Raw genomic sequence first — 52,500 nt, forward strand, 5'->3', positions numbered from 1 at the left:
GAAACTCTTTGGAAGAGAGGCTTCTAAAAAAAGAAAGCTTTACAATGGCATGTTAAAAACTTACTATTATCAGTATTATGGACCAAAACCAGAAAACTAATTTTTATTGAGTTTTTTCTATGTGAGGGTTATAATAAAATATAAAATTATCGATAAAAATTGGTGGTGGAGTTATGGATAATGCAGTGAGGGTCGTCCCGTCAAATATATTGAAGGAGTAGGGCTAATTATTGAAGGAGGAAGACCTGATGATGAAAAATGATATAAAACCGGGAGACGTCCTCCTTCTTTCTTTTCCTACTCATATTCCAAAAGGGCATGAACAGGAAGGCAAAAGGCCGGTTGTTGTAGTAGCAGTACCAAAAGGACCTATGAGGTATCCGCTTATAATAGTAGTTCCATTAACGACACAAGATGGAGAATAGGCAAACCAAAATCTTAAAGGGAATTGACTTAAATGATAAGTAGATGTAAAATATAGGTGTACAAGTGAATACAAAAAATCTTATGGTCTTGAGAAGTTAAAAGGGAAGACGGGTGAAAGTCCCGCGCAGCCCCCGCTACTGTGAGCGAGGATGAAGCCCTAATAACGCCACTGCTTGGCACTCAAGAGATGTGCCGGGTGGGAAGGCAGGGTGGAAGATGAATCGCGAGCCAGGAGACCTGCCATAAGATTTCGGAAGTTCGCCTTCGGAGGGAGGGTGGAATGGAATTTTTATGCTTAATTTTGGCAAAAAAGGTCTACCTCCGTGGGGTAGGTCTTTTTTTGATACTTGAAAAATTTAAATTAGGAGGGTACTTATGAGAAGATTTAAAGGTTTACTTGCTTTATTGGTAGTCTTTGCTTTAATGTTTTCACTGGCTGCTTGTTCAACAAACAATGCTACAAAGCCACAAGATACATCTCAAACAGCAACTGAAACCGTAAAAACTCAGTTTCCTTTAAAGGTTACTGATTTTTTAGGAAGAGAAGTAACTATAGACAAAAAACCTCAAAGAATAGTTTCTCTTGCACCTTCTACAACAGAGCTTATATATGCTTTAGGAGTAGGAAATAAAGTAGTGGGTGTTACAGACTTTGATAATTATCCACCTGAGGTCAAGGAGGTACCCAAAGTGGGGGGATTTAAAGGGCCAAATATAGAAGCGATTACTGCTCAAAAACCTGATATAATTTTTGCTTCCACTCTTTCAGGCAAAGAGCAAATGGAATCTTTAGAAAAGATGGGTGTCCCTGTTGTAATGTTGGAGGCAAAAAATATTGACCAGATATACCAGTCTATAAGAATAATAGGTCAAATAACAGGAACTGAGAAAAAAGGCGAAGAGTTAATTAAACAAATGCAAGATAAAATAAAAGAAATAAATGACAAAGTCAAGGACCTTCCGAAAGTCAGCGTATTTTATCTGGTCTCTCTTGACGGAAACTGGACAGCAGGTAAAGGCACATTTATTGATGAGCTTATAAACCTTGCAGGTGGCAAAAACGTTGCAGAGGATGTAAATGGGTGGGCGCAGTACAGCGTAGAAGAATTAGTCAAGAAAAATCCTGATGTGATAATAACATCTCCTCATGCAGGAAATGTAAAAGACATCAAAAACATGGCAGGATACAAAGACACAAATGCTGTTAAAAATGACAAGATATTTGTGATAAGCAATGATGACATAATAGCAAGAGCTTCTAATAGAATTGTTTTAGGACTTGAAGAAATTGCAAAATTCTTACATCCGGAGGCATTTAAGTAAAGTGAAATTCAAAAGAGCCATATATTTTGGTACAGCCTTTTTACTGCTTATCTTTACCATGATTTTATCAATTTCTGCAGGGGCGGTAAAAATACCCCTGCAGGAAATTTTAAATGTTTTTTTAGGCGGGGGAAGTGAAACCTCTAGGACGATAATCCTTAATTTAAGACTTCCAAGAGTAGTTGAATCTGCAGTTGTAGGAATGGGGCTTTCAGTTGTAGGAGCGTTTTTTCAAGGGCTTTTGAGAAATCCAATGGCAGACCCTTATGTTATGGGTATATCATCAGGAGCGGCTTTTGGTGCTACTATTGCGATAATATTAGGACTTGGAATATTTGGACTTAGTTTTATGGCATTTATTACTTCTTTAATGACTGTATTTTTTGTATACACTATTTCTAAAACTGGGACAAGAGTATCTATGACTACAATGTTATTGGCGGGTATAGCCATAAGCGCTTTTATGTCTGCAATTATCTCTCTCATGATGCTTTTAAAACATGATGAGTTTTCTCGAATTGTTTTTTGGACTATGGGAGGATTTAGCCTCATAAACTGGAATGGTGTGGTCTTTTCTACTCCTGTTATATTGATTGGTTCTTTTGTTATGTATGTATTTTCAAGGGATGTAAATGCGATATTGACAGGAGAAGAGGTTGCCGAACATTTAGGTGTCAACACAGAATTGGTCAAAAAAGTAATTCTTGTGACAGGGTCACTGGTTACTGCAACAGCTGTATCAGTCGGAGGAATTATAGGTTTTGTGGGACTTGTTGTGCCTCATATATCAAGGCTTATTGTAGGACCTGACAATAGAATTCTTGTACCTTTTAGTGCTATATCGGGAGCGATATTTTTAACTTTTGCAGACCTATCAGCACGAGTTATTTTAAAACCAATGGAAATTCCAATTGGGATAATTACTGCGGCATTTGGAGGACCATTCTTTTTGTATCTGTTAATAAAGAGCAAACAAAAAGGTGAAGGAATGTGATGATATGGCAATTTTACAGGTAGATAAATTACATTTTTCTTATGGGGAAAGGGAAGTTTTAAGAGGGATAGATTTTACCATAAATAAAAGCATAGTGATAGGGATAATTGGTGCAAATGGAAGTGGCAAGACTACCCTTTTAAAGAATATATCAGGGTATTTGACGCCAACTTATGGTAATGTTTTTGTGTTGGGGAAAAATATCAAAGGCTTTACTATAAAAGAAAAGGCAAAATATATAGGTTATGTGCCTCAAGATATAGTTTACGACTTTGAATTTAGCTGTTATGACGTAGTAATGATGGGAAGAATTCCTTATCTTAAAAGGTTTCAGTCGGAGAGAAAAGAAGACAGAGATATTGTAAGAGAGTGCATGGAAATTACAAATACATGGCAGTTTAAAGACAAAAGCATAAAAGAGTTAAGCGGCGGTGAGAGGCAAAGGGTGTATATAGCAAGGGCATTAGCACAAAAAGCTCGAATTTTACTCATGGATGAGCCAGTTTCTCACCTTGATATAAAGTACCAAGTTGAAATACTGTCCCTTGTAAAAGATTTATCCTTAAAAGGGATACTTGTAATTGTTGTGCTCCACGATATTAATCTTGCTTCCCAGTTTTGTGATGAGATTTTCATAATGAAAGAAGGAAAAATAATAGCATCTGGGTCTCCCAGAAATGTTTTAACATTGAACAATATAAATTCAGCTTTTTCAATAGATGTGGAAGTATTTGAAAATCCAGTTACCCATACTCCTTACGTTATTCCATCGCTAAATGGAAAGGAGCAACTCAAAGTTGTGTAAGGCTGTAATGATTGCAGGCACCCATTCAGGGGCAGGTAAAACTACTGTAAGCCTTGGGCTTATGGGAGTGTTGTCAAAAAGGTATAAAGTTCAGCCTTTTAAAGTAGGTCCAGATTATATAGATGCTGCTTATCACAGATATGTCACAGAGAATTTTTCCTGCAATCTCGACTTGTACCTGTTGGGGGAACAAAACCTTAAGTCGCTTTTTTACAAAAATGCCTGCAATGCTGACATTTCTATAATTGAAGGTGTTATGGGAATGTACGATGGGATTGATACTACAAAAAAGGGGAGCAGTGCTGACATTGCGAAAATTTTAGATATTCCTGTGATTTTAGTTGTAGATGCTTCTTCTATGGCGACAAGTGTATCAGCTTTAATAATGGGTTATATGCACTATGACAGGGAAGTAAAAATTGTAGGGGTGATATTAAATAAAGTTGGAAGTGAAAAACACTATGCCCTTTTGAAAGAATGCATAACAAGAGATTTAGGTATTGAGGTTTTTGGCTATCTTCCAAAGGATCCAAAATTAGATTTGCCAGAAAGACACTTAGGCCTTGTACCGATATATGAGATGCCAGAAATTAAACACAAGTTTGATACCTTATATGATTATATTGAAAAATACATTTATATAGAAAAAATTCTTAATGTAGGTGTAGTTGACTGTTCAAATAGATTTAGAAACACAATTGGTGAGGGCCATGATTTAAAAAGGGTAAAAATAGGGTATGCGTTTGATGAGGCTTTTAATTTTTATTACAAAGAGAGTTTGGAACTTTTTGAAGAAATGGGAGCAGAACTTGTACCCTTTAGCCCTCTTAAAGATTATAAATTACCAGATGAAATATCGGGTTTGTACATAGGGGGAGGATTTCCAGAGGTTTTCGCGGAGAGGCTTAATAAAAACAAAAAAATATTAAAATCGGTTAAAGATGCAATAGATTCAGGTATGCCTGCATATGCAGAGTGTGGCGGCTTTATGTATCTTACCAAAAGCATAACAGATTTACAAGGAAATACTTTTGAAATGGCAGGAATTTATGATTTTGAAACTGTCATGACAAAAAGGCTTCAGAGATTTGGCTATGTTGAGGCAGAAGTTATTGAAGATAACCTCCTTTTTAGAAAAGGGGATAAAATAAAAGGGCATGAGTTTCACCACTCAATAATAAAAGGTTTTTCACAGAAAGCCTCATACGTTGTGCATAAACCGGGAAAAGAAAATGCTTGGGAATGTGGATTTGTGCATAAAAATTGCTTGGCGACGTATGTTCACATAAATTTATACACATATAAAGAGGCTGTCAAGAGGTTTGTTGACAAATGTGTTCAATACCGAAACTCAAATGCTTTTCAGGAGGATTAATATGGCACTTAAATTGATGATACAAGGGACCGCATCGTCTGTTGGCAAAAGCTTATTGGTTGCCGCTTTTTGCAGAATTTTCAAGCAAGATGGTTACAGAGTAGCACCTTTTAAGTCTCAAAATATGGCTTTGAATTCCTATATAACCGATGAAGGACTAGAAATAGGAAGAGCACAAGCTATGCAGGCGGAAGCGGCAGGAGTTAAGCCTTCTTATCACATGAATCCAATACTTCTAAAGCCTAGTTCTGATAAAAAAAGCCAAGTTGTTTTAAGAGGCAAAGTTTATAAAAACATGTCTGCAGCCGAATACCACCAATTTAAGCCACAGCTTTTAAAGTTTATTAAAGAGGACTTTGATTTTCTTGCAAGTCAAAATGACATTGTAGTAATAGAAGGCGCTGGAAGCCCTGCAGAAATAAATTTAAGAGATAGAGATGTCGTAAACATGGGTATGGCAGAGATGGTAAATGCACCAGTACTTCTTGTAGGAGATATTGATAAAGGTGGTGTATTTGCTTCAATAGCTGGTACTTTGCTCCTTTTAAAAGAAAATGAGAGAAATCGCATTGAAGGTGTACTTATAAACAAGTTTAGAGGAGACATTGAAATATTAAAGCCAGGTCTTAAGATGTTAGAAGACATTATACACAAAAAGGTTTTAGGTGTTGTCCCTTATATGGATGTGCACATTGATGAAGAGGATGGGGCGACGGAGAGATTTTATCGTAGGAATACAGAAGGAGATATAGAGATTGCAGTTATAAATCTTCCCCACATATCGAATTTTACGGATTTTGAACCTCTTGCTAAAGTTCCCGGAATAAAGCTTCGCTATGTGAATAAAGGGGAAAGGATTGGAAATTGTGATGTTGTTATAATTCCGGGAACAAAAAACACAATTGGAGATTTGCAAGCATTAAAAGGATATAGGCTTGATAAGGAAATTTTTGAAATGAGGAAAAAAGGTAAATTTATAGTCGGCATTTGCGGAGGATACCAAATGCTGGGAAAAATCATTAAAGACCCGGGAAGAATTGAAAGTACAACTTCAGAAATTGAGGGACTGGGACTTTTGGATATAGAGACTGTAATTGAAAATGAAAAGACAACAACCCAAGTTAAGGCGGTTATTCGCAATAATTTACCATCAATATTATCACCTCTTAGAAATATTGCTGTAGAGGGATATGAAATACACATGGGGCAAAGTCGAATTGTGGGAGATTGTCAGCCTTTTTCAGTAATAACTCATAGAAATGGAGAAAAAATCGAAGTCTATGACGGTTGTATAAGCGATGATGGAAAAGTGTTTGGAACTTACATACACGGAATTTTTGAAAATAGAGAGTTTGTCAGGGAATTTATAAATATTGTGAGAAAATCAAAAGGACTTTCTCCTATAGAGGAAATTATTGATTACAAAGAATTTAAAGAAAGAGAATATGATAAGCTTGCAGATATTGTGAGAAAAAGTATTGACATGAAAGAAGTCTATGAAATTATGGAGAGGTATAAAGATTAATGGAAGTGGTATTAGCCTATTTATTAGATTTGTTGATAGGAGACCCTGAAGGATATCCTCATCCTGTAAGAATTATAGGGAGAGTGGTATCACATTTAGAGAGTATACTTAGAAAATATGCTAAAAGTGACAGAGCTTTAAAAATAACAGGTTTTATACTGTGTGGACTTACAGTAACTTTGGCATTTGCAGCAACATATGTACTACTTTATATTGCAGGACTTATACATCCATATTTAAAGTATGCTTTAGATGTTTTAATTATATATACCTGCCTTGCTACAAAAGACCTTGGTAAAGCTGCTGGAAGAGTATACGAAGCGTTAACAAAGGGTGATATAGTTGAAGCAAGGAAAAGATTATCTTATATAGTCAGTAGGGATACAGATAGGCTTGATGTTGAGAATATATCCAGAGGAGCGATAGAAACAGTTGCAGAGAATATATCAGACGGTATAATAGCCCCTATGTTTTATGCGTTTATAGGAGGTGCGCCGCTGGCTATCTTTTATAAGGCAGCAAGCACTCTTGATTCTATGGTAGGCTATAGAAATGAAAAGTACCTCGACTTAGGATTTGCTTCTGCAAAACTTGACGACATATTAAATTTTATCCCTGCTCGCATAACAGGTTTTTTGATTGTTATAGCTGCTTTTCTCTTAGGCTATGATTATAAAAATAGTTGGAGGATTTTTTTAAGAGATAGGTTGAAACATCAAAGTCCAAACAGTGCCCATGGAGAAGCAGCAGTTGCCGGTGCTTTAAATATACAACTTGGAGGTCTCAATTATTATTTTGGAAAGCCGGAAATTAAACCAACTCTTGGGGATGGAAAAGAAAAAATTACTCCACAGCGCATAAAAGACAGCATAAGAATAATGTATATGGCTTCATTTTTAGGTCTTGTAGTGCTTTATGGGATGAAGATTTTGATATCATAAAGGAATAACTTATAATTGTCTCAAAATATTTACATAAAAACACTTGAAAATTGTAAATAGGAGGAGATTGATGTGAAAGAAAAAGCAAATGCATTAAAAAATGTGAAAACTCTTACTCTTGTTGCTATGCTTATAGCCTTAAGTGCTGTAGGTGCTCTTATAAAAATCTTTAACACTGTTGCCTTTGACTCAATGCCAGGGTATTTTGCTGCATTATACCTTGGAAGTTGGTATGGAGCCCTTGTAATAAGTTTAGGGCACATGCTTACAGCAATTACTTCTGGATTTCCTTTAGGGCTTACAAATCACATATACATAGCAGTGCAAATGGCATTATATGCCTATTTGTTTAGATTTTTTTATCGAAAATTTAACATCTATATTGCAGTAATTGTTGCTACCATCTTAAATGGACCTGTTGCAACCCTTTTGTTTGTACCTATATTCGGATGGGGATTTTTTGCGGCATGGGTACTTCCCCTAACAATTGCGTCGTTTGCAAATGTATTTCTTGCAGCGTTAATTTACGAAGCGATACCGAAAAGGAGTAGGGAATAAAAAGTGATTGAGAGATACAGAGATTTAGTTGTAATTTATGAAAATGATGTAGCATATGTGATATCTTGTGACAGCCTTGGAGCAATAGGGAATAAAGAGAATGATGTGTTAAAAGTTGATGAAGAGATTGTAGGGAGAACTACTTTAAAAGTGGCTCTTTCGGAAGTACTATGTGTAGGAGCAAAACCTTTAGTCATATCAGATACTTTATCTGTTGAAATGAATCCAACAGGGCAAAAAATTTTAAAAGGCATAAAAAATGAGCTTGAGGAGAACGGGCTTTCAGGCGTAGTTTTTACAGGAAGTACTGAAGAAAATTTCCTTACATCTATGACAGGTATAGGGATTACAGTAATAGCAAAAGCAAATATTGGGGACTTAAAGATAAAAAAAGTCAAAGCAGGTATGCATGTTTCTCTTTTAGGTTATCCACGTGTAGGAAGTGAAGTTTTAGGAGCAAAAGATGTTCTTAATTTAAGTGATTATATAAAGATTTCTAATTCCAATAAAATAGTGGAAGCAATACCTGTTGGTTCAAAAGGGATAAAATATGAAATTGGCATATTAGAGAAGATATCAGGATTAAAGGTGGAGGCGAATTTTCCACAACATTTTGATGTATTAAAATCAGGGGGGCCTTCTACCTGTTGCCTTGTAGTCCACAGTGAGGAAGATACAGCCTCTATTAAAGGACTGACAGATAAACCTTTAACATATGTCGGAGTGCTGGTTTAGCGTAAATGAAAGAAGGTGTTTCAATGAAACCTTATGAGCATGGCGGAAATGTTTATGACTATGAAAGAGAAATAATCGATTTTAGTTCAAATATAAATCCTCTTGGGGTTCCGGAATGGATTTTTGATATTATCAAAAAAGTTGATTTAACGAAATATCCGGATATAAAATATCGAAAACTTAAAGAGGCTATTTCACAGTATGTGGGATATTCGCAAGAAAATATAATTGTTGGGAATGGGGCGACAGAGCTCATACATCTTTTTGTAAGAGCATTTAAGGTGAAAAGACCCCTCATTCCGTCTCCTGCTTTTTTGGAATATGAAAGAGCAGTTCACATAAACGGTGGTGAACCGATATATTTCAGGTTGGAAGAAGACTATGGATTTAAAATGAATCTCGCAAAGCTTCTTTCACAAATGGAAGAGGCGGATTCTTTAATCATTGGGAATCCTAACAATCCTACAGGACAAGCCATAATTAGAGAGGAAATAGGAATTTTATTAAAAAAAGCGGAGATTTTGAACATACCTGTCATGATAGATGAAGCTTTTATTGAATTTATGAAAGACTATAAAAATTATGAAGCTTTATCTCTTGCAAAAAAGCATGATAAATTGTTTGTTGTAAGAGCTGTCACAAAATTTTTTGGCATGCCGGGGTTGAGGTTGGGGTACGGGATTGGAAGTCCTTCTTTGATACAAAAATTAGAAGAATATAAAGAACCTTGGACAGTAAATGCTTTTGCAGATGCTGTGGGGAGAGAAATATTTAAAGATGAAGCTTATATAGAAAAAACAAGGGAATATGTAAATAAAGAAATAGAGTATATGCTTTATACTTTAAGAAAAATTGATTATTTAGTTACTTTTGATACAAAAGTAAATTTTATATTGTTAAAGTTAAGAACAGGAAGGGTAAATGACCTTAAACAAATACTTCTAAAAAAAGGAATTCTCATAAGAGATGCTTCTAATTTTAGGTATCTGGACAAAAACTTTTTTAGAGTTGCTATAAAAAGACATGAAGATAATGAAAAATTGATACAGGCTTTGAAAGAAATAGATATAAAAGATTTAGTAGAAGATAAAGAAAGGATTGTAACATAATGAGCCTTGTTATGATCACAGGTGGTGCAAGGTCTGGCAAAAGTGAATTTGCTGAAAAATTGGCTTTAGAAAAAGGAGGAAACAGTGTCCTTTATATAGCTACTTCTATTCCTTTTGACGAAGAAATGAAGGAAAGAGTTAAAAGGCATAAAGAGAGAAGGCCACCTTTTTGGCAGACAAAAGAAGTCTACAAAAATTTATATGACGTAATATCAAAAAACAATGCCAAAGTCATATTGATTGACTGCCTTACAGTTATGATTACAAACCTATTAATGGAAGTTGACTTAACATGGGAAAAAGTAGAGTTGAAGGAGATTGATAACATAGAAAAGCAAATTGCTGACGAAGTAGATAAGATATTAAGTGCTAAGAAGGATTTTAAAGGAGATATAATTCTTGTGACAAATGAAGTTGGAATGGGATTAGTGCCCGAATACAAACTGGGCAGGATATTTAGAGATATAGCAGGCAGGATGAATAAAAAAGTGGCAGATGTTGCAGATGAAGTTTATTTAATGATTTCAGGAATACCTCTTAAAATAAAGGGATGATTGAAAGGGATGCAACATTTTTATGGAAGAAATTAAAAGATTGGTACTTGCGATGCAATTTATGACACGCCTTCCTATACCAATAGAAGTTGATTTTGAAAAAAGAGAGTTTTATAGAATAGCATCTTATTTTCCAATAGTCGGAATTGTTATAGGAGGTATCCTTTCACTCTTGTATATTGCTTTAAAGGATTTCTTTTCCCGGGAAATTGTAATGACTTTTATTGTAGCTTTTTCTTATGTTTTAACAGGAGCAATGCATATTGACGGGCTTGCAGATACTTTTGATGGCCTTTTTAGCAATAAGGATAAAAGTAAAATACTGGAGATAATGAGAGATTCAAGGCTTGGCACGAATGGAGTCCTAGCTTTAGTTTTTATGGTTGTTTTAAAAATATTATTCCTCACCAAAATACACGAAAATATTACTTTAACAACACTTTTAATTACTCCAATTATTGGGAGATTGTCAATTGTATTTTCTATGATGATAAGTAAATCTGCAAGAGGTAGAGAAGGCCTTGGAGGACTCATGCTGGGTAAAGTAGGGATAAGGGAATTTGCCATTGCTTTTGTTATTTCAATTGCTACAAGCTATTTTATAATGCCTTTAGCGGTTTTTGTAAAAATACTTACTATATCGCTTTTTGTTACTTATATTGTATCAAAGTATATTTCGCTGAGAATAGGTGGTATGACTGGGGATGCTCTCGGTACAGTAAATGAATTGGCAGAGCTTACTGCACTCATTTGCTTTGAAAGTATGTCATTATAAGAAAGGAGAGATTTTTATGGAAAAAGGATTATTAATAATAGCACATGGAAGTCGTGTTGAAGAAACGAAGGAAGCAGTATACCAAGTTATAAATAAAATAAAGAGCTTCAAAATATACAAAGACGTAAAAGCAGGTTTTATGGAATTTAACCAGCCTGATATATCTACTTCCATAAGAGAATTTGTCCAAGAAGGAATTTACGATATCATAGCAGTTCCTATGTTTTTATTTGAAGGAAACCATGTGTTACATGATATACCGGAGGTTTTTGGAAAAGAAAAAGAAAAATATCCGGGTTTAAAGATTAAGTTTGCAAAGTCTATAGGGTATGATGACAGGATCGTAGATATAATGCTTGAAAGAGCGAAAGAGGTAGAATAAAAGTGGGAAAGGGTTGTTTTTTATGAATTATATAACTGACCCTAAAGAGATTGAGAAGAGAAGTTTTGAAATAATAAATAAAAATATTGACGAGATGAAGTTTGAAAAAAGAGAACTTATGATTGTAAAAAGAGTAATTCATGCGACGGCAGACTTTGATTTTGCTCACATAATAAAAATCTCTGATGGGGCAATAGATGCAGGTTTAAAAGCCTTAAAAGAGGGATGTACAATTGTTACAGATACAAAAATGGCTGAAGTGGGAATAAACAAAAAGGCTTTAAAATCTATAGGAGCAAGTGTCAAATGTTACATTGATATGCCACAAGTAGAGGAGCTTTCAAAAACGTACGGCATTACAAGGTCAATGGCATCAATGGTTATAGCTTCAAAAAATAGAAGAAACAAGATATTTGCTATTGGTAACGCTCCAACAGCCCTTTTTAAACTTTGTGAACTCATAAATTCCGGTGAAATAAAGCCTTATTTGATAATTGGCGTTCCTGTCGGTTTTGTTGGAGCACAAGAAGCAAAAGAAGAAGTGAAAAAACTTGGAGTGCCCTACATAATAACGGAAGGAAGAAAAGGTGGAAGTACAATAGCGGCAGCTATAGTCAATGCTCTTTTGTACATGATGGGTGATTGATACAAAAGACAGGCGCAAAAGTGGGTGGAATTATGGAAGTGTATACAATTAAAGAAGGTAAAAAGCTGAGATACGGCTATACTACTGGCTCGTGTGCGGCTGCTGCCTCAAAAGCCGCTACCTACATGCTTTTTACAGGAGAGAAAATAGACACTGTAGAGATAGATACACCAAAGGGGTGGCACCTTATACTTGATGTTTTAGATGTGACGTCAGGAGAAGGGTGGGTAAAATGTGGCATAAGAAAAGACGGCGGTGATGACCCTGATGTAACTCACGGGCTTATAATATATTCAAAAGTGGAATTAAAAGAGAGAGAAGGAATTGACGTTTACGGAGGAGAGGGAGTAGGAGTTGTCACAAAACCGGGGCTACCCGTAAGCCCTGGGAAACCTGCTATTAATCCTGTTCCAATGTCCATGATTTTAAATGAAGTCAAAAAAGTATTACCAGAAGGGAAAGGTGTAAAAATTACTATAAGCGTGCCAGGTGGTGAAAAGGTGGCTTTAAAAACTTTTAATCCGCGGCTTGGGATAGTTGGAGGAATATCAATACTTGGTACCTCAGGAATTGTAGAGCCTATGTCGGAGGAAGCTTTAAAAGCTTCTCTTGAGTTAGAACTTTCTATTCTTTCTGCCGAGGGACATAAAAAGATAGTTTTTGCTCCAGGAAATTACGGCAAAGATTATGCTATGAAAGAAGGCCTTGAAGAGAGGCTTATCATATCTTATGGGAATTTCTTAGGATTTATGCTGGAAAAAGCAGTAGAGTATGGATTTACACATGTGGTGTTGGCAGGACATATAGGTAAACTCGTAAAAGTAGCAGCAGGAATATTTAATACCCACAGCCATGTTGCAGATGCGAGAGCAGAAATAATGGCGGCTTATGTAGCCCATTTTGGTGCAGATAAAAAGACTGTTGACGAAGTTCTGGATTCAAATACAACTGAAGAAGCCCTCGATATAATAGAAAAGGCGGGAGTCAATATAAAAGACTTTAGTCAGTTTATTGCTGACAGGGTATACATGAAATGTAAGCAGTATGTTTACGATAAATTAAATATCGAAGTTCACCTCATTTCATTGAAAAGAGGCATTATTGCAAAAGCAGGGGAGAAAGTAGAATGGTGACGATTGTGGGAATAGGGCCGGGAAACAAAAAATTCATTACCCCCTATGCACTTGAGAAAATAAAAAGAGCGGATGTGCTAGTGGGAGGCAGGCGCCATCTCAAGGAATTTGAAGATATTGATTGTGAAAAGATTGTGATAAACGCTTCAACAGATTACCAAAGTATACTAAGCAGAGAAGGCAATATTGTCATTTTGGCATCGGGAGAACCTTCTTTGTACGGCATAACCGAAGTGATTTTAAAATATGTGGACAAAAGCCAATTAGAAATAATTCCAGGCATAAGCTCAATACAATACATGTGTGCAAGACTTAAAATAACAATGAATGATTTGACAGTGGTAAGCTTGCACGGCCGCAGTGAGGATTTAGTAAAAAAAGTAAAAGAAAATAAAAAAGTCGCTATTTTTACTGATGATACACATACGCCACAATTTATTGCAGCTTTATTGAAAAAGGAACATTTGCATGACAGAAAAATACACGTTGGTGAAAATCTGTCTTATGACATCGAGAGGATTTACTCTTTTACAGTAGAGGAACTTTTAAACTGTAATAAAAAATTTGATTTAAATGTAGTGGTGATAACATGCGGCAATACATGACACCGGGAATTTCCGATGAATATTTTATAAGAGGCAATGTACCTATGACAAAAGAAGAGATACGAGCTTTGTCAATATCTAAGTTGAGGCTTAAAGAAGACAGCATAATATGGGATATTGGCGCAGGTACAGGTTCTGTTTCTATTGAGGCTGCTTTAATATCAAAAAAAGGTGTTGTTTACTCTATAGAAAAAGAAGAAGATGGGATAAGACTTATAAATGAAAACATCAAAAGATTTAATGTAGAAAATATTATTGTTGTGGCTGGTGAAGCGCCTGACGCCCTTTTAGATTTGCCATCTCCTGATAGGATATTTATTGGAGGTACAGGGGATAAAATGTATCAAATATTCCAGACTGCTATAACTAAATTAAAAAGAGAGGGAATAATCGTAGTTAATGGGATTACGCTGGATACAGCATATTCAGCTAATCATTATTTTAAACAAAAAGGATATAAAGTTGAAACGATATGTGTAAATATTTCTGTTTCAAAAGAAGCAGGAAATAAAACGATGATGATAGCAAGAAATCCTGTTTACATAATAACGGCGAAAAGAGAGGGATAGAATGGCAAAATTATACGGCATAGGAGTAGGACCGGGGGAGGAAAGCCTCATTACTTTAAAAGCTGTAAAAATACTTCAAAAGGTAGATGTGGTGATAGCACCTTCAAGTAAAGGAGAAGGAAGTATTGCTTATGAGATTGCAAAGCCTTATATAAAAGGCGATGTAGTATTTATGGAATTTCCCATGACCTACTCAAAAGAAGACCTCAAAACAAAGTGGGAAGAAAATGTTAAAAAAATCAAAGAGTTGCTTGATGAGGGGAAAGACGTAGCTTTTATAACAATAGGAGACCCCATGATTTACAGCACTTACATATACATTTTAAAAGGAATTGAGGATTACGAAGTAGAGACGATTCCTGGAATTACTTCCTATAGTGCAGCCGCCTCAAGGTTAAATATCCCAATTGCGGAGGGAAACGAGACTTTTGCAGTGATTTCATCAGGAAATGTGACGGAAATTTCAAAAGCTCTTGCTATGTTTGACAACGTGGTATTAATGAAAATTTCGAGAAGATACAAAGAAATAGTAAATCTTCTAAAAGAAAAAAGCTTCAAAGGATACCTTGTGATAAAGTGCGGTCATAAAAAGGAAAAAATATCCTACGACCTTGATAGATATATAGGGAAAAAGATAGATTATTTGTCACTCATTATTGCAAAGAAGGTGAAGTAGCCGTGATTTATTTTATTGGTGCAGGACCAGGAGACCCTGAACTTATAACATTAAAGGGGATGAAAATAATACAAGCTTGTGATGTCATCATATACGCAGGGTCACTTGTCAATAAAGAGATATTGAAATACGCAAAACCAGAGGCTGAAATTTACGATAGCGCTTTAATGAACCTTGATGAAATAATTGAGCTTATGGTAAAATCTCACAATGAGAGGAAAGATATGGCAAGAATACACACAGGAGACCCTGCTATTTATGGTGCCATACATGAACAGATTAAAAGGCTGGAAGAGAAAAATATAGATTATGAAGTAATTCCCGGTGTTAGTTCTTTTTTGGCAGCGGCGGCAGTTTTGAAAAAAGAGCTAACGATTCCTGAAATAACCCAGACGGTGATTATAACACGAATAGGAGGAAGGACAAAAGTACCTCCAAAAGAAGACTTAAAAGATTTATCCCGCCATAAAGCTACAATGGCGATATTTTTAAGCGTGCAGGACATTGACAATGTCGTTTTAGAGCTGAAAGAGGGTTATGAAGAGACTACTCCTGTTGCAGTTGTATATAAAGCTACTTGGGAAGACCAAATGATTGTTACAGGTACTCTCAATGACATTTCACAAAAGGTCAAATCAAAAGGAATAAATAAAACAGCCATGATACTTGTAGGAGATTTTTTAAAAGATGTAAAGTCTTATTCAAAGCTTTATGATAGGGAATTTTCTCATAGCTTCAGGAAGAAGGAAGATTTATGAGAATAGCGATAATCGCTCTTACAAAAAACGCATCAAAGTTGGCGAATGAGATTGGCACAAAATTAAAAGGGGATGTGTATGTAAAAGAAAAATACACAACCCCTGAAGACTACGCAATAGAAGGAGATTTTATAGAATTTGTCCATAAAATATTTAGAAAATATCAAGGGTTGGTCTTTGTAATGGCTACAGGGATTGTGGTAAGGACAATTGCAGGGGTTGTGAAGGATAAATTTACCGACCCTGCTGTTGTGGTAGTAGACGAAAAAGGGAAGTTTGCCATAAGCCTTTTGTCCGGGCATGTGGGAGGTGCAAACAGACTTGCGCTCAAAGTGGCTTCTATAATTGGAGCGCAGCCTGTCATAACAACTGCAACAGATGTAGAGGGAGTCATATCCCTTGACGTTATTGCTAAGGACTACGGGTACCAAATTGAAAATAAAGAAGATTTGAAAAAGGTTAGCGCTGCCCTTGTAAATGGAGAAAATGTACGTTTTATTCTTGATGAAGATGTAGAGAAAATACCTTTGCTAAAAGATTATGTAAAAAATGAAGATGACCGTCAAGTTGACGCTTTTGTTTACATAACTGACAAAGAAATAAAAAAACCGTTAGAAAAACCTTATGTCATATTAAGGCCTAAAAATATAGTTATTGGCTTAGGATGCAAAAAAGGAATAACTTTTGAGGATTTGTTTTTCTTTGTCAGTGAAACCTTTAAAAAGTTAAATTTAACCTTAAAAAGCGTCGAGTCAATTGCTACTATAAATATAAAAAAAGAAGAAAAAGGGATACAGCAGTTGGCAAAATTTTTGAAAATTCCTCTTGTGTTTTACACAAAAGAGAATTTAAAAAAAGTAGAAGATAAATTTCCTATCTCGGATTTTGTTTTTCATACCGTGGGAGTTGGAAGTGTTGCAAGGCCTTCTGCTTATTTAGCTAGTAGCGGTGGCAAAGAGATAGCATATCTTAAGAAGAATGGGATGACACTTGCCATATATAAGAAAGAAGGATTGAAATGGGATGGATTAAAGTCGTGGGAATAGGTCCCGGTGATATAAATGACATGACTCTTAAAGCCTGCAATGCCTTAAAAGAATGTGATGTAGTCGTAGGATATACTACTTATATAAATCTTATTAAACCTTTAATTAAGGACAAAGAGGTAATTTCATTAGGGATGAGAAAAGAAATTGACAGGGCTAAAAAAGCTGTTGAGTTAGCTTTGCAAGGTAAAAATGTGTGCATTGTGTCAAGCGGTGATGCAGGCATATATGGCATGGCAGGGCTTATGTATGAGGTTGTCCATAAAGAAAACTTAGATTTAAAAATAGAAGTAATACCAGGAGTAACTGCTCTAAGTGCTGCGGCAGCTATACTGGGAGCACCTGTAATGCAGGATTTTGCAGTTATAAGTCTTTCAGACCACTTGGTACCTTGGCAGGTGATAGAAAAAAGATTGGCTCTTTCAGCACAAGCTGATTTTGTAATTGTCCTTTACAACCCTAAGAGCAAAGAAAGGCCGGAAAATCTTATGAAAGCCCAGAAAATTATTATGAAATACAAAAAAGAGGATATCCCTGTAGGAATAGTGAAAAATGCTTCAAGAGAGGGACAACAAGTGATAATCACCACTTTAAAAGAAATGGCAAATTATGAAATTGACATGAGGACGATTGTAATAATAGGGAATGAAAGTACTTATGTAGAAAATGGTAAAATGGTAACGCCGAGGGGATATGTACTGTGATACTGGTTTTGGCAGGTACAAAAGACGGAAGGGAGATTGCAGAAAGATTAAAGTTTAAAGGTTTTGAGGTTATAGCAAGTACAGTTACAGATTATGGTGCAAGTCTTTTTAGTGAGGGAATTAAAGTTCACAAAGGGGCAATGGATGAACTAAGCCTCGTTAATTTTATTTATAAAAACAATATAGACATTGTAGTTGACGCAACTCATCCTTTTGCAAAAGATGTAAGCATAAATGCTATAAATGCCTGTAACAAAACTGGTATCAAGTATATAAGGCATGAAAGAGAAAGTCTATATTACTACAATGCCATTGTAGTTAAAAGTTTTGAAGAGGCAGCAGAAGAATGTAAAAAATACGACAGCATTTTTTTGACTGTAGGTAGTAAAAACCTCGAAAAATTTAGGGGTCTCTGGGAAATAGGAAAAAAGGTGACGGCAAGAGTGCTTCCTTTAAGTAACGTCATAAAAAAGTGTGAAGATTTAGGATTAAAACCCAAAGATATAATAGCGATGGAGGGTCCTTTTACCAAAGAACTTAATTATCAAATGTTTAAAGAAAGAAATGCGGAAGTGGTTGTGACAAAAGATAGTGGTATTGTGGGAGGAGTATTAGAAAAGTTTGAAGCTGCTAAAATGCTGGGTATTCCTGTTATCCTTATAAAAAGGCCTGATATAAATTATCCTGTTGTAGTAACAGATGTTGATAGTCTCATAAATGAGGTGACAAAAATTGGACATAAACAATATTAAAATGGTGGGAGTAGATAAGGATACTCCTTTAGAATTGAGAGAAAAAGTTTCTTTTAAAGATATTGGAAAGGCATTAATAAAATTAAAAGAGTTGGGACTGGAGGAGGTTGTAATACTTTCCACCTGTCACAGAAGTGAAATTTACTTTTGTTCACAAAAAATATCCACGGATGAAGTAAAAGATTTTTTCATAAATTACTTTGGCTTAAAAGAAGATTTCATAAAATATTTAAGGCAAATTTACGGACTTGATGCAGTGGAACACATTTTTAGAGTTGCCTGTGGACTTGAATCTATGGTAGTAGGTGAAGACCAAATATTGTCACAGGTGAAGGAGGCTATAGATACCGCACAGGCTTTCAACTCTTCCGGAAAGATACTTTTTAAACTTTTTAGAGATGCAGTAACTCTTGGGAAAAAAGCTCGTACAGATACGGGTATAAAAGATCTGGCTTTGTCTATAAGCTATATTGCAGTTAAATTTGTTCAAGAAGTATTTGAGGATATAAAAGGCAAAAAGGCTTTTGTGATAGGTCTTGGCGAGATGGGGCAAAATGCTATGAAAAATCTCATAGATAAGGGTGCTGATGTATTTGTTACAAACAGGACTTTTTCAAAAGCTATCCAATTAAAGGAGCGAATTCCGGAGATACATGTCGTGCCTTATGAACAAAAATATCTTTACATTGCCAGTAGTGATATTGTAATAAGTGCCACAAATGCTCCTCATTATACGATAAGTTATGAAAAGTTTAAAGAAGTTTACAATGGAAGAAAAATTTGCATGTTAGATATAGCTCTTCCTAGGGATATAGACCCAAGAATAGGACAAATAGAAGGGGTAAGTCTTTATACTATTGACGATTTAAAAAAGACAGCGGAGGAAAACAAAAAAGAGAGGCTTTTACTCATTCCCGTTATTGAAAAAATGGTGAAAGAGGAAGTGGATGAATTTGAAAAATGGTACAAAACACTTGAAATAGAGCCTTATATAAAAGAAGTAAGTAGATATGCCAATGAAGTTTATAACACAGAATTCCAAAGAATTGTAAATAAATTGACTGACGTATCTGAAAAAGACAAGGAAAATATAAAAATCGCTTTAAAAAGAGTTGCAAATAAAATGGCTAATAAAATGATAACGTACCTTAAAGAAAACGCCTATTAGAATCTGGAGGTAAAGATGAAAAAAGTTATAAAAGTCGGCACAAGGTCAAGTGAATTGGCTTTAAAGCAAACCGCAATGGTTATAAATGAAATAAAAAAATTTAGGCAGGATTTTGAATTTGAAATAGTAAAGATAACCACACAAGGGGATGCATTAATTGACAAACCTGTTAGTGAAATAGGGGGAAAAGGGGTTTTTGTAAAAGAAATAGAAAGTGCATTGCTCAAAGGCGAAATTGACATGGCAGTCCACAGCATGAAGGACATGCCTTATGAAATACCTAAAGGGCTCAAGCTCATGGCAGTTTTAAAAAGAGAAGACCCAAAGGATGTGTTTGTTTCAAGAGATGGTACGCAATTTATGGATTTAAAAGAAGGGGCTAAAATTGGGACCAGCAGTTTAAGAAGGCAAGTGCAGCTTAAAGCTTTAAAGCCAGACATACAGATTGTTCCAATAAGAGGTAATGTGAGGACGAGACTCAAAAAAATGGAAGAACTAAACCTTGATGGCATTGTTTTGGCAGCGGCGGGTTTGCACAGGTTAGGATTTGAGAATGTTATTACTGAGTATTTCCCACTTGATGTAGTTGTGCCGGCACCCTGTCAGGGAATTCTTGCAGTAGAAATTGCGGAAAATTTTGATAATATATTTCAAGAGTTTTATTCCTATATTGTTGATAGAAGAACATTTTTTGAGGCTTCTGTTGAAAGGGAACTTCTAAAAGCTTTTGGAGTTAATTGTAGACAGCCTTTTGGTGCCTATGCCCAATACAGAAAAGAGGAAGACGAAGAGAAAATAAACATAAAAGTTGTTTATCAAAAAGAGGATAAACTTTTAAAAAGTGAAGTGACTGGTTTAATTGACGAAACCGATAAAATGATAGAAAAGCTTATTAAAGAATTTGGAGGTTTATGATGTCAGGGATTGTGTATTTGATAGGAGCAGGACCTGGAGATATTGGGCTTTTGACTTTAAAAGCGGTCGAATTGATAAAAAATGCAGATGTGCTGGTGTATGACAGGCTCATTAATGAAGATATTTTAAAAATGGCAAAAAAGGATGCAGAGCTTATTGATGTGGGAAAGTTTCCGGATAATCACAAGGTACCTCAAAGTAAAATAAACGAAATAATTGCGAAAAAGGCTCTTTCTGGCAAAAAAGTAGCGAGAATTAAAGGAGGAGACCCATTTGTATTCGGAAGAGGTGGCGAAGAGGCTGAATACCTTTCACAAAAAAGAATACCTTATGAGGTAGTGCCAGGCATAACATCTGCAGTGGCTGTCCTATCCTATGCAGGAATTCCTGTAACTCATAGAGATTTAAGCTCTTCATTTCACGTAATAACGGGTCATGAACGGGAAGGAAAAGATAAAAGCCTCAATTGGGAAGTCATATCAAAGCTCGATGGGACACTGGTATTTCTCATGGGGATAAAAAATATAGAAAAAATTGTGCAAAAACTTCTCAATTACGGCAAAGATCCTCATACACCAGCAGCAGTAGTAATGGAAGGCACTACTCCAAAGCAAAAAGTTGTAACTGGGAAACTCATTGATATTCCAAGTCTCGTCCGAAAAGAAGGAATAAAAAATCCCGGAGTTTTTGCTGTAGGAGATGTTGTGGCATTAAGGGATAGATTAAAATGGTACGAAAACAAAAAGCTTTTTGGAAAAAGGATTTTGCTTACAAGGACCTATGAACAGTCACAACAGATGAAAAAAATTTTGAGCGAAGAGGGAGCAGATGTTGTTATTTGTCCTACTATTAAAATCACGCCGTTTTTGAATAACATAGAAATGTTTTTAGAAGAAATACACAAATTTGATTACGCTGTATTTACAAGTGTAAATAGTGTTCGTAGTTTTATTGAAGCTTCCCGAGAAAAAAGGTTTGATTTAAGAAATTTAAGTATTAAAGTAGTAGCAATAGGAAGTAAGACTGCGGAAGCTTTAGAAAATATTTTTATATATCCAGATATAATTCCTGAGGAATACACCTCATACTCTTTGGCAAATGCTCTTAAAAAACATGTTGAAGGGAAAAACATAGTGCTTTTGACTTCTCAGATAGGTGGGGATATATTGATGGAAAGCCTAGGAAATTGCGCTAACGTACAAAAAATTGTTGCATATAAAAATGAACCAAATTATGAAATAAAGGGAAAGCTTATAAGTGAACTCCGCAAAGGAATAGATATTGCTGTATTTACAAGTTCCTCTACTTTTAATTATATGCATCAATTAATAGGAGACGAAATAAATCTTCTAAAAAACTCTAAAATAGCTGCAATAGGACCTGTAACAAAGAAGGCTATAGATGATAAAGGATTTAATGTAGACATAATGCCAAGCGAATACACAACGGAAAAACTTATTGAAGAAATATTAAAAAACTATCAAAACCAATAGAAAGAGGAGATAAAATGGATTTGGTAAAAAGGCCAAGAAGGCTTAGGATAAACAGCATTTTAAGGGATATGATAAGAGAAACTTCTTTAGATGTAGGTGACCTTATATATCCTCTTTTTGTTGTGCCAGGAGATAATATAAAAGAAGAGATAGATTCAATGCCAGGTGTTTACCATTTTTCTATAGATTTGCTTATAGAAGAAGTTAAAGAAGTGCGTGACCTTGGAATTCCTGCTATTTTACTTTTTGGTGTGCCTTCATATAAAGATGAATTCGGGTCAGAGGCTTACAGCGAGGAAGGTATCGTTCAAAAAGCGGTGAGAGAAATAAAAGAAAAAGTGCCAGAAATTGTGGTAATAACAGATGTATGTATGTGTGGGTATACAACTCATGGACACTGTGGCATTGTTGAAAATGGCCAAGTTCTAAATGACAAAACAGTGGACTACATTGCTAAAATAGCCTTGTCCCATGTTGAGGCAGGGGCGGATATTGTAGCGCCTTCTGACATGATGGATGGAAGAGTAGCTGCCATAAGAAAGCTTTTAGATAGTAAAGGATTTGTAAATACACCTATTATGGCTTACAGTGCTAAATACGCTTCCTCTTTTTATGGACCTTTTAGAGAAGCAGCAGATTCTTTCCCACAATTTGGCGACAGAAAGTCTTATCAAATGGACTATGGAAATTCCAATGAAGCCTTAAGAGAAATAGCTCTTGACATTGAAGAAGGAGCAGATATTGTCATGGTAAAGCCGGCACTTTCTTATCTTGATATTATAAGGCGGGTAAAGGATAATTTCAACATTCCTATTGCTGCTTATAATGTAAGTGGAGAATATTCAATGGTAAAGGCGGCAGCTAAGATGGGTTGGATTGATGAAAAATCGGTAGTCTTAGAAATACTCACTTCAATTAAAAGGGCAGGGGCAGATATAGTTATAACCTACTTTGCAAAGGATGTTGCGAAATGGCTTATTACCCTGTAATGCTTAATGTAAAAAACAAAAAATGCCTTGTTGTAGGGGGTGGCAAAGTTGCTCTTAGAAAAATTTTATCTCTTGTTGAAGGAGAAGCTTTAGTTACTGCCATTTCTCCTTCTTTTGATGAAGGAATAATTGAGCTTGCAGCAAAAGAAAAAGTGGAACTTATAAGACGTGAGTATCAACAAGGGGATGTAAGGGGATTTTTTGTTGCGATTGCTGCTACAGATGATGAGAAGGTAAATAAACTTGTGGCGTCAGATGGAGAAAAATACAATGTGCTTGTAAATGTGGTTGATGATAAAGACCTTTCTTCTTTTATTGTACCTGCCATTGTAAAAAGGGGAGACCTAATTATTTCTATATCTACAAGTGGCAAAAGTCCACTTCTTTCGAGAATGATAAAAGAAAAATTGGAGTCAATTTTCAATGATGACTATGAAAAACTATTACAAAAACTATATCAGAAGAGGATGGAATTAAAGGAAAAAGATTTTGCTAAAGAAGAAAAAATGGCTATTTACAGAAAAATTATTAAAAAAAGCGGGCTGTTAAGAGGTGATTCTGTGAAAACTGATAAATCGCAAAAGCTTTTTGAAAAAGCTAAAAAACTTATGCCAGGTGGTGTTAATAGCCCTGTAAGAGCTTTTAAATCAGTAGGAGCTACTCCTGTTTTTATAAAAAAGGGACAAGGAAGTCATATTTGGGATGAAGATGGCAATGAATACATAGACTATGTTCTTTCATGGGGACCGCTAATACTTGGGCATTCACATCCACAGGTGGTAGAAGCTATTAAAAAACAAGCACAACTGGGTACCAGTTTTGGAGCCTGTACAGAGTTGGAAGTTAAGATGGCAGAAAAAATAATTGAGGCTGTTCCATCTATAGAAGTTGTCAGAATGGTGAATTCAGGCACAGAAGCCACTATGAGTGCTATAAGATTGGCAAGGGGATATACGGGCAGAGACATCATTGTAAAATTTGAAGGATGTTATCACGGACATTCTGACAGCCTGCTTATAAAAGCAGGGTCAGGTGCACTTACTTTTGGAATGCCTGATTCAAAGGGCGTAACAAACGAGATAGCAAAGGATACAATTATAGCTAGATATAATGATATCAAAATGGTAGAAGATATTTTTGAAATGTACGGTGAGAACATCGCCGCTGTAATTGTAGAGCCTATTGCAGGTAATATGGGTACAGTTTTACCTGAAGAGGGATTTTTAAAGGGATTGAGAGAGATTACTGCAAAGTATAAATCACTTTTAATTTTTGATGAAGTGATGACAGGTTTTAGAGTGTCTTATTCAGGGGCACAAGGGCTTTACAATATTATGCCTGATATTACTACGCTTGGTAAAATTATTGGTGGAGGTCTTCCTGTTGGTGCCTATGGAGGAAAGGAAGAGATTATGAGAATGATTTCTCCTGATGGACCGGTGTATCAAGCAGGGACTTTGTCTGGCAATCCTCTAGCAATGACAGCAGGCTTTGAGACTTTAAAAATATTATCTGAAACTTCCAATATTTATGAAGAGTTAGACAAGAAAGCAGAAAAATTGTGTAAGGGGCTAAAAGAAAGCATAGTTCAAAATGGAATTGATGTTACAATAAATAGAATAGGCAGCATGATGTGTATGTTTTTTACGAATGATGAAGTAAAAGACTATAACTCTGCTTTAAAATCAAACACTGTTGTGTATGCTGCATATTTTAGAGAAATGCTGAAAAGGGGTGTGTACCTGCCTCCTTCTCAATTTGAGACCTTCTTTTTATCAATGGCTCATACAGAGGAGGATATTGAAAAAACAATTGAGGCTAGTTTTGAAGTTGCAAAAATTATAAGTAAGCAATACAAGGACATTTCTATTCATTGACAACCTATTTATAAAATGATATCCTTTATTTAAAGGGAGAATTGAATAACATGCAAATACAGGTGCCCAATTTTGGAATCCAAATTGGGTTAAAAGGGAAGCAGGTGAAAATCCTGCACGGTCCCGCCACTGTGATGGTGAGCTCTTTACATTATGCCACTGTCTGTCACTCAGCGGAGCACGAATTTAACAAATTATATTTCGTATAAAAACATGCTCCGCTGAGTGACGGATGGGAAGGCGTAAAGAGCAATGAACCTAAGTCAGGAGACCTGCCTGTATTTGTGACACACTTACTCTACGGTCGATAGAGGGGGTGTTATAAAGGGATAAGTATGTGTTTTTTACCTCTTAACGCCGTTGGTAAGTTAAGAGGTTTTCTTTTTACTTAAATTTTACAAAAAGAGGTGTGTGTGATGAAAAGGTGGATGTTACTTGCAGCATTTGCGTTGCTTTTAATAGCTCCACAAATTGCCTATTCAATGCATATAATGGAAGGTTTTCTACCTCTTAAATGGTGTATAATATGGGATATAGCTTCTTTGCCTTTTGTGGTTATAGGACTTATAGCGATAAACAAAAAAGTAAAAGAGAATCCAAAACTTAAGATGCTTTTAGGTTTTGCAGGTGCTTTTGCATTTGTGCTTTCAGCACTTAAAATACCTTCAGTTACAGGAAGTTGTTCGCATCCAACCGGCGTAGGACTTGGAGCTATACTCTTTGGACCTTTTGCTATGAGCGTTTTAGGCCTTATAGTCCTTTTGTTTCAGGCATTACTTTTGGCCCATGGCGGCATAACGACTTTGGGCGCTAATACATTTTCCATGGCTATAGTAGGGCCAATTGCTTCCTATTATATATTTAAAGGGGTAAAAAAAGCAGGTGGTCCAAATTGGCTTGCAGTATTTTTAGCTGCCTCAATTGGGGATTTGCTTACATATGTAACTACCTCCTTCCAACTTGCTATTGCTTTCCCTGCTGAAGTAGGCGGCTTTACAGCCTCATTTTTAAAATTTATGGGGATATTTGCAGTGACACAGGTACCTTTGGCAATAAGTGAGGGGCTTTTAACTGTGCTCGTAATCAATATGCTAACTGCCTACAGTAAAGAAGAACTCATTGAACTTAAGGTTTTAGAGAAAGAAGGTAAGGCAATATGAAGGATAAAAAGTTTTTAATAAAGAATTTGATATTGGGCTTGTTGGTTATTTTACTGGTGGTGTTTCCCCTTGTTACTATTAAAAATGCTGAATTTGCTGGTGCAGATGACAGGGCGACAGAAGCTATTGCTCAGGTAGACAAAAATTACAAGCCATGGTTTAAACCAATTTGGGAGCCACCAAGTGGAGAAATTGAAAGCCTTTTGTTTGCCTTACAGGCTGCAATTGGTGCAGGCTTTTTGGGATATTATATAGGTGTTGCGAAGGGGAGAAAAAATGCTAATAGATAGTTATGCTTATACCAACAGGATGTACAATGTACATCCTGTTGAAAAACTTTTATTTGCTTTTTTGACTATGATTTTATGCTTTGAATTTGATGCCTATACAAATATTGCAGTAATTATTTTGGTATTTGTGATAACTGTATTTAAAGCGAAAATTCCAGCAAAAGTGTACATTAAGCTTATGTTAATTCCCTTTTCTTTTTTGATAATAAGCATAATAACACTTATTATAAATGTGATAGGGAATAAAAGTGCTGCATTAATAAGCTTTAATATTTTGGGGGTAACTTTAGGAATTACTGCACAAGGCATTAATACTGCTGTTATTTTATTCTTTAGAACTTTAGCAATAGTGTCTTGCTTGTATTTTCTTGTACTCACTACTCCTGTAGTTGACATTATAAATATCTTAAAGAAATTGAAAATTCCATCACTATTTTTAGAGTTACTTCAATTAATTTATAGGTTTATATTTGTTTTAACGCAAGCTGCTAATGAGATCTATATATCTCAAGATTCAAGGTTGGGATATGCCACATTAAAAAATGGCTACAGGTCTTTAGGACTTTTGATATCCTCTCTTTTTATTAAGTCCTACAAAAATTCAGAGGATTTATATGTGGCTTTAGAGGCAAGAGGTTATAATGGAGAGATAAAAGTCCTCAGTAAAGATTACAAATTTTGTTATAAAAATATAATATTTATTGTTTTGATAGAACTAATTTTAATAAGCGCATCAATGCTTTTAAGAAGGTGAACTATGAAAGAGCAGTTTATATTAGAAGCTATAAATATTACTTTTGAGTACAGCGACGGCACAAAAGCTTTGAATGAAGTAAATATGTCGATAGAGGAAGGTAAAAAGATTGCAGTTTTAGGTCCAAACGGTGCAGGCAAGACAACACTGTTTTTGCACTTCAATGGGATTTTGAAACCCAAATTAGGAAAAATATTATACAAAGGTGAAGAGATAAATTACAGTCATAGCGAACTTGTAAAACTTAGAAAAAACGTTGGTATTGTTTTTCAAAATCCTGACATACAACTTTTCTCTGCCAATGTATACCAAGAAATTTCTTTTGGCCCTATGAACTTAGGCTATTCAGAAAATATAGTAAAAGAGAAAGTTGAAAACGCCATGAAAGAAACGAGAATTATTGATTTAAAAGACAAGCCTACCCATTTTTTAAGCTATGGGCAGAAAAAAAGCGTTTCAATAGCTGATATTATAGTTATGGAGCCTGAAGTTATTATATTGGATGAGCCAACAGTTTATTTAGATCCTAAGCATGTTCAAGAGGTTATGGGTTTATTTGACAAATTGGTTGAAGAGGGAAAGACAATTATTTTATCAACTCATGATGTGGACTTTGCTTATTCATGGGCTGACTATATATATGTCATGAAAAATGGAAAAGTTGTTGCAAAAGGCGAGCCCACAGTTGTCTTTGCTAATGCAAAAGAACTTGATTGGAGTGATTTGAGAAAGCCTATGCTTTTAGAGATATATGAAATTTTAAAAGAAAAAGGAATTATAAACGGAAGTAATATACCAAAAAATATAGAGGAATTAAAGAAGTGTATAAAATAAAAAAGCTGCTGAAAACTCAGCAGCTTAAAGCTATTCATTTTTACTTTCTTTTTGTCCTTGAGGGAAAAATTGATGTAGAATATCCAAAGATAGAGGGAAAACTACGATATTTGACCTGTCATTAGCTATTTCTCTTAAAGTTTGAAGATACCTAAGTTGCAGAGAAACGGGTTGTGAGGCTATGATGCGAGCAGCTTCAGCAAGTTTTGCAGCTGCTTGATATTCTCCATCAGCGTTTATAATTTTAGCGCGGCGTTCTCTTTCTGCTTCTGCTTGTGCTGCCATGGCCCTTTGCATGCTTTGTGGTAGTTCTACATCCCTTATTTCTACAAGATTTACTTTTACTCCCCATGGCTCTGTTCCCTCATCTATAATCTCGCGGAGCCTTTTGTTTATTTCTTCTCTGTGAGATAATAATTCGTCTAAGTCAGACTGACCTAAAACGCTTCTTAGTGTAGTTTGTGCCAGCTGAGATGTTGCTCTTATGTGGTCCAAAACTTTTATAACAGCGTTGGCAGGGTCTATTACTCTGAAGTATACTACTGCATTTACTTTAACAGTAACGTTGTCTCTTGTAATTGCCTCTTGTGTTGGTACTTCCATTGTTATGACTCTCAAATCTACTTTTTGCATTCTCTCTATTATAGGAATCAAGAAAAATATTCCTGGCCCCCTTACACCTACGTAGCGTCCAAGACGAAAAATCACACCCCTTTCGTATTCCTGTACTATTCTAATGGATGCGGAAATTAAACTTATAAGGATTATTAATAAAGTGAATAGAAATGCAAAACTCTCAATCATTTTTTTTACTGCCTCCCTCTTTTATTTTTTCAACTTTAACTGTCAAACCCTCTACTGCTGTAATGACCACCTTTTCGCCTTTTGCAATATACTCTTTAGATTCTGCTTGCCACCTTTCTCCTTCTACTAAGACTATGCCATTTGGATTAATATCACTTACTGCAATACCTATTTCACCAATTAGACCTTCTACTCCTGTGACTACTTTTCTCTTTTGAGCTTTTATAACAGCAGCTAACAAGAAAGAAACAAAAACTGCCATGAAAAAGGCTGTTGCGAAAACTACTCCTTTGTTAATAGTGAGTCCCATTTGGTTTCCACTAAATAACATTAAAGAGCCAAGTACGAAGGAAGTTATACCGCCCACTGCTAAAATGCCATGGCTTACAACAAACGCTTCAGATGCCAAAAGCACAAGCCCTAATATGACAAGAAGCATTCCACTTAATTGAGCATTTAATGTTCCAAGTGTGTAAAGGCCTAAAAGTAAGCTTATTCCTCCTGCCACACCGGGAAAGATAGCACCAGGATGATAAAGCTCCAATACAATACCCAAGATACCAGCGCTCATGAGAAGATAAGCAATATTTGGATCGCTTATTGCAAAGAGAAATTTTTGAGCTGAAGACATTGGGAAGTATTTGATTGGACCATCAGTTTGCAAAGTTGTAGTTGTGCCGTCAAAATTTTTGACTGTAAGGCCGTTTATTTTTTTTAGAAGGTCGTTTAAATTAGTAGCTTTAAAATCGATTAAATGGGCATTTAATGCTTCTGTGTCAGTAAAAGATTTGCTTTCAATAACTGCCATTTCAGCATTTTTGGGGTCTCTCCCCCTGTTTTCTGCGATACTTCTTATCCAAGCAGCAGCGTCATGAGTGATTTTTTGCTTTTGTACATCTGATAAAGCAGTGTCGTCTTCCATTGACACAGGATGGGCAGCGCCTATTCTACTTCCAGGAGCCATTGCAGCGACATTTGCTGAAAGTGTTATGAAAGTACCAGCCGAACCCGCCCAAGCTCCTGCGGGGGAGACATATACTACAACAGGAATAGGAGAATTTAGTATTTTTGTGACGATTTTTTGAGTAGTAGAATACAAACCGCCAGGGGTAGAAAGTTCTATGACTATACAACTTGCACCATTTTTTTCTGCCGTTTCAAAGCCGCTTTCAACATAATCTGCAACAACAGGTACAATTGGACCATCAATGGATAGTACATAAACGGGGCTTTGGGGCGGAACTGCTTTTAAAGAAGAAAATGGCATGATAACAAAAATTAACAAGATTGTAAATAGTAAAATTTTCCTTAAATTAAACACTTTTTGTTCCCCCTTTAATAACATTTTAACATAACTGAAAAATTTTATATAGTATTTTATGTGATTGGCAGAATTTTTCTTGAAGGATTTTTTATAAAAATGTAGAATTTAATTTATATGTTTATTGATTTATATATTCGACAAAAAAGTCGAAAACCTTTTTTATTTTTAACCTAAGAGGAGGATATTTAATGGCGTTTTTTAAAGTTGAAACAGAAGAAGACATAAAAAATTTAAATTTTCTCGAAAGAATTTACGGAATTCTATTTAAACCTTCAATAACAATAAAAAATTTAATGTATCAGCCAAAACTAGTTTATCCTGCCATAGTGAAAATTGTTGGGATAGTATTTCTTTATATCTTACGTTATCCTGTATATGAAAGACATATACGTGAACTTTTAAAAATGAGGTTATCGCAACCAGATGCAGGATTTACGCCACAGGAAATAGATTTAGCTATTAAGTTAGCGCCAAAATCTGTAATAACTTCTACGCTTATAAATAATACACTTTCGTGGATTTTTATCGTGTTAGCTCTTTATGCTGTAATCAAATGGGTATTTAGAGGAAAAGCGGATGTAGCACAATTATTTTCAATTACTGGTTATGCCTATACTCCTGTTTTAATATATTTTCTAATATGCTTTATTGCATCCTTTTTTACAGGACAGCTTTTAGTGGATATGTCACCTGCATTGTTGTTTCCTTTGTTAAAAGGAACTACAATATATGGCTTTTTGAGAAGTATTGATCCCTTCATGGTGTGGCAGTTTGTTATAATAGCTATAGGAATAAAAATGTCAAGTGGAATAAAGAAGAGCGATGTTTATTGGGTTACAGCTTTTGCGTTTCTTGTGACAGTGTTTGTGAATATTGATTATTATAAACTGCTGGACTAAAAATCAAACAAAGGGGACGGTTCCTTTTGTCTGAGGACCGTCCCTTTTTACGTATTTACAGCATCTCTTCTAAAGTTTTTTTAATTTCAATGAGGAAAATTTCTGTGTTTACAACAGTTTTATTTGGCAAGTCAGATAAAGCGGCTAAGTCTTTTGTCATTATCCCTTTTTCAATTGTCTTTAAGGATGCTTTTTCAAGCTTATCTGCAAAATCAACAAGGTCTTTTATTCCGTCAAGTTCTCCTCTTTTTTTCAAAGCGCCTGTCCATGCAAAAATTGTAGCAATAGAGTTAGTAGAAGTTTCTTCACCTTTAAGGTATTTATAATAATGCCTTGTAACTGTTCCATGAGCCGCTTCAAATTCGTATTTCCCATCAGGAGAGACTAATACCGATGTCATCATGGCGAGGCTTCCAAATGCTGTTGCTACCATATCTGACATTACATCGCCGTCATAATTTTTGCATGCCCAAATCATTCCGCCTTCAGACCTTACAATTCGAGCTACGGCATCGTCAATAAGGGTATAGAAATATTCAATTTCTGCTTCCTCAAATTTTTCTTTATATTCATTTTCATATATTTCCTGGAATATGTCTTTAAATCTGTGGTCATATACTTTTGAAATAGTGTCTTTGGTCGCAAACCACAAATCCTGTTTCGTATCTAAAGCATAATTAAAACATGCTCTTGCAAAACTTTTTATTGACTCATCAGTATTGTGCATACCGAGTATAACTCCAGGGCCTTCAAATTCATGTATTGTCTGCCTTGCCACTTCTCCTTTTTCAGAAGTAAACACAAGTTCTGCTTTGCCTTTTTCAGAGACTCTATATTCTACGTCTTTGTAAATATCCCCATAGGCATGTCTTGCAATTGTAATGGGTTTTTTCCATGTTTTTACGAGAGGTTTGATACTTTCTACAATAATAGGTGTGCGAAAAACTGTGCCATCAAGTATTGCTCTGATTGTACCATTAGGGCTTTTCCACATTTTTTTGAGATTGTATTCTTTGACCCTTTCTGCATTTGGAGTGATTGTGGCGCATTTTACCCCGACTCCGTACTTTTTTATTGCGTATGCTGCATCAACTGTGACCTGGTCATTAGTTTCGTCCCTGTTTTTGATTCCAAGGTCATAATATTCTGTTTTAAGGTCTATATAGGGCTCTAAAAGTATTTCTTTTATCAATTTCCATATGATTCTTGTCATTTCGTCCCCGTCCATTTCAACAATAGGAACCTTCATCTCAATTTTTTGTGCCATTTTCTTCTCCCCTTTGTTTGAAATGTAACAATAAAATTTTTAAAATATTTTATTGCGATTTTTTATCACAACTTGATTCTATTATATAGAATATAAGGGATTTTTGCAATATCTATTAATTGAGCTTTCACAACTTGACCTAAATACAGGACAGACAAAGGGGACGGTTCCTCTTGTCTGAATTTTTCAGACAAGAGGAACCGTCCCCTTTGTCTTTTTAGCTAAAAAGAACCATCCCAGAAAGTGGAGGGACTGTAAGAATACTGCCTGAAAGTGTCCAATCGCCTTTTTCTATGGGGAGAATTCCAGCTTTTCTATTGTCAACAACCACCTTCCAATTCCCTTGGGGGATTTTTACCTCAACTTTAGATTTTGTTGGATTGTAGATTACAGTAATTTTTTTCCATGGATCGCTATTGGCATTATCTGAAATTAAGAAAGCAATTGTATTTTTTGGGGATTTTATAAAATGAAGCTTTGACTTTATTTCTTCTGCTGTTCGCATCCTAAAGGAAGGATGTTCTTTCCGTAGCTTTATTAAGCCCTGATAATATTCAAATACTTCTTTGTATATAAGTTTTCTCGGCCATTCCAGCTGATTTATTTCATCCCCTGCGTTGAAACTGTTGTTATTTCCCTTTTTTGTCCTTAAAAATTCTTCTCCAGCATGTATAAAAGGGATACCTTGGCTGGTGAGTATTATCATAGTAGCAAGCTTATCCATAAGTATTTTTTCTTCTTCTGTGGCATCTGGATTACTTTTTGAAATTTTGTCCCATAAAGTCAGATTGTCATGGCATGAGACATAGTTTACAGTCTCCTGCGGATTTATTGTAAAATCTTTAATTTCAGCAGAATATTCTATTGAACCTACTACTCCTTTCATAATATCCTTCTCAACATTTTTCTTGCCAGTGGCAAATCCCTTGGATTCATCATCAGGGAATCCCTTTATTGCATTTCTGAAATTGTCATTAAATACAGCTATTCGCGTGCCTTTTTGTGCTCCTTTTAAAAATTGCTTTTCTACAGGCAAGACTGAAGGGCCCGCTGTCCACGGTTCCCCATATAAGAGCAAAGAAGGATCTATAGAATGTAGAGTTTTTTCTATTTCTTTCATTGTATCTATATCGTGAAGTCCCATTAAGTCAAATCTAAAACCATCTACATGGTATTCTTTTACCCAGTATTTCAAAGAATCTATTATTAATTTTTTTACCATTGGCCTTTCAGATGCAGTTTCATTACCGCAGCCAGAACCATTGGAATAACTGCCATCGGAATTATGTCTGTAAAAATATCCTGGTTCAACTTTGTCAAAAATAGAATTGAGCACAGTATAAGTGTGATTATAGACTACATCCATAACCACCTGTATTCCTGCTCTGTGAAGGGAGAGTATCATTTCTTTTACTTCTTTTATTCGTGATATAGGGTCATTTGGGTCTACAGCGTAACTTCCTTCCGGAACAAAGTAGTGATAAGGGTCATACCCCCAGTTGTATCCTCCCTTTAATTCATCTACACTTGCAAAGTCCTGAATGGGAAGAAGGTGAACATGAGTTATGCCTAATTCTATCAGGTGGTCAAGGCCGGTTTTCACCCCTTTATAACTCGTACCTTTTTCTGTAAAAGCGAGGTATTTGCCTTTGTTTTTGATGCCAGAATCTTTGTGAACAGAAAAATCTCGAACGTGAAGTTCATATATTATGGCATCAACAGGGTTATCAAAAGAAGGCTTTACATCTTCTGACCATCCAGGAGGGTCTGTATCTTTAAGGTCAATTACTACACCGTGTGTTCCATTTGCTGTTAAAGCTTTTGCGTAAGGGTCTACAGTTTCGACGAGTTCGCCTTTTCTGAAGATTTTGTAGGTGTATAAGACATTTTTTAGGTTTTCATTTACAGTAATAAACCATGTACCTCCCTCGCTTTTTTCCATTTCTATTTCTCGTTTTTTATCATCCTTAAAAAGGCATAAATATACTTTTTCTGCGGTTGGAGCCCACAGCCTGAATTTCGAGTACAAGGGATTAAATGTGCATCCCAAGTCATCTCCGTTATACACCGGATATTCTTCAAAGTTTTTGTACATTACTAATTCTCCTTTCTTATTTCATCATATGTTTTTTCTTTCATTAATTCTTTTAAAAAGTGGAAGTAGTGAGGAAATTATTCTTTGTTGTAAAAGGAAATCTAAAAGGAATTACCCTCCTAAAAGAAAAATTGTCTTTAGAAATATTATAATACAAAACCTTACAAATTTCAGTAAAAATTTTCTTGAACAAGATTGTGGAAAATGCTATACTAAAAGCAAAGATATGATATAGTTATTCTGAGTTTTTTAAATCTTGCCTTTATTTTTTCATCTCTTTTTTCAGTTCTTTGATTTTTCCCCTGAGGAATATATAAAAAGGGGTGTTTCAAAATGGCAGTCCAGTATAAAAATTCAACTATCTATCTTTCCGATATCAGAAAATTCTTAAAAGGGGAACATTTCAGAGCTTACACCTTTTTAGGCAGTAGATTTATAAATTATAGGGGAAAAGAGGGGACAGTGTTTTGCGTCTGGGCGCCTAATGCAGTTAGGGTAGGAGTTGCAGGTGATTTTAATAATTGGGATGCAAAAAATCACATGATGCTCAAAGTAAAAGATTCAGGGCTGTGGTGGATTTTTATAGAAGGCTTAAAAGAAGGGGAACTTTACAAATACGAAATTCACACAAAAGACGGAAAAAGGATTTTAAAAACAGACCCTTATGCCATTTTTTCAGAAGTGCGACCTAACACTGCTTCTATTGTCAAAAATTTGCCCGAGTATCAGTGGCATGATGAGGACTGGATGTTAAGGAGAAAAAGCGAAAATATTTTTGAAACTCCTATAAATATTTATGAACTTCACTTGGGGTCCTGGAGAAGAAAAGAAAATGGAGAATTGTTAAACTATAGAGAAATTGCCGATTTACTTGTACCTTATGTAAAGGAAATGGGGTATACTCATGTGGAATTGCTGCCCTTAATGGAACATCCTTTAGATATGTCATGGGGATATCAAATAACGGGTTATTTTTCTGTAACAAGTCGCCATGGCACTCCTGAAGATTTTATGTATTTTGTCGATAAACTGCATGAACATGACATTGGAGTAATTATGGACTGGGTTCCAGGGCATTTTTGCAAGGATGCGCATGGCCTTTACAATTTTGATGGGACCCACCTTTACGAATACGATGACCCTTTCATAAGAGAAAATGACTACTGGGGGACAGCAAACTTTGACGTGTCAAAGCCGGGTGTAAAAAGCTTTCTCCTTTCCAATGCTTATTTCTGGTTTAAAGAGTATCATATAGACGGTTTGAGATGTGATGCCATTTCTAATATGCTCTACCTTCATACCCGTTCTGGAAGGCAGGAAGTTCACGACCAGGTGGTTTCCTTTCTAAGAGATGTAAATAGACTTATCTTCACCAATTTCCCCAATCCTTTGATGGTGGCGGAAGAATCAAGTGCATATCCTTTAGTCACTTATCCTGATTATGGTGGAGGGCTTGGTTTTAATTACAAATGGGACATGGGATGGATGAATGATACTCTAAAATATATGGCATTTCCCCCTGAAGAAAGAAAGTGGAATCACAATCTCCTCACTTTTTCTATCATGTACACTTATTCAGAAAATTTCATTTTACCTCTGTCACATGATGAAGTTGTGCACGGGAAAAAATCTTTGCTTGATAAGATGCCTGGCACTTATGAAGAAAAATTTGCAAATCTCAGGGCTTTGTACGGCTATATGATGACTCATCCAGGGAAGAAACTGCTTTTTATGGGTGGAGAATTTGGGCAGTTCATAGAATGGGACTTTAAGAAGGAGCTAGATTGGTTCTTGCTTGATTATCCAATGCACAAAAGTCTGCAAGAATATGTAAAAGATTTAAATAAAATATATCTTTCCAATAAAAGTCTTTATGAAATGGACCATTCTGAAGAGGGTTTTCTATGGATTGATGTCAACAACAGTGAACAGAGCATTATCTCTTATATCAGATTTGCAAAAGACAAAAAAGACTTTTTGGTGGTGGTGTGCAATTTCAGTAAGGTATCTTATCCCGTCTACAGAATAGGGGTGCCAGAATATTGTTTGTATAAGGAGATTTTGAATAGTGATGAAACAAAATACGGAGGGAGAAGCTTTGTGAACGAAAATCTCATTGAAGCTGAAAAAATAGGAATACACGGCAAGCCTTACAGCATACAAATAAAATTGCCTCCTCTTTCCGCAGTGATATTAAAACCACAATATGAGTGAGGTGAATTTTATGGAAAGGGAGATTATTGCATTAATTCTTGCAGGGGGCCAGGGTAGCAGACTTGAATTGCTGACAAAAACAAATGCAAAACCTGCAGTAGAGTTTGGGGGTAAATATCGCATAATCGATTTTACTCTAAGCAATTGTTCTAATTCTTCTATAGAAGTGGTAGGAGTTTTGACCCAGTATCAACCTCTTATACTTCACTCTCATATAGGTATAGGCAGTGCCTGGGATTTGGACAGGGTCAACGGCGGCGTTACAATACTTCCTCCCTATACTGAAGAAAGGGGAGGTAAGTGGTATAGTGGGACTGCTGATGCTGTGCTTAAAAATATAAACTTTGTTGAAAGATATTCTCCGGAAAATTTATTGATTCTCTCCGGGGACCATGTGTACAAAATGGATTATCTAAAAATGCTTAAATTTCACAAGCAAAAGGATGCTGATGCCACAATTGCTGTTACAAAAGTGCCAATAGAGGAGGCTTCGCGCTTTGGAATAATGAATACTTATGAAGATTATAGGATATATGAATTTGAGGAAAAGCCAAAAAAACCTAAAAACACATTGGCTTCAATGGGAATATACATTTTCAAATGGGATAAGTTGAAAGAAGTTTTGATGGAAGATGCTCAAGACGAAAGTTCTTCTCACGACTTTGGCAAAGACATAATTCCCAAGATGCTTAAAAAAGGGTACAAGATGTATGCCTATGTCTTTAATGGATACTGGAAGGATGTAGGTACAATAAGCAGCTATTGGGAGGCAAGCATGGACCTGATAAAAGAAGACCCATACTCTCCAAAAGAAGAAGAATTAAGACTCTTTGACGGAAGCTGGAAAGTTTACAGCGCCTCTTTTGCATATCCTCCTCAGTATATCGGTCCCTCTGCAAAGATTTCAAATTCCCTTATAGTGGAAGGATGCATAGTCTTTGGAACTGTTTCTAATTCGATTTTGTCTTATGGGGTAGTTGTGGGAGAAAAAGCGGAGATAATAGATTCTATCATTATGTCTGACGCAGTGATTGAAGACGGGGCAAAAGTCGTAAAAAGCATAATTGGACCCAAAGTGGTTGTGAAAAGAGGGAGCATTGTAGGAAATTGTAAAGAAATAACCGTTGTGAGAGAGGGAGAGATTGTAATGGAAAATGTGAATTAAAATAACTGAAGGGAGGAGAATTTTATGCTTGCCAACTATATAGGTGTGTTAAATTTAAATGAAGAAGAGGGTAATTTAAAAAGTCTTACAGTAAATAGACCTCTTGCTTCTGTTATAATTTTTGGAAGATACCGTGTGATAGATTTTATACTTTCAAATCTTGTAAATGCTGGTGTGAAAACTGTAGGAATTTTTGGGCAGACCCACTCCCGGTCCTTAGTTGACCATTTAGGTACCGGCAAACCTTGGGATTTAAATAGAAAAAACGGAGGCTTGTTTATATTTAATTATTCTTTGGAAAATCCGCCTATAAGCGATGCAAAACTTTTAAAAAATAATATGGAGTTTTTTTACAGAAGTTCCGGTGACCACATAATACTTGCTTCTTCCAGGATGATATACAAAATTGATTTCAATGAAGTTGCCAGATATCATGAAGAGATGGGAAATGATATTACGGTTTTGTATAAAAAAGTAAATGATACTGAAGGAAGATTTTTAAACTGCGATGTGCTCAATTTAGGTGATGAGAATGAAGTTTTAAGTGTGGGAAGACTTTTAGGGCTTAATGCAAGTGTCAATATTTCTATGGAGACTTTCATATTGAAAAAAGAGCTTTTAATAGACTTTATTTACAGGGCTATAGAGAAGAGCAAATACAATTCCTTTAAAGAGTGTATATATGACAGTTTAGATAAATTAAAAGTAGGAGCGTACGAATATAAAGGCTATTTGAGCTGTGTAAACTCGGTTAGAAACTATTATTTAACTTCAATGGATATATTGGACTTGAGAGTAAGGAGAGAGCTGTTTTTTGAAGGAGGTAAAATTTATACAAAAACAAATGACTCGCCTCCTACAAAATATTACGAAGGATGTGAGGTGGAAAATTCTCTTATTTCAAATGGCTGCCTCATAAAAGGGCGGGTCAAAAACAGCATAATCTCAAGGGGGGTTGAGATAAAAGAAGGGGCAGTGGTGGAGGATTCTATAGTGTTTTCAAATTGCATAATCGAAAAAGGGGCATTTTTGAAAAATGCCATACTGGATAAAAATGTTATAATAGAAGAAGGGAAAAGATTAATTGGGGACAAAAAGTTTCCTGTTGTCATAGAGAAGGGTGAAATAGTTGAAAATTTGCTTAGAAAGGCGGGGGAAAATATAAGATGAAAGTACTGTTTGTAGCTTCAGAAGCCTATCCTTTTGCAAGGGTAGGAGGTCTTTCGGATGTCGCTTATTCTTTGCCAAAGGCATTGAGAGGGTTGGGTTTGGATGTAAGAGTCATGCTTCCTAAATATGGACAAATACCCCCGGAGTACATAGCTCAAGTAAAACACATTGCAAATTTTATAGTGCCTGTGGGCTGGAGAAATCAATATTGCGGAATTAAATATGTAGAATTTGAAGGAATTCCTTATTACCTTTTGGACAATGAATATTATTTTAAAAGGCATCAATACTACGGATATTATGACGATGGGGAAAGATTTGCTTACTTTAGTAGAGCCATTTTAGAATCTATATATTATTTGGAGGATTTTAAACCGGATATAATCCATTGTAATGACTGGCACACAGGCATTGTTCCCGTTCTTTTAAAGGCTCACTACAGCGAGAGCGATGTGCATAGAAAAATAAAAACAGTATTTACCATACATAATTTAAAATTTCAGGGAGTATTTCCTAAGATAGTTTTGGGAGACCTCCTGTCTCTGGGAGACGAGTATTATGCAGAGGATAAACTTAAATACTATGATGGGATTTCTTTTATGAAGGGGGGAATCATATACTCTGACAAAGTGACGACTGTCAGCAAGACTTATGCAGAAGAGATAAAAACTCCTTTTTACGGTGAAGGCCTTCATGGACTGCTGGAGGGAATAGGGGACAAATTAGTGGGAATAGTTAATGGAATTGATTATGATTTTTATAACCCTGAGACGGATAAAGACATATATATAAATTACGACATAAATTCTTTTGATAAGAAGAGGCAAAACAAAGTGATGCTTCAGAAAGATTTAAAACTCGAAATAGGAGAGGATATACCTTTAATAGGGCTTGTATCAAGGCTTACCAGCCAGAAAGGAATTGATTTGATACTCGCCGTATTAGAGGATATTCTGCGCACAGGAGCTCAGTTTGTTGTTCTTGGCACAGGAGAAAAGAATTATGAAGATTCTTTTAAATACTTTGCTTTTAAATACCCATCTCAAATGGCTGCAATAATTGATTTTAGCGACTCTATGGCCAAAAAGATATATGCATCCTCGGATATGTTTTTAATGCCTTCTTTATTTGAACCCTGTGGTATAAGCCAGCAGGTAGCCCAGAGGTATGGAAGTCTTCCAATTGTGAGAGAAACGGGGGGACTTAAAGATACAGTGACTCCCTATAATGAGTACACTGGCGAAGGGAATGGTTTCTCATTTACAAACTACAATGCCCACGATATGCTTCATGTAATAGAGTATGCCCTATCAATATATAAAGATAAGGATAGGTGGAATAGCATAGTAAGGCAGGCTATGGAAGTAGACCACAGCTGGAATGCTTCAGCTAAAGAATATCTTTTGCTTTACGAAAGCTTGTTGATAGATTAAAGCAGTGTTATATTAATGGGAGGAGATTATTCTCCTCATTTTTATTATATCGCCTATAATAATAGAAAATGAGAATATGATAATCAACTATTGATAAAAAAATTGCGGATGAAGCATCAATGGTAATAAAACTGCTGGCTGAGAAAATAGCAACTGAGTACGAAAAGATAGTAAAAGAAAAAGAGCTAAATAAGATAAAGATAAAATTAAATGACAACCAGATAAAAATACTGGCATTAGAGGCAAAGGGATACAGAGAATTAGACATAGCAGAAGCTCTTGGGATAGGGGTTGTGACTGTGAAATATCACAAGAGAAAAATAGTAGAAAAACTTGAGGTAAAAAATATCAAAGAAGCGGTGGCAAAGGCGATTAAGCTAAACTTGATAGATATGGACTAAAATTTGGGGCTATACTTTAGCATAATTTTTTTGCTTAATTATGTAAACATTAACTGGAAATGTAATAAAAACTATACTAAAGTATAGTAGACATTGAAAAATTTGTATGTTACAATAGCTGTAGAAAAGTTTGGTAGATTAGGGGGGATATAAACAATAATATGTTTTTTAATAGGGGTAGAATCTATAGAGACAAACTCACTGAAGATAACGCCCATATTTTTGAGGATATTGACCTGGTTTTGAAAGATAGAGGTCAAAAGAGAACTCATTAATAAAAAGGCGGAAAGTCCAATAAGAAGGAAGAGGTTTAAGGATGTTAAAGCCACAAAGATGAGCAATGATAAGATTATTGCGGAGATAATCTAAGAGGTCAGAAATTGTACCGAATCTTAAATCTTAATGGCAATAAAAGCTCTGAAAAGTGCATGATGAGAATAATCCTTACGGCCAGGACTAGAGGAAGGGAATTCAGGTATTGCTGAACCAGAGGGAATTGTAGATCTTGCTGTCGCAGCTGTTCTGGCTGCTACAGTTTGGGACGTTGTAGGTGTAGTTAATTACGTTGCTGCATATTTGGTACAAACTGTGGTAGCTGTTACTACTTGGGTTAAAGCGATTGAACCTTCCACAAAATAATAAAATCAATTAGTTTGATAAATTGTACAAATTTAGAAGAAATTCTTGCTTATTGTATGGGCAAGAATTTCTTCTAAAATTTTAGATGATAAGAAGTTCAGTCTTTCCCGAGTGGTAATGCTGCTTTACCAGTATTCCACAGAGGTGAGTTCAAAATTATCTCAGTGAACTAAAAGGGACCTTCCACTTTTAAGTTTATTAGAGACAAAGGACCATTTAAATAAAAATGAGAATTTTAATTATGGGATTGTTTTACCAGGGTAAAAATGGTTTTTTAAGGATTTAATTTGTGTGTTTATTATTAAATTTTTAATGTGGATTACAATCGGATTATAAGGAAGGTGTTAATATATGAATGATTTTATAGGGAGATTATTTCTAACTTTTGGTATTCCATTATTCTTTTTGTTAATAGGGGTGGTATTAAAGTATTTTCCTCCCAAAAAAATAAATTACTTTTATGGCTATAGAACTGAATTTGCTACAAAAAATGAAGATGTTTTCAAAGAAGCAAATAGATACTCTGCCAATTTATTCATTTTGCTTTCGATATTGTTATTTGTAATTAATGTAATAATGTTCATTTTTAATGTATCTTCAGCTATAATGGGAATATCCTTTGGTATTTATATAATCCCTTTATTTATATCTATAATTTATCTTACAGAAAAACATTTGCACAAAATATTTGATGAAAATGGGGTAAGGCGAGATTATAATAGTAATAGAAGTTATAAAGTAAAAGGAGTAGGAGATTTAAATCATATAAATTCAAAAAATGCCATTAAAACTGAAAAAAAATATGTTATCTATTTGTCGCTGTTAATTTTTGCTATATCTACAATAATTAATTTAATTTTATATATCAAATTACCACCACAGGTGTATATTCACTTTGGATTGACAGGAAACCCAGATGAGTGGGTTATTGAGAAAACTATAGCAATAGTGGTAGATGAAATTATATTGATATTAGGATGGTTAGGTGTTTTTCTACCCTATTATTGGATATTTCAAATAAGAAGAAATAGATTTTTAATAATATTCCTCTTACTGATATATTCTTTTCTTGAATTGGTGATATTTGATACATTATATTACAACATATATAAAATGCATATAATAAATTTTGTTACATTAGTAGTTTTTTTACTAGTATCTTTTTTGTTAGTTGTAATTGGTATATTGCATGAAAATAAAAAAGCTAGATAAAAGTAATAAAGTTAAGTCCATACAATTATGTAAAAAGAGATGAGCCGTTTTCAGCCCTCTGGTCAGAATAGAAATAGGAACAAACCAAAAATCTCAATTGGAGGGATGAGAAACGGCTCAATACAATATTATCATAGAAGGAGTTTAGTTACTACGGTTGGAACTTTTACCCTGTTTACAATTTCTGAGCTTTGTAAAAATCTTAATCCTTTTATTACGGTATGGAATTCAAGATTTTTAAGAGAAATATTTTCCCTTTATTATAATTCATAATCCGGTATTCCTCTAATAAAGCTTTGTTAATGGGGCAAGATGAAAAATGGGGTTAAGGAAGAAAGTATTTAGATATAACTGAATATTTCAAGTGGAAAAAATTCAAAAAAGCTAAGGACGAGGTTTGCTTTTTAATAAAATAACCTTTATCAGCGCTGTTAGTTTTTAACAACGTGGAGGAGTCCTGGTGTCAAAGACCGATAAAAGCCTGGAGATAGAATGAGTTGAAAAGTAGAGAGAGTAATCAAATTCTAACTAGAGGGATTTTACATAAAAATTCGGATTTGACCATCTACATACCTTATATTGCTATTGGATTAGGAATAATTACTTTTGCTTTTTATAAATTTTTGATTTATTTTGGAACTAAAAGATATTATGAAATTAGTTAGTACAAAATCTTATATTTGATTTGGAGGTTGACTATGAAAAAAGAGGAGTATAAACATATATATTCAGTACTAAAGCCTTACTTAATAAAGGAGGTGATCTTATAAAAAATAAGCGTATAATAATCTTATCCTTAATAGCGGGAGTAGTATTGAGCCTTTTTATATATTATGATTACTACAGCTATAATAAAAGTCATTTTCAGATTTATCTATATCAAACAAACGATGCACCTAATTTAAATTATACGACGAAAAGCAAACATTTTAAAATCAATACAACGATTGAGATCGGGAAAAAGTTGCAAATATCAAATGATAATTCTACGATTACAAAATATATAAAAGATATGCAAGATTCAAATAAATATACTTCATTACGTTATTCTATAAAGATAGAAAATATAAGTGATAAGGTATTAAAAAATGTTAAAATAATAGCTTTTTTAGATAAAAGCCTTGAACCTTATATATTTTCATGATTGTTATATTTTGGAACACCAATTCAACAGAGAATAGATTTAAATTATCCGAATTCTAAGTTAAAAGATAATATTATATATGTTGGTGCTTCATCTTGGCTACCCAATCTGTCTCAAATAGATGCAGATGAAAGGCAGAAAATATTAGATTCAATCAAAAAGCCTATAAAATTGATAATAAAATGGGACGGTGGGGAAGAAGACTTATTGCTGCAAAATTTTGATATAAAAATGTATTGATGGCTCTTAATAGGGCTATTTTTTTATACTTAAAAATTTTTTAAAAAACTGTAACAAATTCTTTAAAAATTTGTCTCAGACTGTTGACAAAGTTTAAAAAGTGGCATTTTGTGTGTAAATGCGACTTGTTGTCAAAGCGGTAACTAAACTTTGCGAACTTGAGAAGCGAAGGCGGAGCGAGCGAAGCGAGCGGCCACCTGAGCCAGAAGGGCGAATTGGCCGGTACCCCGCCGGAGCCCGAAAAGTGAGCCTTAGTTTAGTCGCTTTGCAACTCTGGAGCATTGACACAAAATGCCACTTAAATTAATATGAGTTTTGTCAACAAACTGTAACAAATTCTTTAAAAATTTGTCTTATATTATAAAGAGCTAATTTATCGAAAAGAGTTTTAGAGGTGGTACGATTATGAATGATATTTATGATGAATTGATTAGGTCAATCGAAGAATCAAAACTTTCAGGTGTTGACCCAAATAAAAATAGTTTTAATAAAATACTTGATAAAAGAGAGTTGGATAGGCGAAAAGAAGATTATAAAAGCATAATTTAGTATAGTTGTTATTCTACGATGAGCTGTATTGACATAATGATACGCTTAATCATGTATTCTTCATCGCTTGTTGGCACAAGCTTGTAATAAAGGCTTGTGTGGTTAATACTTAAGAGCTCAGCCTGTATGCTAATACTAAACTTTTTATCACCCCTATCAATCATTTTCATGCGTTCCTCAAGAGATTTAGAATTGGCCGGATTTTTTTAAGCCAGGTATTCTCATATGAAAGCTTCCCTATTTGTTTCAATAATTCCTCATTCTCCTTTTCATATGATTTTTTGACCTTTTCTAACTCAGTCAGTTTCTTTGCCAAACACCTTTGCTGCATTATTGACAAATTCTGCTTTCCAGCGGCAAATCATATTCGGATGTATTTCATATTTAGCAGTAATTTCACTAAGTGTTTTTTCTTTTCGCAATACCTCTAATACAATTTTTCCTTTTTGTTTTGGTTTGAAATTTCTTCTCTTATTTATAACTATATTCTAACTTATTTTCCTCTCTTTGTCTGTATAGTTTTCTGGTATAATTATAGTTTCCCATGACCCCAGTTTGTCTAAAATTGCGGATAAAATAATTAAGTTTCCTATTAATCAAAGAATTTTTTAGAAAGTTAATAATTTTACTTTATGATTAATTTTTAAATTTATAAAGGCAGAGGAGAAAGGTGAGTGGGCATGTAGTTGTCACTAACGGTGTATAATTGACCTAGAAATAACAAGGAGAGGAGGTATTCTCCTCAATTTTTTTAATTTCTAATTGTAAAATATTAGGCGAAAAATGCATTTTCGTTCCCCAAAATGACACTTTCGTTCCAAATTTAACAAATTTTGCTCTAAATATTGTATAATATTAAAAAACGGTTCAATCTTTTTGGGGGTATAAAAAATGAATTTTTTATGTTCACAGGAGGAGCTACTTTCTTCATATAAGAGATGTAGTAAAATAGGTATTGATCCTTCAATAACTGCACCATTAGTGGTACTGAATTCAGAAGATTTGCAAAAGAAAATACATAACAATAAAGAGCTCATAGAAGCTTTTCATATGAGTGTAGAAGAGGATTGGGTAAAAGGAGAATATCTATTTTTACTTACTGACGTTGAAGGATACTTATTAGAAACGAAGTGTAGTATAAAAGAAGAAAGATGTATAAAAGATTCTGGGTTTCGCTTAGGGATATCCTTTGAAGAAGAAAGCTGTGGTACAAATGCAATTTCAATGGCAATGCGATTAAAACGAATAGTTTACATAAGACCCCAAGAACACTACTGTGACATATTCAAAAAATGGCACTGCATTGATTCACCTATAATAGTAGAAGATGGGGAGATAATGGGTTATATTGATATATCAACTATTGATAAAAAGATTGCGGATGAAGTATCAATGGTAATAAAACTGCTAGCTGAGAAAATAGCAAGTGAATATGAAAAGATAGTAAAAGAAAAAGAGCTAAATGAGATAAAGATAAAATTAAATGACAACCAGATAAAAATACTGACATTGGAAGCAAAAGGATATAGAGAATTAGACATAGCAAAAGCTCTTGGGATAGGGGTTATGACTGTGAAATATCACAAAAGAAAAATAGTAGAAAAACTTGAGGTAAAAAATATCAAAGAAGCAGTGGCAAAAGCGATTAAGTTAAACTTGATAGATATGGACTAAAATTTGGGGCTATACTTTAGTATAATTTTTCTGCTTAATTATGTAAACATTAACTGGAAATGTAATAAAAACTATACTAAAATATAGTAGACATTGAGAAAAATGTATATTATAATAACTGTAGAAAAGTTTGGTAGATCAAGAAGGATATAAACAATAATATGGTTTTAGTGGCTTTAATAAAACGTTATGTACCAATCTAATAAGTGTTTAGGTTATTTAACTTAGTGTCAATTTTAATAGAGGTAGAGTCTATGGAAATAAACTCACCAGAGATAATTCCCATATTTTTAAGGATATTGACTGATTTTGAAAGATAGAGGTCAAATAATCATGAGAGTAGTCATGAATAAAAAGGCGGAAAGTCCAATAAGAAGGAAGAGGTTTAAAAATGTTAAAACCACAAAGATGAGAAGTGATAAGATTATTGCGGAGATAATCTAAAAGGTCAGAAATTGTTCCGAATCTTAAAGCTTAATAACAATAAAAGCTCTAAACATTGCACGATGAGAATAACCCTTACGGCCAGGACTAGAGGAAGGGAATTCAGGTATTGAAGACAAGTCTAGATTTTTAAACATAGAAGAATAGAAATCAATTTTAGACTGGGAAGTAAACAGGTATATTTAAAAGTAATTGAAGCTGGTATATGTAAGATTTCCTCCTTCTTAAAAAATTTTTTATAGTGTATATATAATAATTCGACAAATGGGAGGGGAAATCCTACATAAAAGATAAAAAATTCAAGAGTGATAGAAAAAAAGCATGTCTGTGGAATGGCTTAAATGAAGGCTTTTGAATTTTGCACAAGTCTACCACAGTAGTTTAAAGGAGTGATAATATGAGAAATAAGAAAATATTTCTGTTAGTGCTTTTTATTTTTTTAATGATAGCTACTTCATCATTTTTATTCTGGGTTATTGAAAGCAGATATATAGAGATACCCGAACCTGTTGTAATGTGGGACAATGGCAAAGTTGAAATTCCTCTTGCTACTGTGAGAATTGAATATAATAGCAAGTTTAAGCAGAAGTATAACTTTTGCGGAGGAGAACAAACATTAATAGATGAAATTATTAATCCCACCATTGTATTGCCGAATGAAGAAATAAGTATAATTTTTAGAAAAAAGCCCTTGCACTGTACAGTATATGAAAGGCAAAAGAATGGGAATTACGAAATAATTTCCGATACTTCCTTTGAAGGAAAGTCTGACTATGTAAAAAATATAATTTTTAAAGTGCCAAACAAACCGGGTTTACATATATACAGTCTTTTAGTCAGTTATCCTGTTGGTGAAGCTACATACTATTTTTCTATAGAAGTAAAAGATAAAATAGAATAAATTTATTTTTCAAAAGGAGTGAGTATAAAAGCTCTTTTTATACCAACTGCGAGAGGAGAAGCAGAAGGCTACTGTAAAACTTTTGACCTTGTCTATGGTAAGATGCTCAAATATATCCCATTCAAATTGTTAGTTGATAATGATTAAATGAAATTTAAAATAAAATTAATAAACAAAGGAGACGGTTTTTCTTATTTTAAGATCTTGAATAGGGAACCGTCTCCTTTTATTTGATTATTTATTTTACTTTTATCTTTATTTCTCTATCACCAATTAAAAGAGGATAATCTACAATTTTAAATTTGACTGGGTTATCATAAGATACATTTGGAATTTTGATTATGACTTTCTCTATTTTTTCATTTTCTACAGCATGAATACTCCAGTTTAAAAAATTATATTTTTTCATAGAGGAGTCCTCAAATTCGCTGTAAAAAGGACTATAAAAATTATTTGAATTATCTATCTTTTCAATAGTAAACGTAAGTTCTATATCATTGCCATTATTCACTATGTCATTTAAATTGAGCTTTTCATCAGGTTTGTTTAAAATTGTGTTATTTTTTAAGTCTATTAAAACATACTCTTTATCTTTATCAATTGCCTTGATTTTTGAAAAGACAATATATAAGTTTTTTGGCTTTTTGAAGAAATTGCTCTGAAAATAAAGTATTATGTTATTATCATCTTTTATTGTTGAAGTTACTCCATTACTTATTTGTCCGAATATATCATTGTCTTCATCTATAATCTTCATGTCATAAAAGCCAAGTATTTTTTTAGTGTTTTTTGTGTCATAGCTAATATATACAGCAATACGTGTGGGATAAATTATCACTTTTTCAAAAGTAATTTTTTGTTTGTCTATTTCTACTGTTTTATTTAAAATAAAAACTTCCTTTAACCCTATAAACTTCTCTTTATCTATAGGAATAGAAAAGTTAAATAGAGAGCTTTTTATACCTTTAAATTCAAAATCCACATTTAATTTATCTGGTATTTTATCTTTTTCTTCTGAAAAAGCAATGTCTATAAAACTTACTTTTTCCTTATTTAAATTGTCAAAACCGTTCCAGCTTACAGACACATCTTCTAATAGTTGATTATTATTGTCATATAATTTTATATCTTTAAGTTTTATTGGGTTGTCAGATTTATTTTCAATAGAGTAAAATACTATTATGCGGCTTTCATCAACAATTAATCCATCAATTGAAACTTTCATACCTTCGTCTTCTTTTGAAAGATAAATAGGTTGTATAAAGTTATTTTTTACTGCTAAATCAAGGCCTTTATCATATCTTACCAAATGAACAATTGATTGAAAACCTGGTATTTGACTGATATATGCCGCAACGCTAGTTGATAACCTTATGGACATCACAAATAAAACTAAAACAATGCCTGCTGCAATGTAAGAAAATTTTTTTCTCTGTTTTAAAATAAGTTTTCTTTTTTTACCTTTTTCTATACCGGTTTTTATATAATTTTCTATTTCATCAGGTATTTTTGCAGTTTTTATCTGATTACCTTTTTCTTCTAAAATTTTTTCAATATCTTTTTTCAACTTTTTCACCCCCTATAAAGATTTTTCAATATTTCAAGCCCTTTGTAAAGCCAAGTTTTGATTGTTCCTTCTGGCTTATTGAGAATAAGTGCGATTTCCGAAATTTTATAATCATGAAAGTATTTTAATACAATTACTGTTCGATATCTTTTTTCAAGATTGGATAATAGCGTTTCTATTTCTACAAAGTCATAATTGCTGTTTGATAGAAGGCTTTCTGAAGATTTTTCCACTTCAAAATTTTCATTTGTAAATCTTTTTTTATATTTAAGTTCATCTATGCAATAATTTATCATTATCCGTGTAATCCAGGTTTTAAAAAATTCTGGCTTTTTCAATTTTTTTATATTTATATAGGCTCTATATATGACTTCTTGAACAGCCTCTAATGCTTCCTCTTCGCTTTTTAAATAAGAGAGAGCTATTCTATAAAGCTGTTCTTTCATATTTTCCATCAACTGATAAAACGCTTCATCATCTCCCCTTTGGGCTTTTTTTAAAAGCAATTGTTCATCCATAATCTGCCTCCCTTATCCATCTCTTTAGATTAGACTCAAAAGTTATTAAAAAAGTTTTAAAAAAATAATCTATGCAGATTTTAATCGGGCTGAAAATATTTGACATACCATATATTATATAATTAAGGTAAGGATATGTAAAAGGATATATAAGATCATATATTTTTGTTAGACGTTTTGACATTAAGATACCATATTTAACTGATAATGAGAAGGTAGAATTAATAACTAAACTATTAAAAAATCTAAATCTAAAAGATGATGGTGCGATAATATTTGGAGATGTAGCATTTAAAAATACAGAGGAAATGCTTAAGGCAAGGGAAAAAGACAAGGACATATGGGATGATGAGGAACACTATATTATAGTTGATAAAATAATAAAGTTGTTGCCGCATTTAAACATAAGTTTTGAAAAACTTTCTTATTGTTCTGGCGTTTTAACCATATTTAAAAAGAGAAAAAATAGCCACTTTCCTGTTATAAAATAAATTAAAATGTATTTTGAGCAAGACTAAGCAGGATTCGATTAGGGTATTTATTATCCATACTATCATAAGGAGCATTTCGCCTACAGCGGGAAGGCTAAGTTTGGTATTTCTTTTATTTCATCTTTAATTGTCGTAGATTACATCCTAAATTGAAGTTGGTTTTCAATATTATAGTACAAAGGGAGTTGTTTTGTATGTTATTTCGCATAAAATGTGTTTGGCACCTTTGCCAGGTAGCTCCCTGGAAATGTCGATGAATTGCTTGCGCAAAGTGCAAAAAGGTAATGCAAAATTTCAGAATCTATGGAATATTGTATTGAGGTATTGAGCTATTTTTCATCTCTTTTCAGTCAGCTGGTAGGGATGACTCAATTCCTTTTTGTTAATATTTGCCTTAATACTTCTATTACCACTATACTTGGTACAGTCCATTGGAAAAGGTTAAATTGTTCATGTATAAAAAACTTTATAGCCCATATAATTATGGAAATAAATATACTCTCCCAAAATACAATAGCCGTTTCTTTAAAAACTTCTTTTTTGTCATAATTATAATATCCTATCAATATATACCTTAATAAAATAAGTATCAAATAACCTGAAAAATATCCAAAAATTAAAGGTATTAAAAACGCAAATGATCCTTTAAAAGGAAATGTCATTCAATACCAACTCCTTTAACGATTACCAAATAATAACTAATATTATCCATTAATTCTAATTATTTTAATAAAACATATTGATTGGAGAAATTGTATAAATTAATATTCCTACCATCCCACATTATGAACAAAATGGCTTGCAAAATCAATGTCATAATTTATTGAAGCAGTTACTACCATTCCTATTTATTATGTGTTATTATGTGCCTATCAGCAATTCTTGTGCCTATAAGCTACGGGAGAAGTACCATCTATAGCTTGGTCAAAAATATTTTCTGCAAAAGCAGCTTTTATAGCAGCATAGGCCTTCTGGCTTCCAACTATAACTTCAGAGATGATATTTCCAGCAGTTAGAAAATCCTTATTAGTTTGATGAAAAGTCTTAACTGCAACGTCTCAGACTTTCATCTTCTCACTCCTTTCGTGTTATATGTTTAGTTTCTCACACCATTTCAATAAATCGGTATTTTTTAATTAACTTTAGTTATTTTTATTTTTTATAGAAAAATAGTTATTGTAGACTATAAACCCTATATAAATATTTTTTACAATTTTAAACATATTCTAAATCATAAAGGAGAATGCACAATGCCTGTAAATGTGGAATTTACAGAACGTGACAAAAAACTTTTGGGAATGGTAGAAAAACTGAGCATGATAAAAGTAGAAAACTTTCTTATATTTATGATACAAAAATTACTATTTAAAACAAATAGACTTGTTAAGAAAACCCACAATGTAAGAAAGCTGAAATGGGACATAATGCTGGGCTCAAAAGGAATAGAGTACGTGAGAAGTAGCGGTAAAAGCTTATGGAAGCGGCTTAAAAGAACCGACATGGGAAGAAGCAGACTTCAGTGCAGGTAATAAAGAAGTTGTGGTTTTAATTCTGAACGACATATAAAAGATTGCAAAGATAAAGAACTATTTAATGCTGGCACAGTACAGATATAAAAAGCGACGGAAATAGAGATATTGTGTTTAGAAGAACAGGAAGAAATGTTTAGAGAGATGTTTCCTGAGTGCAGTATAAAGACTATAGAAATACAAAAATGAAAAATAATACCTCATAGATAATATACGAAGTTTTGAAAGAAGGAAAAATTGTAAAAATCTATAGAATGTGGACGCACTATGAATGGAAATAACATAATGTGAGGCAGGCTCAAAGCCTGTTTTTTTATGTAGGCAAAAACCTCAAAAATATAGAAGATAAGCATAGACATTTGGTTTTTTTAAATTTTTATCTCATATTTGAAGATTTAAGAAAAGGCAAATCTATATGCACAGCTCTTGTTTTTACACTATGAAACAGGAGCTTAAATTTTGTTTATCAATAAAGCAAGCAGATATAAAGCCTATTTTTCACAAAGTCAAGAGGAAATAACTACTAAGAATTAATTAAATAGATAAACTTTAGAAAAAACTACATTAACAGCAGTAAAAGAAGTAACGACACAAACTACTGAAAAAGCAACATTTAAAGAGTTGAAGGACGTAGCAAGGTTTTTAAAAGAGAATGGAATAAACCAATCAAAAAGATAGGCGTGATATAATAGAAGCATTTAATCCAGGCGCAGAAGTGATAGAATTAAATAAAGACGTAGTAGTTTATAGATATTATGATGGTAATTCTAATCCAAGAGGGAAGTGTGGTTAACAACAGAACTTTTAAAAGATCCTGTAAATCAATTAGCTTTACCGCCAGGTAATAAAGCGGGGAATATACAGCAATGGATAATTCCTAAAGGTACAAAAGTATTAAAGGGAACAGTTGCACCTCATTGGGGTAAACCTGGTGGAGCTCCTCAGATAT

Annotated in this window: 54 protein-coding genes, 5 pseudogenes and 2 riboswitches (1 of these 61 only partly in view); of the genes and pseudogenes, 48 read left to right on the forward strand and 11 right to left on the reverse strand. The window is 34.2% G+C overall.

Annotation, left to right across the window (positions count from 1 at the left end; all coding sequences use genetic code 11):
* The 33 genes and pseudogenes from BUB32_RS01400 to BUB32_RS01555 all read left to right on the forward strand — a co-directional run.
* Window positions 1–100 carry the final stretch of a THUMP domain-containing class I SAM-dependent RNA methyltransferase gene (locus tag BUB32_RS01400; RefSeq protein ID WP_072966795.1) on the forward strand. It extends 1,034 nt beyond the left edge of the window, so the window shows 100 of its 1,134 coding nt (coding positions 1,035–1,134); its start codon lies beyond the left edge, outside the window; it ends in the stop codon at window positions 98–100.
* A 148-nt stretch (window positions 101–248) separates the two neighbouring features.
* Window positions 249–425 carry a type II toxin-antitoxin system PemK/MazF family toxin gene (locus BUB32_RS01405; RefSeq protein ID WP_234949194.1) on the forward strand — a complete coding sequence of 59 codons (177 nt, stop codon included), beginning with the start codon at window positions 249–251 and terminating at the stop codon, window positions 423–425.
* A gap of 66 nt (window positions 426–491) precedes the next feature.
* Window positions 492–685: riboswitch (cobalamin riboswitch) on the forward strand.
* 116 nt (window positions 686–801) lie between these two features.
* The gene (locus BUB32_RS01410; protein WP_072966796.1) at window positions 802–1,749 is read left to right on the forward strand and encodes an ABC transporter substrate-binding protein; all 948 of its coding nucleotides are present in this window, start codon (window positions 802–804) and stop codon (window positions 1,747–1,749) included.
* Window position 1,750: 1 nt separating this feature from the next.
* Window positions 1,751–2,743 carry a FecCD family ABC transporter permease gene (locus BUB32_RS01415; protein WP_072966798.1) on the forward strand — a complete coding sequence of 331 codons (993 nt, stop codon included), beginning with the start codon at window positions 1,751–1,753 and terminating at the stop codon, window positions 2,741–2,743.
* A gap of 4 nt (window positions 2,744–2,747) precedes the next feature.
* Complete coding sequence (locus BUB32_RS01420; protein WP_072966800.1) at window positions 2,748–3,548, forward strand: ABC transporter ATP-binding protein; 801 nt, start codon at window positions 2,748–2,750, stop codon at window positions 3,546–3,548.
* On the forward strand, window positions 3,541–4,923 hold the full coding sequence (locus BUB32_RS01425) for a cobyrinic acid a,c-diamide synthase CobB (protein ID WP_072966801.1): 1,383 nt from the start codon (window positions 3,541–3,543) through the stop codon (window positions 4,921–4,923). The genes BUB32_RS01420 and BUB32_RS01425 overlap by 8 nt, the downstream gene beginning before the upstream one ends.
* 1 nt (window position 4,924) lies before the next feature.
* Window positions 4,925–6,448, forward strand: a complete 1,524-nt coding sequence (locus BUB32_RS01430; RefSeq protein WP_072966803.1) for a cobyric acid synthase — start codon at window positions 4,925–4,927, stop codon at window positions 6,446–6,448.
* Entirely contained in the window at window positions 6,448–7,389 is a 942-nt protein-coding gene (gene cbiB, locus BUB32_RS01435; RefSeq protein WP_072966805.1) for an adenosylcobinamide-phosphate synthase CbiB, read from the forward strand. Before BUB32_RS01430 ends, cbiB begins: the two co-directional genes overlap by 1 nt.
* Window positions 7,390–7,461: 72 nt before the next feature.
* A complete protein-coding gene (locus BUB32_RS01440; protein ID WP_072966807.1) occupies window positions 7,462–7,947 on the forward strand; it encodes an ECF transporter S component in 486 nt (161 codons plus the stop codon).
* A gap of 3 nt (window positions 7,948–7,950) precedes the next feature.
* The gene (locus BUB32_RS01445; RefSeq protein WP_072966809.1) at window positions 7,951–8,682 is read left to right on the forward strand and encodes an AIR synthase related protein; all 732 of its coding nucleotides are present in this window, start codon (window positions 7,951–7,953) and stop codon (window positions 8,680–8,682) included.
* Between the two features lie 23 nt (window positions 8,683–8,705).
* Window positions 8,706–9,791 (forward strand): threonine-phosphate decarboxylase CobD, encoded by a 1,086-nt coding sequence (gene cobD / locus BUB32_RS01450; protein WP_072966811.1) that lies wholly within the window; start codon window positions 8,706–8,708, stop codon window positions 9,789–9,791.
* Window positions 9,791–10,345 (forward strand): bifunctional adenosylcobinamide kinase/adenosylcobinamide-phosphate guanylyltransferase, encoded by a 555-nt coding sequence (gene cobU / locus BUB32_RS01455; RefSeq protein ID WP_072966813.1) that lies wholly within the window; start codon window positions 9,791–9,793, stop codon window positions 10,343–10,345. The genes cobD and cobU overlap by 1 nt, the downstream gene beginning before the upstream one ends.
* A 22-nt stretch (window positions 10,346–10,367) precedes the next feature.
* A complete protein-coding gene (gene cobS, locus BUB32_RS01460; RefSeq protein WP_072966815.1) occupies window positions 10,368–11,120 on the forward strand; it encodes an adenosylcobinamide-GDP ribazoletransferase in 753 nt (250 codons plus the stop codon).
* 16 nt (window positions 11,121–11,136) lie between these two features.
* On the forward strand, window positions 11,137–11,502 hold the full coding sequence (locus tag BUB32_RS01465) for a sirohydrochlorin chelatase (RefSeq protein WP_072966816.1): 366 nt from the start codon (window positions 11,137–11,139) through the stop codon (window positions 11,500–11,502).
* Between the two features lie 22 nt (window positions 11,503–11,524).
* Entirely contained in the window at window positions 11,525–12,148 is a 624-nt protein-coding gene (locus BUB32_RS01470) for a precorrin-8X methylmutase (RefSeq protein ID WP_072966817.1), read from the forward strand.
* A 32-nt stretch (window positions 12,149–12,180) separates the two neighbouring features.
* The gene (gene cbiD, locus BUB32_RS01475; protein WP_072966898.1) at window positions 12,181–13,281 is read left to right on the forward strand and encodes a cobalt-precorrin-5B (C(1))-methyltransferase CbiD; all 1,101 of its coding nucleotides are present in this window, start codon (window positions 12,181–12,183) and stop codon (window positions 13,279–13,281) included.
* Window positions 13,275–13,886 (forward strand): precorrin-6y C5,15-methyltransferase (decarboxylating) subunit CbiE, encoded by a 612-nt coding sequence (gene cbiE / locus BUB32_RS01480; RefSeq protein WP_072966820.1) that lies wholly within the window; start codon window positions 13,275–13,277, stop codon window positions 13,884–13,886. The genes cbiD and cbiE overlap by 7 nt, the downstream gene beginning before the upstream one ends.
* Window positions 13,871–14,455 carry a precorrin-6Y C5,15-methyltransferase (decarboxylating) subunit CbiT gene (gene cbiT, locus BUB32_RS01485; protein ID WP_234949195.1) on the forward strand — a complete coding sequence of 195 codons (585 nt, stop codon included), beginning with the start codon at window positions 13,871–13,873 and terminating at the stop codon, window positions 14,453–14,455. The genes cbiE and cbiT overlap by 16 nt, the downstream gene beginning before the upstream one ends.
* Window position 14,456: 1 nt before the next feature.
* Entirely contained in the window at window positions 14,457–15,131 is a 675-nt protein-coding gene (gene cobI / locus BUB32_RS01490; protein ID WP_072966824.1) for a precorrin-2 C(20)-methyltransferase, read from the forward strand.
* 2 nt (window positions 15,132–15,133) lie between these two features.
* Window positions 15,134–15,889, forward strand: coding sequence for a precorrin-4 C(11)-methyltransferase (cobM, locus tag BUB32_RS01495; protein ID WP_072966826.1), 756 nt, complete (start codon window positions 15,134–15,136; stop codon window positions 15,887–15,889).
* Entirely contained in the window at window positions 15,886–16,935 is a 1,050-nt protein-coding gene (cbiG, locus tag BUB32_RS01500) for a cobalt-precorrin 5A hydrolase (protein WP_072966828.1), read from the forward strand. Before cobM ends, cbiG begins: the two co-directional genes overlap by 4 nt.
* Window positions 16,908–17,639, forward strand: coding sequence for a precorrin-3B C(17)-methyltransferase (cobJ, locus tag BUB32_RS01505; protein ID WP_072966830.1), 732 nt, complete (start codon window positions 16,908–16,910; stop codon window positions 17,637–17,639). Before cbiG ends, cobJ begins: the two co-directional genes overlap by 28 nt.
* On the forward strand, window positions 17,636–18,391 hold the full coding sequence (cobK, locus tag BUB32_RS01510; RefSeq protein ID WP_072966832.1) for a precorrin-6A reductase: 756 nt from the start codon (window positions 17,636–17,638) through the stop codon (window positions 18,389–18,391). The genes cobJ and cobK overlap by 4 nt, the downstream gene beginning before the upstream one ends.
* Window positions 18,372–19,559, forward strand: coding sequence for a glutamyl-tRNA reductase (gene hemA / locus BUB32_RS01515; protein ID WP_072966834.1), 1,188 nt, complete (start codon window positions 18,372–18,374; stop codon window positions 19,557–19,559). Before cobK ends, hemA begins: the two co-directional genes overlap by 20 nt.
* Window positions 19,560–19,574: 15 nt before the next feature.
* On the forward strand, window positions 19,575–20,474 hold the full coding sequence (hemC, locus tag BUB32_RS01520; protein ID WP_072966837.1) for a hydroxymethylbilane synthase: 900 nt from the start codon (window positions 19,575–19,577) through the stop codon (window positions 20,472–20,474).
* Window positions 20,474–21,967 carry a uroporphyrinogen-III C-methyltransferase gene (cobA, locus tag BUB32_RS01525; RefSeq protein ID WP_072966838.1) on the forward strand — a complete coding sequence of 498 codons (1,494 nt, stop codon included), beginning with the start codon at window positions 20,474–20,476 and terminating at the stop codon, window positions 21,965–21,967. The genes hemC and cobA overlap by 1 nt, the downstream gene beginning before the upstream one ends.
* A gap of 14 nt (window positions 21,968–21,981) precedes the next feature.
* Window positions 21,982–22,956, forward strand: coding sequence for a porphobilinogen synthase (gene hemB / locus BUB32_RS01530; protein WP_072966840.1), 975 nt, complete (start codon window positions 21,982–21,984; stop codon window positions 22,954–22,956).
* Window positions 22,956–23,393: pseudogene (locus BUB32_RS13025) on the forward strand (precorrin-2 dehydrogenase/sirohydrochlorin ferrochelatase family protein); the annotation flags it as partial. The gene hemB and the pseudogene BUB32_RS13025, both read left to right, overlap by 1 nt.
* Window positions 23,394–23,516: 123 nt before the next feature.
* Window positions 23,517–24,833, forward strand: a complete 1,317-nt coding sequence (gene hemL / locus BUB32_RS01535) for a glutamate-1-semialdehyde 2,1-aminomutase (protein ID WP_234949204.1) — start codon at window positions 23,517–23,519, stop codon at window positions 24,831–24,833.
* Between the two features lie 43 nt (window positions 24,834–24,876).
* A riboswitch (cobalamin riboswitch) is annotated at window positions 24,877–25,127 on the forward strand.
* A gap of 122 nt (window positions 25,128–25,249) precedes the next feature.
* Complete coding sequence (locus BUB32_RS01540; RefSeq protein ID WP_072966844.1) at window positions 25,250–25,993, forward strand: energy-coupling factor ABC transporter permease; 744 nt, start codon at window positions 25,250–25,252, stop codon at window positions 25,991–25,993.
* Window positions 25,990–26,283, forward strand: coding sequence for an energy-coupling factor ABC transporter substrate-binding protein (locus BUB32_RS01545; protein WP_072966846.1), 294 nt, complete (start codon window positions 25,990–25,992; stop codon window positions 26,281–26,283). The genes BUB32_RS01540 and BUB32_RS01545 overlap by 4 nt, the downstream gene beginning before the upstream one ends.
* A complete protein-coding gene (cbiQ, locus tag BUB32_RS01550) occupies window positions 26,270–27,037 on the forward strand; it encodes a cobalt ECF transporter T component CbiQ (RefSeq protein WP_072966848.1) in 768 nt (255 codons plus the stop codon). Before BUB32_RS01545 ends, cbiQ begins: the two co-directional genes overlap by 14 nt.
* A 3-nt stretch (window positions 27,038–27,040) precedes the next feature.
* The gene (locus tag BUB32_RS01555; RefSeq protein ID WP_072966850.1) at window positions 27,041–27,871 is read left to right on the forward strand and encodes an energy-coupling factor ABC transporter ATP-binding protein; all 831 of its coding nucleotides are present in this window, start codon (window positions 27,041–27,043) and stop codon (window positions 27,869–27,871) included.
* A 30-nt stretch (window positions 27,872–27,901) separates the two neighbouring features.
* On the opposite strand, the gene BUB32_RS01560 is transcribed toward BUB32_RS01555, so the two are convergent.
* Window positions 27,902–28,675 (reverse strand): slipin family protein, encoded by a 774-nt coding sequence (locus tag BUB32_RS01560; protein WP_006569198.1) that lies wholly within the window; start codon window positions 28,673–28,675, stop codon window positions 27,902–27,904.
* The gene (locus tag BUB32_RS01565; protein WP_072966852.1) at window positions 28,668–29,996 is read right to left on the reverse strand and encodes an NfeD family protein; all 1,329 of its coding nucleotides are present in this window, start codon (window positions 29,994–29,996) and stop codon (window positions 28,668–28,670) included. Before BUB32_RS01565 ends, BUB32_RS01560 begins: the two co-directional genes overlap by 8 nt.
* A 191-nt stretch (window positions 29,997–30,187) precedes the next feature.
* On the opposite strand from BUB32_RS01565, the gene BUB32_RS01570 reads away from it, so the two are divergent.
* Window positions 30,188–30,898, forward strand: a complete 711-nt coding sequence (locus tag BUB32_RS01570; RefSeq protein WP_072966854.1) for a YIP1 family protein — start codon at window positions 30,188–30,190, stop codon at window positions 30,896–30,898.
* A 55-nt stretch (window positions 30,899–30,953) separates the two neighbouring features.
* On the opposite strand, the gene BUB32_RS01575 is transcribed toward BUB32_RS01570, so the two are convergent.
* Both BUB32_RS01575 and pulA read right to left on the reverse strand, forming a co-directional pair.
* The gene (locus tag BUB32_RS01575) at window positions 30,954–32,165 is read right to left on the reverse strand and encodes an NADP-dependent isocitrate dehydrogenase (protein WP_072966857.1); all 1,212 of its coding nucleotides are present in this window, start codon (window positions 32,163–32,165) and stop codon (window positions 30,954–30,956) included.
* A gap of 217 nt (window positions 32,166–32,382) precedes the next feature.
* On the reverse strand, window positions 32,383–34,260 hold the full coding sequence (gene pulA, locus BUB32_RS01580; RefSeq protein WP_072966859.1) for a type I pullulanase: 1,878 nt from the start codon (window positions 34,258–34,260) through the stop codon (window positions 32,383–32,385).
* A 333-nt stretch (window positions 34,261–34,593) separates the two neighbouring features.
* Here pulA and glgB point away from each other — a divergent pair, with 333 nt between their 5' ends.
* The 5 genes from glgB to BUB32_RS01605 all read left to right on the forward strand — a co-directional run bounded on the left by glgB (window position 34,594) and on the right by BUB32_RS01605 (window position 40,643).
* Entirely contained in the window at window positions 34,594–36,474 is a 1,881-nt protein-coding gene (glgB, locus tag BUB32_RS01585; protein WP_072966861.1) for a 1,4-alpha-glucan branching protein GlgB, read from the forward strand.
* Window positions 36,475–36,484: 10 nt separating this feature from the next.
* Window positions 36,485–37,639: a glucose-1-phosphate adenylyltransferase gene (locus tag BUB32_RS01590; protein ID WP_200773835.1), complete on the forward strand. Its 1,155-nt coding sequence runs from the start codon at window positions 36,485–36,487 to the stop codon at window positions 37,637–37,639.
* Between the two features lie 24 nt (window positions 37,640–37,663).
* Window positions 37,664–38,809, forward strand: coding sequence for a glucose-1-phosphate adenylyltransferase subunit GlgD (gene glgD / locus BUB32_RS01595; RefSeq protein ID WP_072966866.1), 1,146 nt, complete (start codon window positions 37,664–37,666; stop codon window positions 38,807–38,809).
* Window positions 38,806–40,242: a glycogen synthase GlgA gene (gene glgA, locus BUB32_RS01600; RefSeq protein ID WP_072966868.1), complete on the forward strand. Its 1,437-nt coding sequence runs from the start codon at window positions 38,806–38,808 to the stop codon at window positions 40,240–40,242. The genes glgD and glgA overlap by 4 nt, the downstream gene beginning before the upstream one ends.
* Window positions 40,243–40,361: 119 nt before the next feature.
* Window positions 40,362–40,643 (forward strand): helix-turn-helix transcriptional regulator, encoded by a 282-nt coding sequence (locus BUB32_RS01605; protein WP_072966870.1) that lies wholly within the window; start codon window positions 40,362–40,364, stop codon window positions 40,641–40,643.
* A gap of 167 nt (window positions 40,644–40,810) precedes the next feature.
* Here BUB32_RS01605 and BUB32_RS13255 read toward each other — a convergent pair.
* Window positions 40,811–41,128: pseudogene (locus BUB32_RS13255) on the reverse strand (transposase); the annotation flags it as partial.
* 505 nt (window positions 41,129–41,633) lie between these two features.
* Here BUB32_RS13255 and BUB32_RS01610 point away from each other — a divergent pair.
* From BUB32_RS01610 to BUB32_RS12620, 4 genes are all read left to right on the forward strand, one after another.
* The gene (locus BUB32_RS01610; protein WP_072966872.1) at window positions 41,634–42,494 is read left to right on the forward strand and encodes an SdpI family protein; all 861 of its coding nucleotides are present in this window, start codon (window positions 41,634–41,636) and stop codon (window positions 42,492–42,494) included.
* A 964-nt stretch (window positions 42,495–43,458) separates the two neighbouring features.
* Window positions 43,459–43,638 carry a hypothetical protein gene (locus tag BUB32_RS13030; protein ID WP_234949196.1) on the forward strand — a complete coding sequence of 60 codons (180 nt, stop codon included), beginning with the start codon at window positions 43,459–43,461 and terminating at the stop codon, window positions 43,636–43,638.
* Complete coding sequence (locus BUB32_RS13035) at window positions 43,639–43,878, forward strand: hypothetical protein (protein ID WP_234949197.1); 240 nt, start codon at window positions 43,639–43,641, stop codon at window positions 43,876–43,878.
* A gap of 405 nt (window positions 43,879–44,283) precedes the next feature.
* Entirely contained in the window at window positions 44,284–44,427 is a 144-nt protein-coding gene (locus tag BUB32_RS12620; protein WP_234949198.1) for a hypothetical protein, read from the forward strand.
* Window positions 44,428–44,453: 26 nt separating this feature from the next.
* On the opposite strand, the pseudogene BUB32_RS13040 reads toward BUB32_RS12620, so the two are convergent.
* Window positions 44,454–44,906, reverse strand: a pseudogene (locus tag BUB32_RS13040) (transposase); the annotation flags it as partial.
* A gap of 412 nt (window positions 44,907–45,318) precedes the next feature.
* On the opposite strand from BUB32_RS13040, the gene BUB32_RS01630 reads away from it, so the two are divergent.
* Window positions 45,319–46,101: a helix-turn-helix domain-containing protein gene (locus tag BUB32_RS01630; RefSeq protein WP_072966876.1), complete on the forward strand. Its 783-nt coding sequence runs from the start codon at window positions 45,319–45,321 to the stop codon at window positions 46,099–46,101.
* A 202-nt stretch (window positions 46,102–46,303) separates the two neighbouring features.
* Here the strand turns inward: BUB32_RS01630 and BUB32_RS01635 are convergent.
* Window positions 46,304–46,752, reverse strand: a pseudogene (locus tag BUB32_RS01635) (transposase); the annotation flags it as partial.
* Window positions 46,753–46,942: 190 nt separating this feature from the next.
* Between BUB32_RS01635 and BUB32_RS01640 the strand changes: the two are divergent.
* Window positions 46,943–47,446 (forward strand): hypothetical protein, encoded by a 504-nt coding sequence (locus tag BUB32_RS01640; RefSeq protein WP_072966878.1) that lies wholly within the window; start codon window positions 46,943–46,945, stop codon window positions 47,444–47,446.
* 238 nt (window positions 47,447–47,684) lie between these two features.
* Here the strand turns inward: BUB32_RS01640 and BUB32_RS01645 are convergent, their stop codons facing one another.
* Window positions 47,685–49,013: a DUF4179 domain-containing protein gene (locus BUB32_RS01645; protein WP_234949199.1), complete on the reverse strand. Its 1,329-nt coding sequence runs from the start codon at window positions 49,011–49,013 to the stop codon at window positions 47,685–47,687.
* 5 nt (window positions 49,014–49,018) lie between these two features.
* A complete protein-coding gene (locus BUB32_RS01650) occupies window positions 49,019–49,531 on the reverse strand; it encodes a sigma-70 family RNA polymerase sigma factor (protein ID WP_072966880.1) in 513 nt (170 codons plus the stop codon).
* A gap of 308 nt (window positions 49,532–49,839) precedes the next feature.
* Between BUB32_RS01650 and BUB32_RS13045 the strand changes: the two genes are divergently transcribed.
* Window positions 49,840–50,022, forward strand: a complete 183-nt coding sequence (locus BUB32_RS13045; protein WP_234949200.1) for a hypothetical protein — start codon at window positions 49,840–49,842, stop codon at window positions 50,020–50,022.
* Between the two features lie 199 nt (window positions 50,023–50,221).
* Here the strand turns inward: BUB32_RS13045 and BUB32_RS13400 are convergent.
* A pseudogene (locus BUB32_RS13400) lies at window positions 50,222–50,287 on the reverse strand (transposase); the annotation flags it as partial.
* Between the two features lie 103 nt (window positions 50,288–50,390).
* Window positions 50,391–50,684, reverse strand: coding sequence for a preprotein translocase subunit SecE (locus BUB32_RS01665; protein WP_072966882.1), 294 nt, complete (start codon window positions 50,682–50,684; stop codon window positions 50,391–50,393).
* Window positions 50,685–51,272: 588 nt separating this feature from the next.
* On the opposite strand from BUB32_RS01665, the gene BUB32_RS01670 reads away from it, so the two are divergent.
* Together BUB32_RS01670 and BUB32_RS13325 are read left to right on the forward strand one after the other, a co-directional pair.
* Window positions 51,273–51,551 (forward strand): hypothetical protein, encoded by a 279-nt coding sequence (locus tag BUB32_RS01670; RefSeq protein ID WP_072966884.1) that lies wholly within the window; start codon window positions 51,273–51,275, stop codon window positions 51,549–51,551.
* A gap of 783 nt (window positions 51,552–52,334) precedes the next feature.
* The coding region (locus tag BUB32_RS13325) for a glycohydrolase toxin TNT-related protein (RefSeq protein ID WP_159428525.1) at window positions 52,335–52,500 on the forward strand (166 nt) is incomplete at its 3' end.

Source organism: Thermoanaerobacter uzonensis DSM 18761 (assembly GCF_900129115.1).
GTDB lineage: Bacteria > Bacillota > Thermoanaerobacteria > Thermoanaerobacterales > Thermoanaerobacteraceae > Thermoanaerobacter > Thermoanaerobacter uzonensis.

Excerpts from the sequence above, each read along its gene's own strand:
- BUB32_RS01405 (WP_234949194.1), top strand. The coding sequence starts at position 249 with ATGATGAAAAATGATATAAAACCGGGAGACGTCCTCCTTCTTTCTTTT.
- BUB32_RS01410 (WP_072966796.1), top strand. The coding sequence starts at position 802 with ATGAGAAGATTTAAAGGTTTACTTGCTTTATTGGTAGTCTTTGCTTTA.
- BUB32_RS01420 (WP_072966800.1), top strand. The coding sequence starts at position 2,748 with ATGGCAATTTTACAGGTAGATAAATTACATTTTTCTTATGGGGAAAGG.
- BUB32_RS01430 (WP_072966803.1), top strand. The coding sequence starts at position 4,925 with ATGGCACTTAAATTGATGATACAAGGGACCGCATCGTCTGTTGGCAAA.
- cbiB (WP_072966805.1), top strand. The coding sequence starts at position 6,448 with ATGGAAGTGGTATTAGCCTATTTATTAGATTTGTTGATAGGAGACCCT.
- cobD (WP_072966811.1), top strand. The coding sequence starts at position 8,706 with ATGAAACCTTATGAGCATGGCGGAAATGTTTATGACTATGAAAGAGAA.
- cobU (WP_072966813.1), top strand. The coding sequence starts at position 9,791 with ATGAGCCTTGTTATGATCACAGGTGGTGCAAGGTCTGGCAAAAGTGAA.
- cobS (WP_072966815.1), top strand. The coding sequence starts at position 10,368 with ATGGAAGAAATTAAAAGATTGGTACTTGCGATGCAATTTATGACACGC.
- BUB32_RS01465 (WP_072966816.1), top strand. The coding sequence starts at position 11,137 with ATGGAAAAAGGATTATTAATAATAGCACATGGAAGTCGTGTTGAAGAA.
- BUB32_RS01470 (WP_072966817.1), top strand. The coding sequence starts at position 11,525 with ATGAATTATATAACTGACCCTAAAGAGATTGAGAAGAGAAGTTTTGAA.
- cbiD (WP_072966898.1), top strand. The coding sequence starts at position 12,181 with ATGGAAGTGTATACAATTAAAGAAGGTAAAAAGCTGAGATACGGCTAT.
- cbiE (WP_072966820.1), top strand. The coding sequence starts at position 13,275 with ATGGTGACGATTGTGGGAATAGGGCCGGGAAACAAAAAATTCATTACC.
- cbiT (WP_234949195.1), top strand. The coding sequence starts at position 13,871 with ATGCGGCAATACATGACACCGGGAATTTCCGATGAATATTTTATAAGA.
- cobI (WP_072966824.1), top strand. The coding sequence starts at position 14,457 with ATGGCAAAATTATACGGCATAGGAGTAGGACCGGGGGAGGAAAGCCTC.
- cbiG (WP_072966828.1), top strand. The coding sequence starts at position 15,886 with ATGAGAATAGCGATAATCGCTCTTACAAAAAACGCATCAAAGTTGGCG.
- cobJ (WP_072966830.1), top strand. The coding sequence starts at position 16,908 with ATGGGATGGATTAAAGTCGTGGGAATAGGTCCCGGTGATATAAATGAC.
- hemC (WP_072966837.1), top strand. The coding sequence starts at position 19,575 with ATGAAAAAAGTTATAAAAGTCGGCACAAGGTCAAGTGAATTGGCTTTA.
- cobA (WP_072966838.1), top strand. The coding sequence starts at position 20,474 with ATGTCAGGGATTGTGTATTTGATAGGAGCAGGACCTGGAGATATTGGG.
- hemB (WP_072966840.1), top strand. The coding sequence starts at position 21,982 with ATGGATTTGGTAAAAAGGCCAAGAAGGCTTAGGATAAACAGCATTTTA.
- BUB32_RS01540 (WP_072966844.1), top strand. The coding sequence starts at position 25,250 with ATGAAAAGGTGGATGTTACTTGCAGCATTTGCGTTGCTTTTAATAGCT.
- BUB32_RS01545 (WP_072966846.1), top strand. The coding sequence starts at position 25,990 with ATGAAGGATAAAAAGTTTTTAATAAAGAATTTGATATTGGGCTTGTTG.
- cbiQ (WP_072966848.1), top strand. The coding sequence starts at position 26,270 with ATGCTAATAGATAGTTATGCTTATACCAACAGGATGTACAATGTACAT.
- BUB32_RS01555 (WP_072966850.1), top strand. The coding sequence starts at position 27,041 with ATGAAAGAGCAGTTTATATTAGAAGCTATAAATATTACTTTTGAGTAC.
- BUB32_RS01560 (WP_006569198.1), bottom strand. The coding sequence starts at position 28,675 with ATGATTGAGAGTTTTGCATTTCTATTCACTTTATTAATAATCCTTATA.
- BUB32_RS01570 (WP_072966854.1), top strand. The coding sequence starts at position 30,188 with ATGGCGTTTTTTAAAGTTGAAACAGAAGAAGACATAAAAAATTTAAAT.
- BUB32_RS01575 (WP_072966857.1), bottom strand. The coding sequence starts at position 32,165 with ATGGCACAAAAAATTGAGATGAAGGTTCCTATTGTTGAAATGGACGGG.
- pulA (WP_072966859.1), bottom strand. The coding sequence starts at position 34,260 with ATGTACAAAAACTTTGAAGAATATCCGGTGTATAACGGAGATGACTTG.
- glgB (WP_072966861.1), top strand. The coding sequence starts at position 34,594 with ATGGCAGTCCAGTATAAAAATTCAACTATCTATCTTTCCGATATCAGA.
- BUB32_RS01590 (WP_200773835.1), top strand. The coding sequence starts at position 36,485 with ATGGAAAGGGAGATTATTGCATTAATTCTTGCAGGGGGCCAGGGTAGC.
- glgD (WP_072966866.1), top strand. The coding sequence starts at position 37,664 with ATGCTTGCCAACTATATAGGTGTGTTAAATTTAAATGAAGAAGAGGGT.
- glgA (WP_072966868.1), top strand. The coding sequence starts at position 38,806 with ATGAAAGTACTGTTTGTAGCTTCAGAAGCCTATCCTTTTGCAAGGGTA.
- BUB32_RS01605 (WP_072966870.1), top strand. The coding sequence starts at position 40,362 with ATGGTAATAAAACTGCTGGCTGAGAAAATAGCAACTGAGTACGAAAAG.
- BUB32_RS01610 (WP_072966872.1), top strand. The coding sequence starts at position 41,634 with ATGAATGATTTTATAGGGAGATTATTTCTAACTTTTGGTATTCCATTA.
- BUB32_RS12620 (WP_234949198.1), top strand. The coding sequence starts at position 44,284 with ATGAATGATATTTATGATGAATTGATTAGGTCAATCGAAGAATCAAAA.
- BUB32_RS01630 (WP_072966876.1), top strand. The coding sequence starts at position 45,319 with ATGAATTTTTTATGTTCACAGGAGGAGCTACTTTCTTCATATAAGAGA.
- BUB32_RS01640 (WP_072966878.1), top strand. The coding sequence starts at position 46,943 with ATGAGAAATAAGAAAATATTTCTGTTAGTGCTTTTTATTTTTTTAATG.
- BUB32_RS01650 (WP_072966880.1), bottom strand. The coding sequence starts at position 49,531 with ATGGATGAACAATTGCTTTTAAAAAAAGCCCAAAGGGGAGATGATGAA.
- BUB32_RS13045 (WP_234949200.1), top strand. The coding sequence starts at position 49,840 with ATGCTTAAGGCAAGGGAAAAAGACAAGGACATATGGGATGATGAGGAA.
- BUB32_RS01665 (WP_072966882.1), bottom strand. The coding sequence starts at position 50,684 with ATGACATTTCCTTTTAAAGGATCATTTGCGTTTTTAATACCTTTAATT.
- BUB32_RS01670 (WP_072966884.1), top strand. The coding sequence starts at position 51,273 with ATGCCTGTAAATGTGGAATTTACAGAACGTGACAAAAAACTTTTGGGA.